This window comes from Vibrio sp. IB15 (assembly GCF_016406055.1).
GTDB lineage: Bacteria > Pseudomonadota > Gammaproteobacteria > Enterobacterales > Vibrionaceae > Vibrio > Vibrio chagasii.
Genome location: NZ_JAEFCE010000008.1, coordinates 1 through 57,671 on the forward strand (window position 1 = coordinate 1; position 57,671 = coordinate 57,671).

Here is a 57,671-nt window from a genome sequence, read left to right on the forward strand (position 1 = left end):
CTGTCAATTCTGGGTATAACGGTGAAAGTGATTCTAAAGAAAACACTGACTCCCCAAAAGGTTGGTACATTGCATCTATTAAATCATGATTTTGAGACGAAAGAACATAAAAAGCCGTTGACATACCGTATTCTTCAATATCTTGAAAAAGAAACTTTATGTTCCCTCTAGTCATATTAGTGAACACTTCTTTTGCGTCAACGTCTACCCCCTCGAAATGCCAATATTTCGATAGTTCATATATCGCCCTAGGCATAAATAAATCATCTGAGTATAAAGCTGGTTCTAGCTTCAGCTTTTTAACAATAGCTGTCTTGACTCGTGCAAAACTGGAATCATCTTCATAGTGGATATCGAGATGTGTCTTTAGCCACTCATCGCGTTTCTTTGCTAAGTCATTGAGATCTACGTCCCTCTTTTGTTTAGCAAAATAAAAGCTAGTGTATAAATCACCACAATCTGCGTCTCTATTCGCATTCGCATTGAATGAACAAGATAGCAAAATCGCCAGACATATTTTAAATTTAAGCATCTATTTATTAACCTCTATTGCTGGCGGTAACCATAATCCACGATTACCACCTGTAATTAGTACGCTTTTCATATCACTCCATTGCAATTTAACGGTTTCAACCGTTTTTTAATACTCCTATCATTCAATCTTTGTGAACAAAGTTCAATTGTTAATCAATAGTTTAGTGAGGTTTACTTAATATCAGATTGCTAGATGACGCATAATTTTAAAAAGCTTTCGTCGATACTCTCTCGGATAACTACAGGTAAGGCAATCTTACAATTGCAGATTATGGTTAGACTTTAGCGCTGAGAAGTAATGGGGCATAAACGAGTTAGCGAAGCACACCAGACATTTGAACACATGCCGTATATCTCGAAACTACATTCATTGCATAGTGCATTTCTAACGCTTCATTCTCTTGTTTTCAAATCCCCCGCAACATCCTCGAGACTAAAAGAACAACCAACTTACTCCCTTAAAAGAATCAAACCATTTGGGGCGGCCGAGTTCCCCCCGAACTCGACCTGTTCCAGACGCGCAAGCAAAGGCGTGTGGATTCTGGCTTACTCATAAATTAACCAATTCCAGCTTGTTGTGTAAATAACCAATAGCTTGGCAACTGATAGGTTGGTCGTATTTCGATGTGCAAAAACATACAAATAAAGTATGTCGAAGTAGTGGGATGAGCCTAGATGCTGCGGCTGACGTATTAGTGGGTAATTGCTGACAAAATAATAAACACAGCGCGCTAGTTAATAATATCGTTAAATTTGATTTCATAGGTGTTTATAACTAGCTAGTGAAGTGTGCTAGTTTTAAGAGTTGGTCATCTTTTGTTCTGGTGTTATACACTGCTTTTTATTTTAAACTTGGTTTTACAATCTGAATTATTAATTATGACGGGATAAATGATTGTTTATTGTTGATTTGGCAAGATCTTCAAGTATCCTTTTATGTAAACAAAACGTTAAATGTCGAAAGTAAATTAACAATCATTAAGGAGTCGATGATGTTACACGCTCACGAAAACACCCTACATATTACCCATCTCAGTAACCATGCGGTTAAGGAGTTGTCACCTTCTTTCTCTAAGCTACCTAGCACAGAGCACGCTGACGGACAGTACCGATTGAGAAGGTACTCTGTGGTTGAATTCAGCAATGGGAAAGTCGTTGAGCTAGACAAACATGACTTCGTCCAGTCTGAAGACATCAACCACTTCCAAGGTGATGTTGTTCGTCAATTCGAGCCAATTGAAGCACCAATTCTTAGCAGCGAAGGCATGCAAGAGATGTGTGAACTGTTTATTGAAACTAACGGGCTTGAAGATGGACAAGAAATCGAAATCCACCAAATTCGTATCGCTGCCATTTATGAAGAGACACAGGTTGCGCCAGAAGGCGTGCACCAAGATGGCTTCGACCACATCGCCCTAGTTGGCGTGAACCGTCACAACATTGTTGGTGGCGAAATCATGCTGTACCAAGATTCTCATGAAGCGCCGTTCTTTAGAAAAGTTCTTGAAAATGGTGATGTTACAATGCTTGCAGACAGTAAGCTGTGGCACAACGCACAACCAATTCGCACCATAGACCACGATGAGATGGGCTACATGGATTTGTTTGTGCTAACGGCTAAGGATGCGCGCAATGTCCTTCACTCTTAATGATGTTCGTCAGCAGTTCAGTGCGTTAGGCCAATACCATGACGGTAAGCCGGTTACCTTTTTTGATGGCCCGGGTGGCTCTCAGGTTCCTGAAAATGTTCTTGCGTCGATGACAGAATACCTTGGCCACTTTAATTCCAACTTGGGCGGCCATTATTTTTCGAGCCAGAAGACGACAGGCTTGATGCAACAGGCAAGAGAGTCGGTGCAAGCGTTACTGAATGCCGAATCTTCAGGCAATGTTGTGTTTGGTGCCAACATGACTTCGCTGACATTTCAGCTTAGCCGAGCGATCAGCCGCGATTGGCAAGCTGGCGATGAGGTGATTGTTACCGCGCTAGATCACTACTCGAATGTATCGAGCTGGCAACAAGCAGCAGACGACAAGGGCGCGATTGTTCATCAAGTTCGTGTTGACGAGTCAGATTGCAGCCTAGACATGGCACACTTCGAGTCGTTACTGAGCGAAAAAACCAAGCTGGTTGCCGTGACGTTTGCTTCAAATACCACGGGTTCAATTGTTGATGTGGAGAAAGTCATCGAGCTTGCACACCAATACGGCGCTCAGGTTTATGTTGACGCGGTTCACTACGCTCCTCATCACTTGATCGATGTTCAACAACTGAACTGTGATTTCTTAGCGTGTTCGGCTTACAAGTTTTTTGGCCCTCATGTTGGTATTGCTTACGTGGCGCCTCAATGGCTACATACGTTAAAACCATATAAGGTTGAGCCAGCCACTAACATCGGGCCTGGACGTTTTGAAACAGGAACGCAGAGTTTTGAAGGCCTAGCGGGTGTGATTGCTGCGGTGGATTATTTGGCACAGTTTGGTGAGCCAACCGACTCATTACGTTCTCGCCTAGAGCAAAGCTACGCGCTTTATAACAAGCATGAAAGCCAATTGAGCGAGTATTTCCTAAAACGCTTGGGCGATCTAGAAGGGGTAAAACTCTACGGTAAGACGGAATTTGATTCCAACCTAAGAACGCCAACATTTGCCATCACCTTTGATAACCACTCTCCAGAATTTATCGCAAAAAATCTGGGCGAGCATAATATCTGTGTGTGGAACGGACACTTCTACGCATTAGGTTTGGTGAAGCAGTTGGGTATCGAAGAGCAGGGGGTAGTACGTATTGGTTGCATGCATTACAACTCGATTGAAGAAATAGACCTACTGTTCAACGTGCTCGAGGGCATTGTTAGAAATAACTAAAAGCGGGCTATAGAATTAGAAAAGAGCATACTTCTCTCAAGAATATTGAGTTTGAAGTATGCTCTTTTTTTTAGCCTTATTTAGGGGACTCGTGTAGTTGAGTCGGACAAGCTATAGATCCATCAAGCTATGGCTCGATTAAGAAAGGTGCTCAACAATCGCGACACCGACAGCGTGTGCGCTTGTAGGGTTTTGACCAGTAATTACTCGCTCATCAACAATCACAAGCTCTTGCCAAGGTTGAACCTTGTTGAAACGTGCTGCCCCACGAGCTAGCGACTCTTCCAGTAGGAATGGAATGTCGTTGATGGTGCCAAAGTCGATCTCTTCTTCACGTGTAAAGCCAGTCACTGATTTAGAGCTCAGAAGTGTTTCGCCATTGCTCAATACGGTAGGTAGCAGGGCTGCTGGGCCATGACATACTGCCGCGACAACGCCACCGTCTTCATAATGCTTGGCAGCGATGCTAGCGAATTGTTCATTAGATGCTAGGTCTGAAAGCAGGCCAAAACCACCTGGGTAGAAGATCGCATCATAGCTGTCTGCATTGATTTGGCTTACTGGAATCGTGTTGTTAATGCGGTTTTGGAAGTCATCATTCGCCAAGATTTCAGCATTAACCGTATCGCCTTCAATATCGGTTCCGTATAGAGGTGCTTTGCCACCATTTATAGAAGCGATGTCGTATTCGAACCCAGCAGCCAAGATCTCTTTCAGAGTGTGGGTAAGTTCTGGAGCATAAGTGCCGTTCGCTTGATCTGTCTCGCCAAGTGTCGCGTGGTTAGTTACTGGAATTAGTATTTTTTTCATGATTCGTCTCTTTGAGCTGCTGCTTTTCTATTTGTAGGTTGGCGCTTTTCTCTAAGCACTCGTGCTTGGTGTTAACCTGTGCGCTGTGACTTAGCTGTCGCCGTCTTGTTACATCTAATACTAGTTCCAAATCATTTAGGTGATAATATGCTTAAAAGGCAAAACATTGTTGCTATATGGCAAAGATAAAACGCGAGTAGATTAAGTATGGATAGCTTTGAAGGGATTAACGAATTCGTTGCGGTTGCCGAATGTCACGGTTTTTCTGCAGCCGCTAAGCAGTTAGGTTGCAGCACCAGCCATGTGAGTCGTCAAGTTTCAAGGTTAGAAGAGCGAGTCGGAGTGGCTTTGCTTGCCCGTTCAACGCGCATGGTAAGCCTGACTGAGTCTGGACATACTTACTATCAACAGTGCAAAGATTTAGTGATTGGGCTGCAACAAGCCAATGAGCAAGTGACATCTCAACAGACTCAGCTGAGCGGTACATTGCGTGTTAGTGCCGCGGGCGCATTTGCCGAGAATCATGTTGCGGCAGCACTGATGGAGTTTGCAAAGTCTCATCCAGATCTAACCATTGAAATGAACTTCAACACCAAGATGGTGAACTTTATTGAAGACGGTATCGACTTTGCGATTCGTTACGGTCGGTTAGATGACTCAGGGCTGGTGGCAAGAAAGTTGGTTGATCGCCCAATGGCAGCCGCGGCGAGTAAAGCGTATATCGAGCAACATGGCGCACCTATTCATCCAGAGCAGTTAAAACAACACAGCTGCATTATTGCCAATAGTGACCAATGGCTGTTTGAGCAAAATGGAAAGCCATTGAATGCGATAAGAGTGCATGGTCGTTGGAGAAGTAACAATTCAAGCGCGGTACTGAAAGCTTGTGAAGAGGGGCTTGGCGTTGTGTACCTACCTAGAAGCAGTTTTAATGGCGGGCTAACCAATGGCAAGCTGGTTCCTGTGCTAGAAGAGTATTGGGGCTCGGGTACAAGTAGTTGGATTGTTTATCAGAACCGACGCTTTCTGCCTCAGCGAGCACGGCTAGCGATAGACTTCTTAGTTGCTTATTTCTCTGATTGGGATGAGTAGTGCTAGTGCTGTCTAAGCTAAGAAAACAGAAACTAGGACAGATAGAAACCAAAGAAGCCAAAAGACAGAAAAGTAAATCATTACATTGCTATAGGTTATCTATTTTTGTTTTTTGGCGCGCGTAATCAGTTTGAGATGCTTGTCTACTTTTGGTAACTCGTGCTAGCGATTGATTTGTAGAGAAGCAATCAACAGTACGATATACTACTGTTTGTATTAATGTCCCCAAGCGCGTAAAAGATTATATGGAAGCGTTGGTAGGGCGTGTTGTTATGCTCTAGTTGATGACATATAGCTAGATTGCGGAGTTGGCAATGTTTTCTATAAATTTCGAATCCACGTACGGTGTGATCATTATTCAAGATATGAATGTGGTTAGTGTTGACGCTAACTATGCTCGTATATACGGCTACCAATCTCCCGAAGAATTATTGGCTAATATTGATAGCTTTCTGGATCTAATTCCTGAAGAGTTCCATGTTCTCGCCTACCAAAACTATCTCGAAACTGTCAGTGGTCAACGCGACCCTCAAGTTCATACCTTTACCAATATGGACCGCAACGGCAGAGAATTCACGGTGTTTTCTATTGATCATGTCACAGAGTGGCAGGGAAGACCTGCGTTGCAAGTGACGGTTATCGATCTGAGCCCAGCGATTCAACTGCAGAACATAGTCCGCAAACAAGACCAAATGTATCGCGATATGATCATGCAATCGGGGCAGGGAATATTAGTACACCGAGATTTCAAACCTTTGATGGTGAACCAATCTTGGGTGAACCTGCAAGGTGGTAAGTCGATAGAGCAGGTATTAGAGCTCGATTCAATTCTCAATTTGGTACCACAACAAAATGTAGAAGGTATCTGCCAGCGTTATCAAGCGGTGATATCGGGTGAACCATCAGGCACCAGTAATGTGGTCGAGAATATTGGCTTAGATGGTGTCCATCGTTTCTTTAATATCTATGACAATGCAATTATTTGGGAAGGTCAGCCAGCGGTACAGGTTGTACTTGAAGATGTCACTCAAAAGGTGATGTTGGAAAGGCAGCTCGTTCATCAAGCGAATTACGATGAGATGACGGACTTACTCAATCGTCGAGCCATTTACGAGTGGTTTAGAGAACACATGACCTCTGACAATCACCTTGTGTGTATGCTGCTCGATATTGATGATTTTAAATCGATTAATGATACATACGGTCACATGGTCGGTGATGAGGTGATTTGTGCGTTGGCCAATATTACCAAGCGTAATGTCGAGAGTGTAGGTGGCGTCGCGGGTCGCTGGGGGGGGGAAGAATTTATTGTCTTCATTCCGAATGCAACGGCAGAAATGTCATGTGAAATCTCTGAACAAATTCGCCAACAGTTTAATCAAGCTGAGTTCAAAATTGATGAGCAGATTCGATTCAATTCTAGTGTCAGTATTGGAGTGAGCGATAGCCGTGCGTGTGAAGAAGGCATGACGATTGATGCTCTGGTTAACCTCACCGATCAATCTCTTTATCGCGCTAAAGCCAATGGTAAGAACTGTGTAGATGGGGATATGGTCGCGCTCTAGTCTTTTCTCGTTATTTTTTAAAGCGGATCGTCTCATCTGAAATAAAAATGCCCTGAAGCAAAAGCCTCAGGGCATTTTTGTATCTCACTTATAAAGGCGCTCTGCAGGTTAAGCAGAAACCTCGACTTCGTAAGAACCAAATTTACGGATGTTAATTACGCCCGTATCTAAGATTAGGTATTGGCCTTTAATGCCTTGCAGCACGCCAGATACTTCAGGGTTCTTATCAAAGTTATGCGAAACAATCTTCACCGGGTGCTGTTCAACTGGGTAGCTTAGTGAAGTGATGTTCTCACTCAACACTTCGATAGCATCGTCACCGAATTTTGCTTTGATCTCTTGGATCTTATCTTCCACCAGTGGAAGCAGCTCTTTTGCTTTCTCTACCAGTTCCATGTCGTCGCCATCGCCTTTCAGCAGTGTGCGCCAGTTAGTTTTATCAGCAATGTGTTTTGCTAACTCAACTTCGATCAGGCCAGAGATTTGGCGAGTTTTAACCTTAAGGATTGGTAGGCCTTGTGTTGCGCCTTGGTCAATCCAACGGGTAGGGATCTGCGTATGACGAGTGATACCTACTTTTAGGCTTGATGTGTTCGACAGGTAAACGAAGTGATCAACCATGCAGTTTGCTTCGCCCCATTCAGGCTCACGACAGGTGCCTTCATCGTAGTGGCAAGTCTCTGGCTTCATGATGCACATGTCGCAACTTGCTAGCTTTTTCATACACACAAAGCAGTGGCCTTGAGAGTAACTCTTCTTGGTTTTCTTGCCACAAGAGCAGCAAAAAATATTGCCAGTGTGGGTGAGGTTGATGGTTTTACCAATCAGAGGGTTTAGTTCTACATACTCTTCGCCTACAGGCAAACGGTAGGTTACCGCGCCATCAAGGGAAGCACTCATCTTCTTGAGTGTTCCTTTCGCTAATAAAGACATGACATTACTCATTGTATTTTGATTATTATTTCGCCGACTCGTTTGCGCTGTGAACAGGCAGTACGGTTAGCGATGATTATGCGATGAGTATAACAAATGGCGCCTGTTTTTATACGCAATAATACTTGATTCTCGGCGTAAATAATTAGCATGAAATATAAGCATAAAAATATAGTATGACATTTTGTTCAGGTGTGATATAACGGTTTTTAGTAAATTTTTGGCATTAAGATCACTAATTTACGTCACTTATTTTATATCGTGAAATCCCAAAGATAGGGATATATGCCGGAAGCTTAGATGTGAAGTGGATCCATAAGATAGTCATCTTTTTAGTTATCGCGACGCTTGCCATAGTGCAGTACTACCGTGTTAGCGGAAATCGCGTGATAACGGCAATTACACCAGACAAATATGAGTTTATTGCAACCAGTGATCAGGTCGATAGAGGCGTGAGTACGTCTCAATTATCCTTTGCTAATGGGCAGTACATTCTTGATTGTGAACTGAAAGAGTCTGAGTACCCTTGGCCTTATTGTGGCTTGTCGATTCGTATTGACCCAGACATCACGGTTGGCCTCGACCTTTCCCAGTATCACACTTTTAGAGTCAACATCGATTACCACGCGGAAGCGGACTCTAGCGGCCGTTTACGAACTTACCTACGCAATTACAACCCTGCTTATTCGGTTCCGGATAATGAGTACACGCATAAGTACAATGGCATGGAGTTTTCGCCAGGTGTCGATGGCGGCGTGATTGAAATACCGATTAAAAACCTGCAAGTGATGACATGGTGGCTTGCAGATAATGACATCGCGCTAGAGCACTCTGCTCCCGAGTATTCCAACGTAAATATGGTGGAGTTCGCGACGGCATCAGGCGCAAAACTTGGGCATCATCGCATTGTTATTCGTAGTATCGAATTTGAGGGCTCTTACATCACCGCCGAGAGCTTGTTCTTAATCTTGCTGTTTGTTTGGGTTGGTACTGGCACCGTATTCTTAATTTCAGAGTTACACAACTCGCGCAAACGTATGGTGATTGCCGAGAAAAGACATCATCATCTTAAGAACGTTAACCGAGCATTAAGAGAGCAAAACTTTGAGTTCTCGGAAATGGCGCATCGTGATGAATTGACCGGAATCCTTAACAGGCATGCGATTCGAGACTGGCTGAAGATGCAGTCACAACATGTCAAACAAGGGCACGGTAAGTTAAGCATGCTCTATCTTGATATTGATTACTTCAAGAGTGTGAACGACAAATACGGCCATCAAATGGGTGACCATATTCTAAGAGAATTTAGTATGGTGGTCGGTAGTGCAATCAGCCCGACAGATATATTGGTGAGATGGGGTGGTGAAGAGTTCATTGTTTTTTGCCCTGAGACTGATCTTGGCGAAGCGCAAAGAAAAGCTGAGAAAATTCTCCTCTTAGTTAGCCAACACCTTTGGGTTCATGGTGACCCACTGACCTGCAGCATTGGTGTTGCTGAAATGAAGCAAGAGAGGGTGACAGAGACGATTGCTCGCGCTGACGAGGCGCTCTATCAAGCTAAACATTCAGGACGCAATCAGGTGATCTTGAGCCACTAATCTGCAAATTATTTTGATTGTTTTATAAGCCACACGTGAATATGTGATGTGTGGCGTTTTTGTGGGCGCTGTATGAGTTTACTCTCTAGAGTTTTTGTTGGTTTGTTTGGATAACGTATTGAAATGATCTCATTGTTCTTTAAATGTTTGCTTGGTGCTGCAGCGGTTTTGTTGATTGCACTGTTGTCGAAAAGTAAGAGTTTTTATGTATCAGGGCTTGTACCTTTGTTTCCTACTTTTGCCTTGATTGCTCATTATATTGTCGGCACAGAGCAAACCATGGTAGAGCTGCGTACTACCGCACTGTTTGGCCTGTTTTCTCTGGTGCCATACGCGGCTTATCTAGGGGCTGTGTATGTGTTTAGCTATCGCTACAGCTTAGTGTCGACTCTGTCGCTGGCAACAGTGGTGTGGGTGCTGTGCGCCTCTATGTTGCTTATCGGCTGGACGCGTGTTGTGCCGAGTGTGGCGTAAGAAGGCGTTATCCAAATGGGAATGGTTGCTTGATAGGTATGCAAACACCCAAACAAAAAAGGTGGCGAGGAGCCACCAAAAAGGGAAATCGTTTTATTCTTCTTTTTAAATGCCCGCTTAGTGATAGCCTCAAGTAAATGATGGCTTCACATTGAGTGGGCATTTTTATACTGGCTGAGCGGGGGAACTGCAGCCAGTTTCGTCAGAGCATTTGCTTATGCAGATCTCTTATCAGTGTTTATTACCAGAAGATCCAAGCGAACAGTGTTAGCACTAGGATACAAACTAGGTTTAGAACCATACCAATTCGCATCATCTCTTTCTGCTTGATATGACCTGAGCCAAATACAATCGCGTTTGGTGGTGTTGCAACAGGTAACATGAAGGCACAAGATGCAGCGACAGCGATTAATGCAGACAGGATAACTGGCGACATACCTAATGCTTCAGCAATGGTGGCGAATACTGGTACTAACAATGCTGCACTTGCTGTGTTACTCGCAAATTCTGTTAGGAATACCACGAACGCGACTACCGCTAGAATCGTTAGTAGCACACCTGCTGTCTCTAAGAAGCCACTTAGTGAATGCGCTAGGAATACACTGGTACCAGTCGCTTTAAGGATGTTACTTAGACAGATACCACCACCGAATAGAATCAATACACCCCAGTCGGTTGTCTTTTCAACATCTTTCCATTCTACCGCTCTAGAAGTGCCCAGCAGTACGATTGCACCAATTGCAACTAAGCTATCGAACTTAGAGAAGCCGCCGATCATTGCGTTGATTGGTTTACCGAAAATCCACAGAGTCACGGTGAGTAGGAAGATAGACAGTGTGATTTTCTTGCTGTTTGTCCATTCTACTGGCGCGTGGTCTAGCTCGAACTTGTGGTTTAGTTTTGGCTTGGTCATCACGTAAAGAATCAACATTGCGATTGGCAATAGAATCATCGAGATTGGCAGGCCAAGTGCCATCCACTCTGTGAAGCTAAGGCCAACTTCTGCTGCAGCGATAGCGTTCGGTGGGCTACCTACTAGGGTTGCGATACCACCGATAGACGCACAGTAAGCGATACCCAGTAGCACGAACACGTAAGTATTGCGGTCTTCACTTTGGTCTACTTTGTTCATGATACCAAGTACAAGAGGAAGCATCATTGCGGTCGTTGCTGTGTTAGAAATCCACATCGACAAACCAGCACTCACACCGAATAGCATGAATACTGCGACCGACATTCTGCCTTTTGCAATCAGCAGTACTTTGTCGGCAATCGCTTTATCAAGTTCTTGCTTGTTGAGCGCGGCAGCAAGAGCAAAACCACCCAAAAATAGGAAGATGATTGGGTTAGAGAAGTTCGCCAATGCAGCGGGCGTGTTGAAGACACCAAACAGGACAGCCAAGAGTGGAACAAGCAGAGCGGTGATGCTGACATGAATAGCTTCGGTTAACCATAGAACCGCAACGAACACGAGAATACTCAAACCAGTATTGACTTGTGATTCGAAAGGAAGAGTGTTGAGCAAGAGTGCGAATAGCGTGAAATTACCAATTAATATCATGCTGTTGCGGGTAAACAACCAGTGTTTCAGTGTAGTAACAAGTGCCGTCATAAGGCGCTCCTTTTGTTTATCCTCGTTTATGGATGCACTTGCTTCATTGAGCTGTGCTTATTGTTTTTCGAGGAATATTGACTTCATGTAGGGTTGGGCTTTGTTGAGGGAATGTTACTTAAGTTAATAAAGGGGCGTTGGTGTGTTTTTGTGTAACAGTAGGGAAATGTGAGGCAACAAATTCAAAATGTGTAGATTTCTACACATCGGTCTCTGAAGGGGCAGAAATAGGGCTTGGAATTGGTGATATTTCTTGTTTTGGGCTAGGCTGAATCGGCTCTTTCGGGCCAAGGAATTTCGGGGTTGTACCCATAATATATAGGTCGAGGAAGGCTTTGGTACGAGCAAACACTTCACGTAAGCGTATTGATGTTCCGGAGTGTTGAGTCGGCCCGGAAACCGCCAAACATTGCGCGTGAATATCATATGAGTTGGCGATAAATAGCGCTCGTTCACAGTGGAATTTTTGAGTGATGATTAGGAAGTTGTCGGTATCGAAGATCTTTTTCGCACGAACAATCGAGTCTAAGGTTCTAAAGCCCGCGTAGTCGAGGTTGATACGTTCATCAGGAACCCCCGCTTTTAACAAGTCGCGCTTCATTGTCCACGGCTCATTGTAAGAGCGGTGAGCGTTATCGCCACTTAATAAAAATTGGTCTACTTTTTCACGGTCGAACAGTTCTATTGCCGTTTCAATACGATGTTTGTAATAGTCGTTGAGCGTTCTACCCAAGTATTTGCTGGTACCCAGTACCACGGCAACCTCTACTTCTGGCACCTCATCGATGTCATAGATGATGCGGTCTTCGGCTTGCCACGAAACCCAATAATCGATCGCAATAACTGTAGCGCTGCCTATCAAGAACACAATGAAAGCGCCATACAGAAAACCTTGCAGTTTTTTGTATGCTTTTAATAAGTAGTTACGGCAAATGTGAGAATCGAATTTCACTCTCGGCATAGTCCTTTGACTGAGCATTATTTTTTGAGTGCTCGATAATACCAAATAAAAATGAGAAAAATCAGTTAAAAAGACAAGACAATGTAAAGAAAAAAGCCCCTGCAATGGCAGAGGCTCTTGTAAGAGTGGTATTTGAGAACAAGTACGCTCTATTAGAATGCAGTACGCTTGTAGCGACGGTAAACCGGCTGCCAGAAGTGCTGGTCAATCGCTTGTTGTAGTGCTTCTTCAGTGATTTCTAGTGCAACACCTTGTTCGATCGCTTTCTTACCAACAGCAAAAGCAATCTTCTTAGATACAGTGTGGATCTCTTCCAGTGGTGGAAGTAGAGCACCAGAACCATTGATTGCTAGTGGAGAACACGTCGCAAGTGCACGGCTCGATTCCATTAGCATTTCGTCAGTGATACGTGAAGCGTTCACAGCCAACACACCAAGGCCAATACCTGGGAAGATGTAGCTGTTGTTACACTGAGCGATAGGGTAAGTTGTGCCGTTGTGAACCACTGGCTCAAATGGGCTACCTGTTGCGACTAGTGCTTTACCATCTGTCCAACGAATGATGTCGTTTGGTGTTGCTTCAACACGGCTTGTTGGGTTCGATAGTGGGAACACGATAGGGCGTTCGCAGTGAAGGTTCATCTCTTTGATGACTTCTTTGCTGAATAGACCCGGTGCACCAGATACACCAACCAATACTGTTGGTTTTGCGTGACGAACAACGTCTAGTAGAGAGAAACCAGTACCATCGCTTTCCCAGTCTTTAGTGTTCGCGTTGGTTTGAACTAGGCGCTGTTGGAAATCAAGCAGGTTCTGCATGCCTTCCTGTAGTAAGCCCCAACGGTCAACCATGTATACTTGAGAGCGCGCTTGCTCGTCGCTGATACCTTCAGACACCATTTGAGCGATGATTGCTTCTGCGATACCACAACCTGCAGAGCCTGCACCCAAGAAGGTGATACGTTGGTCTGAAAGTTTGCTGTTTGCTGCTTTGCATGCTGCAAGTAGAGAACCCACAGTTACCGCTGCTGTACCTTGGATATCATCGTTGAAACAACAGATGCGATCTTTATAGCGCTCAAGTAGAGGCATTGCGTTCTTCTGTGCGAAATCTTCGAACTGAACTAGCGCATCAGGCCAACGACGTTGAACGGCTTGGATGAACTCTTCAACGAATGCATCGTAGTCAGCACCTGTGATACGAGGGTGACGCCAGCCCATGTACATTGGGTCAGCAAGACGTTGAGGGTTGTTTGTACCAACATCTAGCACGATTGGTAGCATGTAAGCTGGGCTGATACCGCCACATGCTGTGTACAGTGCTAGTTTACCGATTGGAATACCCATGCCACCGATACCTTGGTCTCCCAAACCAAGAATGCGCTCACCGTCCGTAACCACGATAACTTTAACATTGTGGTTTGTCGCATTATTCAGTAGATCATCGATACGATCGCGGTTCGGGTAAGAGATAAACAGACCACGACCACGACGGTAGATATTTGAGAAGTTCTCACATGCTGCGCCAACCGTTGGCGTGTAAATGATAGGCATCATTTCAGAGATGTGGTTTTGAACTAAACGATAAAAAAGCGTTTCATTAGTGTCTTGGATGTTACGAAGGTAGATATGCTTATCCATATCACTTTCGAAGTTACAATATTGTTTATATGCACGTCCAACTTGCTCTTGGATTGTTTCCGTTGTTTCCGGTAACAAACCTTCAAGGTTAAAAGAGCTACGCTCTTCAGCAGTGAATGCGCTGCCTTTGTTTAGAAGGGGTGTACTTAGTAGAGCAGGACCAGCATAAGGGATATATAGAGGGCGTTTATCGTTGTTCATTGGATGCCTAATATGGGAGAAATGGTAACTGAAAAATGATAACGGTTTAGTTATTCAATTGTAAATAGTTTCTCCCCGATCTTGGCAAACAAAATGATATTCTTTCTCCTATCCCACAGTTATCGAATTCTAACGTCATAATTCGTTATACTTTGCTCACATTTTTTCGCGGCTCTCTCTTTTTATGTCTCAACTTCCCATCGATAGCTATCAAAGTACTTTCCATCAACAGATCGCCGATTCTCACCTTGTTGTAGAAGCTGAAACCGGTTCGGGTAAATCAACGCGTTTGCCAATTTGGGCATCTCAACATGGGCGTGTGCTGGTGGTTGAGCCAAGAAGAATCGCTTGTACATCGTTAGCTAAGTTTCTAGCGAAAGAGTCGGGTGAGAAGCTGGGCAGCAAAGTGGGTTACGCCATCAAGCTTGAAGCACAATACAATGAGCAGACTGATGTAGTGTTCGTTACGCCCGGGATTGCCTTGCGTTGGTTAGCGGAAGATGGGTTAGCGAGTTTTGATGTAATTGTGGTGGATGAATTTCACGAAAGGCGTTGGGACATCGACTTGCTGGTGGCGATCCTCAAGCAGAAGGCGAGCCACCGTTTGGTCATCACATCGGCAACCATCGAAGGGGAGCGCCTCGCTGGTTATCTGCAAGCGAACAGGATCAGTTGTGAGGGACGAACTTATCAGGTTGATATCGAGCACAGAGCAAATGAATCTAGGGCTTTGCCAGATAGTCGGCATCTAGAGCAACGCATCGCTGAAGAGGTGAATCATCAACTTATAGCATCTCACGGCGATATCTTGGTTTTCCTTCCCGGCAAGAAAGAGATTGTGCAGTGTGAGCAAGCGTTGGCAAAACATCCGGATCTGCAAGTTGTTAAATTGCATGCCTCGGTGAGTGACAAGGAGCGAGACCTCGCGTTATCTGGTCGCAATACGGGTAACGAAAGTGGTAATAGAAACGATGGCAGAGGCTTGCGAAAGGTCATTCTCGCAACCAACGTGGCTGAAACCTCGCTAACCATTCCCGATATCGGTGTGGTGATCGATTTTGGATTGGAAAGAAGAACGGTTCAACGTAATGGCAGAACTACCTTGATGCTGAAATCCATATCACGCGCGAGTGCCAAGCAACGTGCTGGGCGTGCGGGTAGGGTAATGGACGGTGTTTGTGTTCGTTTTTACGGTGAGCATGCGGCATTAGAATTAGTCACGCCACCAGAATTGCAGCGTGAAGAGCTGACTGAGCCGATGTTGGCAGCGGCATGCAGTGGCTTCACTTTGGAGAGTTTGTCTTTCCTCGATCCCATTCCAGAAAAGTCGTTACACAGCGCAACACAAACTTTGCTGACGATGGAAGCGATTGACCACGACCATCAAATTACCGAGCACGGCAAAAAGCTATACCCACTGCCGATTGATGCCTTGTATGCCGATATTGTTACCCGTATTAAAACCAAAGCATTGAAAGAGGCGATGGTCGATCTCACCGCCGCATTGTCTGTGCCTGCTCGTTTATATCAGTTACCCAATAATGCTGAACATTTGGAAGCGCTCGCTCAGCAAGAAAAAGAGGGCTGTGATTTAACCTTGTTGATTCAGATTGTGCGTGGTTGTGATTATCCACACCTAGAAATCGACCAACAAGCTTTGGCGGAAGCACAAGGGCTTGCCGAGCAAATGCGTGAAGTGTTTGAGCTCCCTCAGTTGGAAGTTGCCTCTCGTTATCAACGTACCGCTCTACTTGAAACCATCATTAAGCTGCATCCTGAATTGGTGTTTGTGCGCCGTTTAAAAAGAAGAGAGGCGTTTGCTAACGGGTCACTAGAGGTAGTACTTGGTCGTCAGCATCGTTTTCCTGATAACGCGCAGGCTATGTTGGTGTTGGATACTCACAGCCTCCCTGGGCGAGGGGTTAAGCAGACACTGACTCTCGCAACGACCACAGCACCGCTTACGCTCGATCTGATGGTCGAGGCGGAACTTGGCGAATGGCAACAGGGTGAAACTATGGTCAATGATGATGGTGTGTTTACCGAGATGGATTTGGTGTACGCAGGTCGCACAATCACGACAAAACTGGTTGCTGCAGAAGGTCAGTTGTCTTTAAAACCTATCGTGGATCTGGTGGTAAGTGGTACTCAGCTTCCTGGTTTTGCTGAGGCTCGCACTCGAGAGATCAAGCATTGGCAGCTGTACGTCAAACTTGGGCTGGATGAGCAAACCAAGTTTACCTCCGATATCGAGCAACTGAGTTTTGAATCGTGGTTTATTGAGCAGCTTGAAGTGCTAGGAGTTACCGATGTCAGTGAACTCGAAATGTTTGACGCATCGGACATTCCTTTTGAAGGTATTCCTAGTTGGCTATATACACAGTTCGCTGAAAAGTACCCGTTTTCGCTCACTCTTGCTGACTTGAACTTGGAGGTTGAGTACCTTGTTGGAAGAAAGCTGATTTACGTTCATTATCAGTCGGGTAGTAGAAAATCACCGCCGAAAAGATGGGAATTACCGACTTGGTCTGGCTGGCGTATTCAGTACAAAAAGGCGAGCCGAATTATTGATATAAAATAGATAGATAAGTTTTATCTTCAAAATATTAATCAAATAGGCGCATATATGATTTTTCAGTGGTGATTATGTTACAAATTTGATTTTTATATGCCATTTTAACCAATCAAAAGGTCATAAAAGACCATTCTTCTATATCCTATTGCTATAAAGAAAGAGTTGATAGATATTGAGTATATTGTGTTGCCAAAGTGTCGGGGGACATCATGGATAATCAGAAAGAGACGCGTGTAGAGTTTGATTACACAACTTTTCTTGGCGCCTCGTGCAGTAAAAAATGGACTTTTCTGGAAGCACTTACCACTATCGCTCCAGTGTTCAGTACCGTTTGGCGAGACAGCATCAAAGAGCTAGCAAGCCCAGAAGATCGCTTATGGCAAATGGCACTAAAATCGATGTCTACACGTAAGAGTGATGAATCGAACATCGTTACTTTGCTTAAGCTTGCCAAATTAGAAGGCATCAATGAGCTCAAAGTAGTGATGCCATATTCTCTTGAAGAAGAGCAGATCGAATACATCGAATCGCGTAGTCATTTAGTGATTGCAGGTAATACTGGAGAAGAATTTACTATTCAACTGTAAGCCTTGTACCAGTGAGAGCGATGCTCAAACAAGACTGAAATTATATGTAAAAAGGGCCTCAATATTGAGGCCCTTTTTGTATCGTAACGGTGTTTAAATCAACAAGATGATTAATCGATTAGCCCGTAGTCAGCACGCAATACGTCGATGATCTCTTGTTTAGGGTTTTCGCTCAGTACAATCTCAGCGCCAGTAATCTTTGCTGCGATATCAAGGTAAGTGCGCGAAAGAGACATCAGGGCATCCAATGGCAATTCATTGTCACGCGCTAGCGCTTCACGCTCTGGCATACGCTCTTTATTCAGCAGAATATCGGCATCAGGGAAGTAGTTAAGTAGGAACTGACGGAAACCTTCTTTTGAGTTTTCAACGATGTTGCCATTGTTGTATTGCTCTGTATCCCAGATACGAGATGAGTCAGGTGTGCCCACTTCGTCCATGTAGATAAGCTTCTCTTTGCCTTTTGCATCGTTCACGTAACCAAACTCAAACTTGGTATCAACGAAGGTTTGGTCTACTTTCTCTAACGCGTCACTGATGACGTTAAAGCCTTCTTTCAATAGCTTCTCGTAGTGCGCGATATCGCTCTCTTGTGAGAAGTTAAATGCTGCAAAGTTATCTTGGATGTTCTGACGCGTGATGTTTACATCGTCCGCTTCTGGTACACCAGGAATGCCTTTCAAAATACCTTTAGTTGAAGGAGTGATAAGAAGCTCTGGTAGTTTCTTGTCTTTCTCTAGACCTTCAGGCATTTCGATACCACAGAATTCACGCTCACCATGTGCGTACGCACGCCACATAGAACCTGTGATGTACTGACGACAAATCGCCTCAATCATTACTGGGCGAGCTTTTTGTACAATCCATACGAATGGGTGAGGGATATCAAGAATATGGCTGTCAGCAAGACCGTTGTCTTTAAAAAGCTTGAACCAATGGTTAGATATAGCATTAAGCGCAGCGCCTTTACCAGGAACACCTTTCAGGTTGCCTTCACCACGCCAGATACAATCAAATGCAGAGATACGGTCACTGATCACCATGATAGCTAACGGAGCATCAGGTGCTACGTCGTAGCCTTTCTCTTTAATTAGTCGTTGGCTATCTTCTTCAGTTAACCAGTAAACCGAACGAACCTTGCCACTGTGGACAGGTTTATCAGTGCGGATTGGGAGGTCATCATTTACGGCAAGAACTTGATCAGCGAGGCTCATTTAGACATTCCTATCTTTTATCAAACGTCATACAGAGAAGTGCAATGTGCACATGATTAGACGGGCATTATACCCAATCTAACGTTTGCTTCCAGAGAAAAAGCAAACGTTTGCTAAATCTGCTAATCAAATAAAAACCCCTGCCTAACTATCCACCAAATTTAAGGCGAAATGTAGGGCAGGGGAAGGCAGTATATTTGGACTATATTACTGAGCTATCTAGTAGCGCTATGTTGTTTAGTGAATGCGCTCTGAGTTGGAATCCATGAAGAAAACCTCACACTGGAAGCGCATACCTAATGTTCTTAAGTACTGTTGGCTAAATTGATCAATTGATGCGCTAGCAACGATCGCACTCGCATTCTTAGAGCGGATCGCTTTCTCTACTGTTTCAGCTTCGGTCATTTGGTGAGAAGCTTTCATGTGAATAACGCGGTCGCAGCATACGTTATGCTTCTGCAGCTGCTTAGCGGATGGTCTTGGCGTTTGAGCCGTAAATAGTAGCCATTGATGTTGATTGGACAGCAACGCCATTTTTGCAAATAACGCTTCATCAGTTGAATGATGAGCTGAGCGAGAAGCTGATGCAAATGCGCCGTGAATTAGCGGGCTAGAGTGTTGTGCTTTAACGTGTGCTTGAATCATTTTGCTGTCCTTATATACATGCTGTATGTGTATACAGTAGTTTTTGTTGCTTATAAGATCAAGCGCTTTTTGCGGGATTATTGGACGATTTCTTAGAGTGAAATGAAGTTTGTGATTATAAGTCTATGAAATTAATTGATAAATTAAATTTGAATGATTTTTCCGTTTTTCTCAAAAATGGAAAAAAGTGTGAGCTTTATACAGGTGTATACAGTAGTTTTCTGTAAAAACCAGTGTATACACCTGTATAGAAGATAAGAAGATAAGAAGATAAGAAGATAAGAAGATAAGAAGATAAGAAGATAAACGCTGGGCACAAAAAAAGCGCCTAAGGCGCTTTCTTATATTTCAATGGTGTAGCTTATCTCAGTGTTGCTTGGGAGATTTTTGCTCTCATTTCCATCTCACCAATATTGAACTGGCGAACATCCATGGTCGCGATATCATTGCAATCTTTACATGCATGATGGCACTTACCATCTAGGTAGTCGTGCTTTTTTACTAGGCTTGGCTTTTTGCACCAATCACAAACGCCTTCTATTGTGAACATATTCTCTCCTCACCTGTTTAAGTCAGGTGTATTTTCGGCGCAAATTATGACACAACAGAGACCTATTAGTTAATAGTTTGTTACTCGTTTTTGAGAAGGTGATCGATTGCAACACTAATAAAATCGATATCTCTGTGAGATGGAAAGATAAAGGTGTGTAGTTGTTTACGATTTTGTAACACTTTGTAAGATCGTTTTTAGCGCACTGTTCAAACGTTTCATTTCTTCGTCACATCCCTGACCATCAGGGTGATAAATCTTTGATAGTTGTTTATATCTCACCTTAATACTTTTCTGACTAGGAAGAGAGCTTGGCGTGTAGCCAAATAGTGCACAGGCTAACTGTAAATTGTTCGAACTTTTTTGGCCTTTTTGTTTCTTCAATTCGTTGAACATGGTCTGCAATTGACGTTTTTGCTGCTTAATGGCGCGGTTCTTCTCGCTCAGTTGCGCTTCGAGTGCCTGCTTCTGCGTTCCCAAGTCACTCGATTTCAGAATCTCTCTTTTTCGCGAGATCACCAAAGTCGCGCTGATACTCACGATAACAATCAGTAACGCCAATGCCGTACCAATCATATAGTCAGAGCCACTTAGGTTAGAGCTGAAGAGGTTAGAACTGGAGAGGTTAGATTGCACTTGGTTAGATTGCACTTGGTTAGATTGCATTTGCTGAGATGCTCCCTGACTGTTGTCTATTTCAGAGCCGATACCCTCGTCGAGCTGTTCGATTGAAGAGATCTGTTTTGCACGTTGTTGGTTGAACTGTGCTTCAAGAACACGGTTGTAGCCATCTTCCGCGTCTGGGTTGTTTGGCAACGCTGCTTCATACCAAAGTTGTGCGGAGTCTAGTGGGCTGAGTAGCTCGTGTTCTGGGGAAGATTCGTAGAGCTTGGCGATTTCTAGTGTCGCTCGCTTGTTCCCTTGCAATGCGGTTTTGATAAACCATTCCAAGGCTAATTTGTTATCGGGCTCACCACCCGTTCCGGCCAAGTAAAGCTCAGCCAATCTGAACTGTGCATCTGCATTGCCGTTTTCCGCGGATTGTGAATACCAATAGAATGCGTCATCGATGTTTTTAGAGACGCCTATCCCTAATTCATACGCTTGTGCTAATTGATATTGTGATGCCGAGTCTTTAGGTGATGGATCTGCTGCGCTACGTTCTTCACTGTTATTTGCCGCGTGGGCGAGGGAGGAAAGCAATAAAACAAGGGCTAGAAGCAGTGTTCTCAGGGGCGATGATGTTAGAAAGTTGGATAGGATAAGCAAAAGATAAGTCTCGTAAAAAGCCCAGTGCCGATATCAGTATCAAGACGCTATGTAGTGAATAGTAAAGTCGTACAGCTTTGAATCAGCCATACCACAGACAAGCAACTATATAGCGGTTATTTCAATAGATAAAGGAGACTGGGCTTTAATCGTGCTACTTAAGTGGCAAGATTTGAATCTCTACACGGCGGTTACAAGCACGGCCTTGAGACGTGTTGTTGTCGCATAGTGGGTAACGTTCGCCGTTACCACGAGCAATGGCACGGCCTGCCGCTACGTCTTGAGAGATCAAGAATGCACGAACAGATTCAGCACGGCGCTCAGAAAGGATTTGGTTCGTCGACTCACTGCCAGTACTGTCAGTGTGACCTTCGATTACTAGGCTAGTGTCTGGGTATTCAACTAGGATACGTGCAACACCACGAAGTGTGTTGTGAATGCTTGATTCAAGCGCGTAAGAACCAGAATCGAAACCAATGCCGTTTTCAAGGCGAAGTAGAAGTTGGTTTTCGCCAACACGCTCTACCTGAACACCTGAGTTCATCAGTTCTTCACGAAGTGCCGCTTCTTGTCGGTCAAAGTAGTAACCAATACCACCGCCAACAGCAGCACCGCCGGCAGCACCAATAAGAGCACGTTTACCACGGTCTTTAGAGTCACCGGTAGCAGCACCAGCAACGGCACCAGCGATTGCACCAATTAGAGCGCCTTGAGTTGCAGAGTTAGTCTCAGATTCGCCAGTAGTAGCGTTTTGGCGTTGAGTTGCCTGACAACCCGTAAGTGCGACAGTAATCGCTAGGGCTAGTGTGATTTTTTTCAACGTATTTTCTCCATCATGTACTTCTGTCAAACGTATGGATTACGAATGACAAACATATAGTCCTGTAGGTCCTATTGATGGTTTTTATCAATACGCTGAAGCAATGTAAAGCGGCTCTATGATTTAGATATCTTTTTAGGTGCCTGTGCCCCAGCAACTGGTCGATTAACAGACAATTTACGGCCTTTCTTCAAGCCAACTTCGTAATCAGCGGTGAGATTTTTCATCGCCTCTTTAAGTTGTTGTTTGAAGGTTTCGCGGTCGATATTTTTGAACTCTTTATCGATGTAGTTATTGATTTTGTTGTTCGACTCGTCGTCTGGTGTGATCGTCGGTAGTTTTTCAAGCGCACCTTCAACCCAACCTGATACAAAGGAATTCACGCGACGGGTTACTTCTAATGTACCCGTACCAGACCCCGCAAAGCTGTTGCGGAATTGGCCAGTATGTTCATTCAGTTCACGATAGATGATATCGAAAGCAAAGGCTGCAAAGATGGCACGATCGGCTTCACCGATGAACTCTACACGCTTGAGACCTTTATGGTTCAGCAGTACAGCTTCTACGCCAAATTTAGTGTTGATACCACGAATAACACGCAGCAGTGTTGAGCTGATATTTGCGGGTAATAGGTGCGTGGATTGAGTCTTGCCCATCTTGATAAATTCAATATCGTCTTTTTCGAGACCATATTTCAGCATCAAGTTATGCGCCATTTTGATTGCATTGGCAGCTTCATTGACGTTAGCAGAATTACCAAGCTCAAGACACTTAGCTATTTTCTTTAGGGCTTTTTTCTTATCCATCGACTACTTAATCATTACCGCAAATTTTGAAAAGTCCGACATTTTACATGTTTTGGCGGGTAACAGAAAGCAAAACTCACTCAGTGGGCGAGTTGGGTTCGTAACAATTAATTAAGCAAAACGGACTTTGGAGCATAAACAAAAACGCCATCAAGAAGATAGATGGCGTTAGTGACAGGGTTTTTGGTAATGACTAGAGGATTCGCAAACTAGATACCCAGTTCATCAAGCAGATCGGCTGCTGAATCATTGCCTGAGCTTTGTGTTGGCTTATTATCTTCCTGCATCTTTTTCTGAGTTGCTTCAAGAATGCTGTCTGGACACTCGTCTTCTGCAATCTCAAATTCTTCTAGTTGGATGAACTCTGTTTTGTCCATAGCCAACTCAAGGTAGAAGATATTGTTGTTTTCAGTTGAGAAGGTCACACGACGCGCTTGTGGACGATCGAGATTGGTATCAACAGAAAGGTTTACTTGCTTGTTCAGTGCCAGCATTTTCGGTTGGTTTTGAGTGATGTTGGTTTGCAGCTCTTTGCGGATCTTATTAGTGAAGTCACCAACTAGCTGGTTCATTAATTCACCTAGTACGTCACCCACTTCATCAGATGTATGTAGCACAGCCAGTTCATTTTCCGGCATGCCCATGTTACGCATGTAATTGGTGTAGATCTCTAATGCGGCTTTCGACGTAAAATTGATAACAACAAGACCAGAAAAGCCGCCGTCAAATAGAACGAAGCAGCCAAAATCTGGCTTTAGGCTTGTCTTATTGATCTTTTGAACCATGGCTGAATAGGACACCTGAGAAGCCGTTGCTGATGTAAGTACGCTTGAGACTGATTGGCATAGCTTAAGAAGAATATCTTCAGTGGTGACTGTTTTATTTTTTTTCATTTTGATGTGCTCGTGGAGATGTCTTAAACAAAATGTTATTCAATATATTGTTACTGAATTAAGACGAAAGTGACTATTTCTCCATTCTTGCACTGAGATTCTGATTTGATCACCTTTTTATATGATCTTAATAGTAGTAAAGTGACGAAATTCAAAGAAAATTATTAAAAATCTCAGATAACCCAATGCTGATAGGATCAGCGAAGTAGGGGCAGGAAGCAAATGTTACCAAGACTTCAACTCAATGCTGATGTCGATCCAGTTGTTGTACGCTTTTTAGATGAACTAAAAACAGCGGGCTTTACTGGCGACATTGAATCTCAATATTCTAGCCGTTTGGCGGTCGCGACTGATAACAGTGTCTATCAGCAATTGCCCCAAGCTGTCATTCTTCCCAAAACAACACACGACGTTGTGCTTATCGGTAAAGTGGGTTCTAAATCTGCTTATGAACGCGTAACTTTTTCTCCTCGTGGTGGCGGTACCGGAACCAATGGACAATCCTTAACTAAAGGGGTTGTGGTTGATTTATCACGCTACATGAATCAGGTTCTGGAAATTAATGAGAAGGAAGGTTGGGTACGAGTTCAGTCGGGCATCGTTAAAGACCAATTGAACGATGCGGTTCGCCCTTACGGTTACTTTTTCTCTCCCGACCTTTCGACCAGTAACCGGGCGACACTTGGTGGCATGATCAATACTGATGCATCAGGCCAAGGGTCATTGAAGTACGGTAAAACGTCTGATCACGTGTTGTCTTTGCAAGCGGTATTCGCCGATGGTTCGTGCTTAGAATCTGATTTATCACATGGTTTACCGGAAGAGGGCGAGTTTGCGCATCATGCGCTTGCGGTAACCGAAGCGGTATGTCGTGAAAAACGCGCTCAAATCCTCGATAAATTCCCACCATTGAACCGCTTTTTGACGGGCTACGACCTTAAGAATGCTATCAATGATGATGACAGCTTTGACCTTACTCGTGTGCTATGTGGCGCAGAAGGCTCTTTAGCATTCATTACTGAAGCAAAGCTAAATCTAACCCCAATCCCGAAAGCGCGAACTCTGGTTAACGTGAAATACAACACGTTTGATTCTGCCCTGCGTAACGCACCGTTCATGGTTGAAGCGAAGGCTCTCTCTGTAGAGACGGTCGATTCAAGAGTATTGAACCTAGCGAAACAAGACATTGTTTGGCATACCGTGAGCGACCTGCTGACGGACGTTCCTAACAAAGAGATGCTTGGCATCAACATGGTTGAGTTTGCGGGCCAAGATGAAGCGGAAGTTGAACAGCAAGTTCAATCGCTGACAGCCAAACTTGAAACTATGGTTGAGAGCGAAGAAGCGGGCGTGATTGGCTTCCAAGTATGCAGCGATTTGGCGAGCATTGGTCGAATCTACAACATGCGTAAAAAAGCGGTAGGCCTATTAGGTGCGGCGAAAGGTCGTGCTAAGCCAGTCGCTTTTGCTGAAGATACTTGTGTACCACCTGAAAATTTGGCTGACTTCATCGCTGAATTTAGAGTGCTACTTGATTCGAAAGAGCTGAATTACGGCATGTTCGGTCACGTTGATGCGGGTGTTCTACACGTCCGTCCGGCACTTGACCTATGTGACCCAATGCAAGAAGCCTTAATGCACGAAGTCTCTGATGAAGTGGTTAAGCTGGTGGCGAAATACGGTGGCTTAATGTGGGGTGAGCACGGTAAAGGCTTCCGCTCTGAGTACGGTCCTGACTTCTTCGGTGAAGAACTGTTTACCGAGCTTCGACGTGTTAAAGCGGCATTCGACCCACATAATAAGATGAACCCAGGCAAGATCTGTACACCTTTAGAAAGTGACGCTGAGTTGGTGAAAGTGACCGACACCAAGCGTGGCTTTTATGATCGCCAGATCGACGTTCAAGTGCGCGACAGCTTTAAGCAAGCAATGGAGTGTAACGGTAACGGCTTGTGCTTCAACTACGACACGAGCTCGCCAATGTGTCCTTCTATGAAAGTCACTGCTGACCGTCGCCATTCACCAAAAGGTCGTGCTGGTTTAGTCAGAGAGTGGTTACGTCAGCTAACTGAGCAAGGCGTGGATATTCTCGATTTAGAGCAAGAAGCGCTTAAAGATGATACTCCGGTCAAAACTATGGTTGAGCGCGTTCGTAACACCATGAACAAACGCCACGAGTACGATTTCTCGCACGAAGTACATGAAGCGATGAATGGTTGTCTTGCATGTAAAGCGTGTGCGAGCCAATGTCCAATCAAAGTTGATGTACCAAGTTTCCGCTCACGATTCTTAAATATCTATTACTCACGCTATCAACGACCAGCGAAAGATTACTTGGTGGCTAACATTGAAACCATGCTGCCACTAATGGCGAAAGCGCCAAAGGTCGTTAATGCTGCATTGGGGCAAAAGTGGGTTCAATCTGCAACAGCGAAAACAGTCGGTTATGTCGATGCACCACTGATGTCGGTGCCTACGCTCAAAAATCGTCTGGCAAGCAAAGAGCTGCAACTTTTTGATATTCAATACCTAGAAGGGCTCTCTTCGGAAGAGAAGAAACAGCACGTGTTGATCGTTCAAGACCCGTTTACCAGCTTCTATGATGCAGAGGTGGTTGAAGACTTCGTCACTCTGGCTCAAAAGCTTGGCAAAACACCAGTGCTACTGCCGTTTAAACCAAATGGTAAGGCGCTGCACATCAAGGGCTTCTTAAGTCGTTTTGCGCGCGAGGCGAAATCCACTTCTGATTTCTTGTCGATGGTCGCAGATATTGGTATTCCACTCGTGGGTGTGGATCCAGCTTTGGTACTTTGCTATCGCGACGAATATGTCGAGATCTTAGCGGATAAGCGTGGTGACTTTGATGTGCTCACTGTTCATGAATGGTTATTACCATCGCTCGGTGACTATGAAGCGCGCTCTGCAAGTGAAGAGATGTGGTATTTATTTTCTCACTGTACCGAGAAAACCAAGATGCCAAATGCTGAAAAAGAGTGGGGCGCTATCTTCCAACACTTTGGAGCAGCCCTTACTAGCGTACCTGTAGGCTGTTGTGGCATGGCGGGGACGTTCGGACATGAAGTCGATAAGTTACAAATGTCGAAAGACATCTTCGGTTTAAGTTGGAAGCCAAGGATGCAAGACTTACCAAAAGAGCGCTGTTTAGCGACCGGATACTCTTGCCGTAGCCAAGTTAAGCGTTTTGAAGGTGAGAAGCTCGCCCACCCATTACAGGCACTCGCACAAATTCTTTAAACTATTTAGCCCAGCAATTGCTGGGCTTTTTTCTGAACTAACAATGGAATTGTTAATAAGGAAAGCTATGAAATTTCTTGAGTTGAAAGTCCCACCAGTTGCTCTGTTTATATTGGTTTTAGTCGCCTCTTATTTCAGTGCGCAACAGTTGAGTACAGGCGCGATCGGGATGCCGTTTAAGTTCATCATTCTTGGTGTCGGAATCGTTTTGAGCGGCGTTATTGGATTAGCTGGTGTTTGGGAGTTTCGAAAACAGAAAACGACCGTTAATCCAATTAAAGTCGAAACCGCCTCTACCGTCGTTGATAGCGGGGTTTTTGGATACACGAGAAACCCAATGTATTTAGGCCTTTTCATTTTACTGTTCTGCTTTGGTTATTTCTTCCAGAATATTTTCAGCGTCTTGCTGAGTTTTGCTTTTGTTATCTACATGAATCAGTTCCAAATCAAACCAGAAGAGCGAGCGCTAGAGCAATTATTCGGTGCCGAATATGTTGATTACAAACAAAAGGTTAGACGTTGGGTGTAACAAACCTCCTTAAAGCAAAGCTACAACGTAAAAATGTTACCATTTAATCGATACCTATCACACTTAGTTATAAATTTGGTTTTATATCTACCTTTTATAAAATAGCTTATCCACATTATTAAAATAAATAAAAGGCTAGGTAATGAAATTTGTTCAGGCTAAATGGTTGTCGTTAGGCTTTTGTGCAGTGGGTCTGTCTTCAACATCGGCGTTGGCAGATGTTTCAGCTCGAATTATAAACGGTAAAGAAGCAACACAAGGTAATTGGCCATTTATGGCTGCGCTAGTCTCAAGAAACGTGAACGCTTATGACGGTCAGTTTTGTGGTGCGAGCTTGATTGGTGAGAGATATGTCCTCACGGCTGCTCACTGCGTAGACGGTAATGGTCGTGAAGATCTCGATGTGGTGATTGGCGTATCCAACCTCTCTGCTTCTCAAGCTGCACAACATAGATACACTGTTGAGAATATTTATGTACATCAATACTATAACTCTAAAGCCAAAGGTAATGATATAGCGATTATCGAGTTAGTCGATAAGCCATCGGAATCTGTGGTTAATCTCGTTGACGGTTATGTTCGCGATAACCTCAATGATGGCCAGATGCTAACTGTGATGGGCTGGGGAGATCAGGACCCATCAGATGGTTCCGTATCTAAGAGTGAGCTGTATCAGGTGGATGTTCCTTTAGTTAACCAGCATGAATGTAATAGTGTCTATGGCGTTGTTGGCAGTGATGCATTCTGTGCGGGTTACAGAGACGGTGGTTATGACTCTTGTCAGGGTGACAGTGGTGGTCCAATCGTTGTGTCGACAAATGGAATATATGAGCAACTGGGCATTGTAAGCTGGGGTAAAGGCTGTGCACAGGCCAACGCTTACGGAGTCTATACTAATATTAGTTACTTTGATGATTGGATTAATGAACAGAAAGCGGGTTTTAGTTATCGTCAAATGGAAATGTTAGGTGCAAGATTATTGGCGCCGATCTCACATACTTTTGAATTTACCAACAAATCAGATCAAAATATCGAAGTGAATCATGTTTCTCCTGTACCTTATTACGACACCGTTATAACGGACAACGGATGTAGCACTTTAACAGCAGGACAAAGCTGTGAAGTAGTGGTGACTTATAACCTAAACTCAATTGGCGAACATAAGTTTGGAATTAATGTTGACACTGATTCACTATTGGGCACGGTCACATCAACGGCTTCTGTAATCGGAGCGAGATCTGTAACGAATACTGTGAACTCTTATGTCAGTATACCAAACAGTGGTGTCTACAGCACACAAGCGTGGGGTATCGAAGGAGCAACAATCGTCTCTCCATCAATAGGTAATAGTGAATCGACAATGTTGGTTGTTGAGGGTATCCCTACAGGTACGGTCTCTTTCGATATTACATTATCGTCTGAAATGGATCATGATTACGTTAAGTACTACCTCAACGGAGAAGAATTCGATAAAGAATCGGGTGAGCTTTCTGGCTCGGTGAACCTACCGTTGGTTCGAGATGCTAATAATAGTTTTATGATTAAATATGTGAAAGATTGGTTTGGTTCTGATGGGGACGACAGAGTTACGATTACAAACTTTGCGTATACCGATGAGATAAAGATATCTAAAGCTGAAGGAACTCAAAACGCAAAAAGCTCTGGGGGCGGCAGCGGTGGTTCTCTGGCTTGGCATTGGTTATTTGTGCTTTTAGGCGGCGTGATCGTGCGTAAGTCATTTTCACCAATGAAGATGAAAGGTGATCAGTAGGCTGCACTACTTGCGCTAGCTTAAGATTGATAGCCAAATTATCAACTGTAGTTAAACGCGAAAAGCCCAGCTGGATGAAATCAGCTGGGCTTTGTTGATCTGAATTTACGGTTATAGCTATCTCCAATTTCCGTTTCTAACTTGGTATCAATCAGTTCCAAATCAAACCAGAAGAGCGAGTACTAGAGCAATTATTCGGTGCCGAACATGTTGTTTACAAAAAAGATGTTAGACGTTGGGTCTGATTTACTCTGTGGGGTAATGAGTTAACTCACTACTAATACCCGTTACGTTTTCAAGGTAAGCCATATTTTGATGTGCTTACCGTTTATATTTATTCTTTATCAAATAACCTGCCCGCCATTATTAAAACAAATGAAAGGTTAGGTAATGAAAGTTATCCAGACAAAATGGCTGCCATTAAGTATTTGTGCGGTTGGCCTCTCTTCAATGCCAGTGTTGGCAGATATTTCTCCTCAAATTATCAATGGTAACGAAGCAGCAAAAGGTAGCTGGCCATTTATGGTCGCGCTTGTTTCAAAAAATGTGGATGCCTACGAAGGGCAGTTCTGCGGTGCAAGTTTCATTGGTGAGCGATATGTACTCACAGCAGCGCACTGTATCGAAGCAAGCAGCAACCAAGATTTTGAGGTTGTCATTGGTGTCTCTGATCTTTCTTCGCCCGACGTAGAGCAGCACCGCTATTCTGTTGAGCAAATATATGCTCATGGAAGTTATACTCAAGAGCCTGCGAGTAATGACATCGCCATTATTGAGCTTAGCGAAAAACCTGCGGAACCTACCGTCAGTCTTGTCGATGGTTATGTTCGTGATAACTTGAATGCAGGTCAGATGTTAACCGTCATAGGTTGGGGTGATCAGAATTCATCAGAAGAGCAATACTCATCTACGAGCCAGTTGCATCAAGTGAATGTTCCGTTAGTTAGTCAGAGAGACTGTAACCTTGGTCAAGGAGATGGATATTCAGATATTGGCGCTGATGCTTTTTGTGCCGGTTACAAAGAAGGCGGCCGCGATTCATGTAGCGGGGATAGCGGTGGCCCAATCATGATATCTACCAATGGTCACTACGAACAGTTAGGTCTTGTGAGTTGGGGAGAAGGTTGCGCTCAGCCAGAGGCATACGGTGTCTACACCAACATAAGCCACTTTGCTGACTGGATAGGTAAGAAGACGGCAGGCTTTAGCTACCAAACTAAGGTGATGCTAGGCGCTCGACCTTTGGGACCGATTGAACACAAGTTTGAATTTACGAACAAATCTGATCAAGAGATTAACGTAACCAACGTATCTTTGGCTGCTGGTACAAACGATCCTATAACCTACAATGGTAGTGCGATTATAAAGAGCAATAGTTGTGCGACGTTATCACCGAATGAAGGGTGTGATGTGGTTGTAAGCTACAACATAGACTCAGTGGGTAACCATGATTTTGGTATCAAGGTGTCAACCGACTCACTAGCGGGTGTAGTGACATCAAGGGCGTATGCTATTGGCGCGAATGAGGTTTCTAATACGGTGAATTCACTCGTCACGATACCTAAGAATGCAGTCTACAGCACAGAAGCTTGGGATGTTGAAGGGGATACGATAGCGTCACCGGATATTGGTAATAGCCAGTCCACCGCATTCATTGTCGACGGGATCCCAGCTGGTACCGTATCTTTGGATCTCACTGTCTTTTCTGAAGCAGATCGTGACTACATGGAGATCTACATTAACGGCTTTGAAGTCGGCGTGTTTGCGGGGCAATTATCTGGGACTGTTGAAATGCCAATGGCGAGAGCTAAAGACAATAGCTTCATGATTGCGTACAGCAAAGATGAGGTGGGTTCTGCAGGGCATGACAGAGTGACCATTAAGAACTTTGCTTATAGTAATGAGATTAAAGAGCTAAGCTTGGTGGAAGATCCAACTACCAAAAAGACAGGTGGTTCAATGGGTTGGTATTGGCTAGCGATGCTGTTGGGTGGCACGATGATGCGTAAGTCACTTTCGTTATCGAAGAGGAAAGGTACTCAGTAAATAGCTGTGACTTAAACCAATATCTATTGTTTAGAATGAAAAAAGCCCAGCTTGAGGATATCAAGCTGGGCTTTTTAATTCTGTGTTGGCTTACTTAAGCGGCAGCTGCGAACTGAGCTAGAAACATCTCTTTGCGCTCGTTGAAGCGGTTTACTAGGTCGTCTACAGAAGCTTGGTCGTATGGCTTAAGGCCGCTTGCTACCATGCGCTTCACGCCTTTACCGACTACTTCGCCATCTTCTTTGAAATCGAAGTTCAGGGTCACGGTGCCACGCTTGCCTTCAACGTCAAAAGTCGCACCAGAGAATTCAACTTCTGGGTGAGAAAGGTCTAGGCGAGTAAACTCAACTTCCATGCTCTCGTAAATCACAAGAGGACGTTGGCAGTTGATCATCATTTGTTGCTCTTCCATAAGAGGAACCATGATGTGAGGGAAGTTCATACCTGAGAACTTAACGTAGTTCGTTACTACGTGCTCGATGAATGCTTGATCGTGGCTCTTCTCACCTTCACAAGACATGTGTAGGTACTCTTTACCATTTGCATCGATAAGTGAGCTCTCTTTTTCACACTTGTTATCAACGCTTAACGCAATACCGTTACCTACCATACCTGAAAAATCAAAACGCATTTTTTGGCTGATGCCTTCTTTTTGCAGAAGAACCGCAAATAAAAGATCGCCAGGAACACAGAAGCGCTTGTTGTCTTCATCGTGAATTGGGTTGAAATCGCCAGCTACTTTTTTAGCAAAGTGGCTTGCTTGTTCACGAGTGAATTGAAATTGATTGTCTTCAGTAGAAAAGTAAGGTGTCAGAAACATAGTATCGCTATTAGTCATCAAATCTGGGGTGGATTATAGCTAACTAACTTCGTTCTAATGGTCTATCCAGTTAACTTTGCATATATATCAGTCAATTAGATAGATACGTTGGATGGTATGTGGCAGTTTTACAGGGGATATGGTGACTGGCTCAATGCAACAAGGGCTAATCGATAGCCCTTGTTTATATGACGTGTTATTTCACGACTTAAAAGCTACACAAAATACCTTCAGGCATTAAGTGGTTGTGCACAGACAATTTGAGCAATAAGTTAGCTTGCTCGATGTCCGGTGCGAAGTAGCGGTCTTTGTCGTAGAAGCTGACTTTTTCACGCAGGATCTGTTTCGCTTCTTCTACTCGAGGTGAAGATAGATTCGGTGCTCTAAAATCCAAGCCTTGCGCTGCCGCTAAATACTCAACTGCCAAGATTCCACGAGTGTTCTCTGCCATGTCACGGAGACGACGACCAGCAAAGGTTGCCATAGACACATGATCTTCTTGGTTAGCGGACGTTGGCAAGCTGTCTACAGAAGCTGGATGAGCCAGTGTTTTGTTTTCACTAGCTAAAGCTGCTGAGGTAACCTGAGCAATCATAAAGCCAGAGTTAACTCCGCCATTGTCGACTAAGAACGGTGGAAGTTTACTTAGCGCGCTATCAATCAGCAGTGCCATTCGACGCTCTGACAAACTACCGATTTCAGCAATGGCTAAGGCTAGATTATCTGCGGCCATAGCAACGGGTTCTGCGTGGAAGTTACCACCCGAAATGATGTCACCATCGTCCGCAAAGACCAGTGGGTTGTCCGATACGGAATTCGCTTCAACCATCAGTGTTTCTGCTGAGTTGCGGATCTGCTGTAGACACGCGCCCATCACTTGAGGCTGACAACGCAGTGAGTAAGGGTCTTGAACCTTTTCACAACACGTGTGTGACTCACCAATTTCACTCTTCTGGTCAAGCAGATGACGGTAAGCAAGCGCAGCGTCCATTTGCCCACGGTGACCACGAACGCGGTGAATACGAGGATCAAATGGGCGGCGGCTACCCAGTGCTGCTTCAACAGACATCGCGCCACATACTGTCGCAGACGCGAACAAGTCTTCTGCTGCGAATAGGCCTTCTAAGGCGAATGCGGTGGATGCTTGCGTACCGTTGAGTAGCGCTAAACCTTCTTTAGGAGCGAGTGTGATTGGCTCTAGTCCCGCGATCTTCATCGCTTCTAAACCAGTAATAATTTTACCGTTGTGACGAGCTTGGCCTTCACCAAGTAGAACGGTACTCATGTGGGCGAGGGGAGCAAGGTCACCTGATGCACCTACCGAGCCTTTTTGTGGCACACAAGGGTAGACCTGCGCGTTCACTAGATCGATAAGGGCATTGATCACTTTGAGTCGGATACCTGAGTAGCCACGAGACAAGCTGTTAATCTTGAGTACCATCATCAAGCGCACGGTTTCGTCAGACATGAACTTACCGATGCCTGCTGCGTGAGAAAGTACGATACTTTTCTGTAGAACTTCGAGATCTTCTGGGGCGATCTTTGTGTTCGCCAGTAAGCCAAAGCCCGTGTTGATGCCATAGACAGTGCGGTCTTCAGCGATCACTTGCTCTACAACCTGCATGCTTGCTTCAATATCTGGAATAGCTGCAGGGTCTAGCGACAAATTCACCGGGCTGCGGCTGATTTTACGCAGTTCAGATAGACCTAGATGCCCTGGTTTAAGTAATAAATTCAACATGTTCTCTCCAGACATTAAAGGCGACGAAGTTCTTCGTTCAGCATAGGTAAATCAAGTTTCTGTTCTTTTGCACACTGTTTAGCAATGTCGTAACCCGCATCTGCATGACGCATAACGCCTGTTGCTGGATCATTGTGAAGTACGCGAGCAATACGCTGTGATGCATCCTCACTGCCGTCACAACAAATCACCATACCTGAGTGTTGCGAGAAGCCCATGCCAACGCCGCCGCCATGGTGTAAAGAAACCCAAGTTGCGCCGCCAGCTGTGTTTAGCAGTGCATTCAATAGAGGCCAATCTGATACGGCATCAGAACCATCCATCATGCCTTCTGTTTCACGGTTCGGACTTGCCACCGAACCTGAATCTAGGTGGTCACGACCGATAACTACTGGTGCTTTCAGCTCGCCATTTTTCACCATTTCATTGAAGGCTTGACCTAAGCGTTCGCGATCTTTCAGGCCAACCCAACAGATACGTGCCGGTAGACCTTGGAACTGAATGCGTTCACGAGCCATATCTAGCCAGTTGTGCAGGTGAGGATTGTCTGGAATCAGCTCTTTTACTTTTTGGTCTGTTTTGTAGATATCTTCTGGGTCACCAGACAGTGCTGCCCAACGGAATGGACCGATACCTTCACAGAACAGTGGACGAATATAAGCAGGAACGAAACCCGGGAAATCGAACGCGTTTTCTACGCCTTTTTCCAGTGCCATTTGGCGAATGTTGTTGCCGTAGTCCACGGTTGCAGCGCCGCGATATTGCAGGTCTAGCATCGCTTGAACTTGAATCGCCATCGATTGTTTAGCTGCCTTAACGACCTTAGCTTCATCAATAGTGCGCTCTTGTGCGGCTTTCTCCATCGTCCAACCTTGTGGCAAATAGCCGTTCAGAGGGTCATGGGCAGAGGTTTGGTCAGTAACGACATCTGGTGTGATGTTTCGCTCTACTAACTCAGGGAAAACATCCGCAGCGTTACCTAGCAGGCCAACAGAAATAGGTGTGTCAGACTCTTTAATAATAGCCATCGCTTCGTCTAGGCTGGTGGCTTTCTTGTCTACATAACCAGTACGCAGGCGGTAATCAATTCGTGATTCATCGCATTCAACCGCAATCATTGAGAAGCCAGCCATGGTAGCTGCAAGAGGTTGAGCGCCACCCATGCCGCCAAGGCCACCGGTGAGTACCCATTTGCCTTTTGCTTCGCCTTGGAAGTGTTTCTTCGCGATAGCGACAAAGGTTTCGTAAGTACCTTGAACGATGCCTTGTGAACCGATGTAGATCCAGCTACCTGCGGTCATTTGGCCGTACATCATCAAGCCTTCTTTATCGAGCTCGTTGAAATGTTCCCAGTTTGCCCAGTGTGGAACAAGGTTCGAGTTAGCGATTAACACGCGAGGTGCGTTTTTATGAGTCGGGAACACGCCTACAGGTTTACCAGACTGAACAAGTAATGTTTGGTCGTCTTCTAAACGCTCTAATACTTCAACAATCTTGTCGTAACATTTCCAATCACGTGCTGCACGACCAATACCGCCATACACAACCAGTGCATGTGGGTGTTCTGCCACATCAGGATCTAGGTTGTTCATTAGCATACGAAGGGGTGCTTCTGTTAACCAAGATTTTGCGCGCAAAGTGGTGCCATGAGGTGCGCGAATTTCGCGAGTCGTGTCGAGACGAGGGTCACTGTTGTGGTGTTCCGTCATTTTGAAATTCCTTCTGTTTCACGTTATATCGTTGTAGTTGTATTTATCTATATAGCTGGCTTATTCACTGGTCATTGCACGGGCAATATCCCAACACAAACGTGCCGCCAATCGAGCCGTTTGACCGTCGACGTCGTAGTCTGGGTTATATTCCGCAATGTCCGCGATAATGAGTTTCTCACTGTGTTTAAAAATCTGTTCTAGGAAAGGCGCGAGCGCTTCATAGCTAACGCCTCTTGCTGCTGGGGCACTAACACCCGGCGCAGTCGCCGCTGGGAAGACATCGAGATCAATAGTGAGATAGAGGTAATCACACTCAGCGATGAATTTTTGCAACTTAACTAGTTGAGCAATTTGGTTTACTTGGGTGATATCGCGATCATGTTCGTACCACACACCAAGTTGGTCGGCTTTGTTGAACAGCGCTTTGGTATTGCTGGCGGCACTTACACCGAGACACGCGTAATGAAATGGCCACTGATGTGTGTGGCAGTATTCGCTAATCTGATTAAAGGGTGTGCCTGAGCTTGGTTTGACGTCAGCGATGTCGCTTTCAAATTCACGAAGGTCAAAGTGAGCATCAAAGTTAACGATGCCTATCTTAGGTTTGTGATCTGATTGAGTTCTGTGAAGATGCTCAGCTAGGCCTTGGAAAGAAGCCCAAGCGACTTCGTGACCACCGCCAAGGGTAATCACTTTGCTGGTGGATAGCGCATTGGCAATCACAGTAGCGCACTGCTTTTGGCTGAGTTCTAATTGATCATCGCTACATTCGATATCGCCAAGATCATTAATGCGTGTATCACTGTGCCAAGCCATATTGGCTAATGCTTGGCGAATCAAATTAGGTGCTTGTTTTGCGCCAACACGTCCTTTATTTCTTGCCACTCCGGCATCGCTAGCAAAGCCAACCAAGGCAACAGCGTTGTCAGTAAGCCCTTCATTTAAAACATTACTTTGTACTTGCGTGGTAATGTGATGAACACGAGTACCGAGCTCACCATCTTCAAGGTCATTACGCCCCGTCCACACAAAGTTGTGAGTGGTGGATACTGTATTAGTGCAGCTGGATTTAGATTGAGTCATGACAGACCTCGCCATTAACAATGCGCTTATGCAGGTGAGGAACACCAACTTGATAGCTTAAGTCGGCAGGGTGCTCGATATTCCAGATAGCCAAATCAGCAGAGTAACCCACTTCAATTTTGCCTCTGTTTTGTGACTCGCCAATGGCAGCAGCTGCATGGCAAGTTACCCCACGTAATGCTTCTTCTGGGGTTGTACCAAATAGGGTGCAGCTCATGTTCATCATCAGCGTTAAGTCCGCAAAGGGGGAAGTGCCGGGGTTTAAGTCGGTCGCGATTGCCATTGGGATGTTGTGCTCGCGAAGTAGGGCAATAGGTGGCTGTTGAGTCTCTTTCAAAAAGTAGAAAGCGCCCGGTAATAAGGTAGCGACAGTACCTGATTCCGCCAGTGCTTTTACTCCGGTTTCATCTAGGTACTCAACATGATCAACAGACAGAGCACCGTATTTAGCGGCAAGCGCACTGCCGCCCATGTTAGAAAGCTGCTCTGTGTGGCCTTTGATCGCTAGCCCATGTTCTTTAGCTGCCGCAAATACACGCTCAGTTTGTTCTAGGTTGAAGCCGATCGATTCACAGAATACGTCGACTGCGTCAGCTAGTCTTTGCTCTGCGGCTTTAGGGATGATCTCTTGGCATACCAGATCAACGTAACGAACTGGCTGTTCTTTATATTCTGGAGGTACAGCATGTGCTGCAAGGAGTGTGGTGGTTATTTTAATACGACGGTGGTTTTCTAAGGCTTTAGCAGCACGTAACATCTTGAGTTCATCATCAAGCGTTAAACCATAGCCAGACTTTACTTCAACGCTGGTGACACCACTTCTTAGCAGGCCGTCTAATCTAGGCAGCGCCATCTCAACCAGTTCGGCTTCTTGTGCAGCTCGTGTCGCCGTTACTGTCGCTAAAATACCACCGCCTTGCTTTGCGATGTCGGTGTAGGAGACACCATTTAAGCGTTGTTCAAACTCATTGGCACGATTACCTGCAAACACTAGATGTGTGTGGCAATCAATCAAACCTGGGGTAACGAGCTTGTTTTTACAGTCGTAGATGATGTGATCAACAGAGCGGCTAGCACTCGCGGTGTCACAATGAAGTGACTCATCGCTTGAGTGAGACAAGGATACGATCTTACCGTTTTCGATAACGATATCTTGCGGGGAAGAAGGTTGATAACCGTCGGCTCCCAAGCTCATCGAGACCACTCGTGCATTTTTGAGGATCAAATTCATAATCACCTAGATCTTTGCTAAACAATAAATGTATATACAAATAAATAGGCTAAATACTGACCCGAATCAAGTTGATGTTGCAAAAATGTGATCGGCGATCAGGATGATATTCTTTAATCTAAAACGATCTTAGAGCTTAATTTGTACTTAGAGCCTGGGTGGTAGAGTAATGCAAAGCTGATAAGGCGCTCCTTGCTCCATGTTCTTCTATTAAGAAGCAAGCAAGGTTCTGATTCCGTTAGCTTTAGTGCTTGACGGATGTTGGAGTCTGGAACGATGGCTTCGACTGTGTGCTCAATCGCACTCAACGGGCAACTTTTGGAAAGGTATTCATTCGGTGTTGAGGTTGAAAAGTCTTGTTCTAAGTATTGGGGAGCTGCTTGCGAGTTTACCCAGCGAGCTTCTAGTTGTATAGGTGTGTTATCGGCAAAGTGGATGATTTCACTATAGAAGACTTCCGCATTGATCATCACACCTAACCGTGTAGCGGTGCTCTCATCTGCCTTGATACTATTGTGCTTGATCACTTGGCTTGTGTACGTTTGGCCACGGTCTTTGATCTCTTGTGCGATGTTGTTGATATCAAGTAGGGGAGATTGCGCTTTTTCCTCTGGCTCACATACAAAAGTGCCCAGTCTTGGTTTCCGAATTAGCTTGCCTTCAGATACAAGATCTCGAATGGCTTTATTCACCGTCATTCTACTCACGTTGAACTGCTCTGTGAGTTCGAGTTCCGTGGTGATTTGATAGCCAACCGGCCAATGACCATTGCTGATCTTATCGTCTATGAACTGTTTTATTTGCAGGTAGAGCGGTGCTTTCGACATAATGAAACCTTATTTGACTATACAAATAGAGTAACGGATTTTTTCACGATTTCAACATTTCCTCAGAGGATGTGAGCTTGTTCAACATAGATAGCGCAAATGTCTTGATTCTGTGGGGCAAGTGTCGCAAATTGTCACGCAATAACTATTCGTAGATCAGATAATTACAAAGGGAAAGAATATGTTTAAGAAATTAAAGGCCTCGCTAGGCATAGGTGCAGCTAAGGTCGATACCGTCTTAGATAATATTGACGTTTTCCAAGGTGGCGAGTTGTCTGGCAACGTTCACATCATTGGTGGTGATGTTGAGCAACAAATCGACATGATTAACTTGGTTCTCAACACAGAAGTGAAGGTGGAAACAGAAGACAGCACTAGCTACGAAACCTTTTCACTCGGTCGTATTCAAGCTGTAGAGCCGTTTGTGATTCAACCCGGTGAAACTAAGTTGGTGCCATTTCACCTTAAACTGAACGATGAAACGCCAGTGACGGCATTGAACGCAAAAATGAATCAGTGCCATGTTTGGGTAGAAACCAACTTAGATATCGGCTTCGCAATTGATCCTAAAGACCGTGATTTTATCTCCGTTCACCCATTGCCAACAGTCGCGAAAATCATTCAAGGTGTTGAAGCTTCGGGCATGACAATGGTGAAAGCAGACGTAGAGAAGGGCTACTTGAAAGGGAATACCTTCGCTTCACGTTCGGGTTGTTACCAAGAGATTGAATTTCGTAGCGGCGGCTTCGTGAATAATAAAGAAATCGAACTGTCGTTTATTGTAGATGGCTCTATGGTGCACTGCTTAGTCGAAATTGACCGTTCACTGAGCTTCCGCGGTGACCAATACATCTCATTCAGCCTGCCAGCAAACGCGGCTGACTCTGACATTCGTAATGCAGTCGCAAGAATCATTAGTGCGTAATTGCCTCTCTGTTAGTCGTCGCTCTGTCTATTAATAGTGATAATACGATTTCAAAGCCGAACTTAACTGTTCGGCTTTTTTTATTCCATCACCTTCTGTTGAATTAGATTCACCACTGGTGCCGTTAGCCAATTGAAAGGCCACATCGGTCGAGTTGTCTATATTGAAGATATTCACGATAGTGGAGAGCTCAAGTGCCGCGCGTTGCATCAGATAGCGGTAGCCAAATATAATTTCATTGGCTTTGGGTGCTTTGAGCTAACCACCATCATGTCTACACTCAGTTTGCGCTAGCGGTGACCTGAAAATCACTAACGGTGAGAATATAGAAGAAGGAAAGTACCCATATTTTTCAGCTTTAACCCCTGAGTCTGTGCACCTTTTGGATGATAGTAGCTTGAATATCAGTAGCAATATCACTATTGCTGCAAATTCAAACTATAACAAAGACGTAGACACTTTTGAGCGCTGTGAACTAACCTTTACTCTTGATAATGATCAAGATGGTTTTATTGAACTGATAACTCAAAAAATAGGCTGACTAAAGCTGTAAAATATGAACCTGCAAGCTCGTCGAATGAGAATATTAGGTCTCTCAATCCAACAGAGGGTAGTGAGGTTGGTAGTGGTGAAGCGAGTGGCAATGGTAGCGGAGGTGGTTTAAGCGTTTATGATTTCAGCGGCTCCGTCTTTATGCTGGATACTACATGTCTTGTTTGTAGTGAAGCACTAGCAGATAAGTTGAGATGTGCTTTTGCTTTCAAGCCTTATTCCGATTCATCGTTATTCTTTACATCGATACAAAGCCTCTTTAAATATAGAGCCGTAGATATTACCTGATGGTATTTTTCATTCCGCTATTATCCTATGCTTTAGAGTCGTTACTGATTCATTTCCCCATCCCACTACAGTTCTAAATATCATAAAGTTTTAGATCGCATGAGTTGAAAAAGGTCCAAATGATTTAGGAAAAAACGCCTACTTATATAGATTTTTTCCGAGCCTTATTCATTTGAAATGATAATTAGCAAGGTATTACGCTTCTAAATAATGATTGTATTTAAGTCTGAAGAACTATCATATTTTTCATTCCTTATTGGGGAAAGCCTGCATACATAAATTTTTAAAATTCGCGCAGTACGTTGTAACTTATCTTACTTTGACTTTATTGGGGAATGCAGATTTTTATGGTGTTTTTGTACCAACTACAACCTAAATTCTGATTAAACCTTATGTATTATTTTCGTTTAAATTTACATTATTTTAATTATTTTTCTTTTATCCTTCATTTTTGGCGGTTGAAATTAAATATACTCAAAATTTATTGATTGATTACCAATGGTTTGTTAGTTATATAAATCAAATTGCATTTTATAAATTAAACTATTATGAGAAAAAAACTATTAACGACAGCATTGGCGTCGGCCTTTATTAGTCCTTACTCGCTATCTAGTGAAGAGGGGAATGATATCCACATTTCAAATTCAGTTTATTCTTCATCGACTTTTGAAGAAAGGCAGTATCAAGTGGGATTTAACGCCTTTCTAAGTGCAATGCGTAGTACGCGTGATTCGATCTTAAACAGTCCAGCAAACAGGCGGCTGGTATCGGATATCAAATCAACGTTGAGTAAAGAAGGGCATTGGACAGTTGGGGCTCGCCAGCAGTACATCTTGTTAAAGTCGAATGTACATCAAGACTTTTATGACGCTTACTCTTCAGCAAAACCTCCTGTTTTAACACCTCTAAATACCGAAGAGAGTGAAGGTGTTTATCAAATGTTGCGTCAACTTGACGAGTCTAGTGCTGGGTTAAATATTAACATCCAGGGCTTCAACGAACGCCCCATAGCTGAAGTATCCAAGGCTAGTTTTATCAGCAGCGCGACTTCTGCCCGTTTTATTCCGGAAACGTTTTATTCCGAGCCAGAATCGCAGTCTCTTTTTACGTCTCGAATTACCCTCAATTTTACCAAAGAGTACTTACCGCAAGTGATTAGCGCTTTCGGCCATTTGTACTCTGGTGAAGTCGCAGATGTCGTCAGGCAGGCGAAAATTATGGCGCCGGCATATTTTGGCTCATTGACGGACCAAGCTGTGTTGTATCTTGAGGGCGCGGACATCAACAATGCTCAACGAGTCATCGACTTTTTAGCGCAACGTATCCCGGAACAAGCTTGGGTTGAACACACCCCATTGGGTATGGTTTCACTTGCTAAAGGCCGAAATTATTCTGAAAGCTCACGTTTTGCTTTCTCCAGCCACGGTGGTGCAAGAGCGGTAGTTGCGACTGATGCGATTCTTGAAAACTTATTTGGTGGTGAGAGTCTGGCGATTTTGCTACCAGAAGCGCTAAGCGCTCATGGTTATGATTCTTCTCGTATTCCTTTGCTCGACCCTGCTTTTGATTATAAATCTGAGCAAATGGACTCTATGACAGCGGCTGCTGATTTCATCCGTGATCCCCAACGATTCCTCAAAGAGCATACTCTTGATGTTACGCCTCTTATGGGTAAATACTCGCTTCATAAAGGCAAACCACTAATGCAATCAGGGACTGATGGTTACCAATTGGGGTTTGAGAATACTCAATTTTCCAGAAGTAACAAATTGCGAGTTATCGGTGAGCCTTTACTCGACAATATGCCCTCATTCATTGATGTTGCTAAGTCTGCCAGAGTCGGCCAGGTTTTAGTGGCTGCCTCCAACAGGGGAGGAACGATTGTAGTGGTCGATCATGACGTCGATCACTATCGCATTTACTTTGACAAGCGTCCGCACGCCTACGCTCTATACAATGATGTCGTTGCATTGCGAGATTTAAGTTCAGGGTATCGCGTTGGAGATGTGACCAAGTTTGATAAAGGACTCGATGTTACCTTCTTTGTTTATAATGACAAAGGTTGGCAAAGCGTCGTACAGAAGCAGTCATTCAATAGTTTTAGTGATTTAGAGGTTCGCCGTACGGGCTCCACAACGGCGGTGTCTTTTATGCCAGTCGGTGAAAACTTAACTCAACTGTTTGAGCAAAATCGTACAAGCCTGCAGAAAGAGGTACTTGAGCTGGCAAAAAGGTTTGGTTTGTCTACGGCTCAGATTGAAGACCTCCCTTATGACCCAATGGAAGCGAAAGTGCTAGAAACGAACTCAAGCTTAAAGCGGTGGAATGAGCTGAGAACTCAACTCACTAAGAAGATCTCAGCGCAGAGAAAATCGCTTGCTAGACAAAGAATTGCTGAGCTCGCCAAGTTAAAACTACCCGGTAACTCAAATAACGCACAATCGATGAAGAAGCTATCGTTACTGCGTGCCAGCTTGTTGGAGCTAGACAACAACTCTCAATCAATGATTACCTTGTCTGAGCAGGTCGATCAGATGTGGCTGAACCTACAGCAAAAGTCAGAAAGTGGCCTAGGGCAGCTCATTGTTACAGACAACAGCCTAAGGACTGGCAATTTTGATAAGAGCCAAATACACCAACGTTTCTTGGTAAAAGAGAGAGCAATAAAAGATCTATCAGGCAGTAAAAAAGCCGCTTACGAGGACGGGTATAATAATTTTGAAGCGATTTGGCTTCCTGATTACGACGAGTCAATGACTCTGACGCAAAAGCAGTTATTGCTATTGGGGTCTAATGATCTCGATGCTCGGCAGCAAGGAGCGCTAATTAGGCGAATCAGCAATCAAATTACCAAAGAGAACATCACTAAGAACTTAGATTTTACCGCTAAGTTTAATCGAGAAATGTCTCGTTTAGGTGGTCGAGTTGTCGCGAGCCTACCTCAAGGGTTTGTGCTGACGCTGATGGGTGATGGTAGTGGGCGTTGTTACCCTCTGGTACGCGCGATGTCTGTTGCGATCTCTAGGGGTACAGAGTCTATCCGAAACTTTTCTGACAAGCTGTTTATCGGTGCTGCAAACCCACATGATGCGGAAAGCCATTTCTTGTTAGATGCACTTCGCAACCTGCACTCGAATTATGAGGCAAGAGAAAGCAGCCAAATGATCGGCCAACTCGATATTACGGGCATTATAGCGGCTGTAGAACGTGGTCTCTCGGAGCAAGGACAAGTTTCACTAGCGGTCAATACGAGTACACATTCGGTTGGTGTTGCTGCGATCAATGATATGGGACAGAAACGTTTTTACTTCTATGATCCTAACTTTGCAGCTGTTGAATTTTCTTCGTTGAAATCTCTCAAAAAAGCGTTAGAAGCACATTTTGTGGTGCATGAGATGGCGGAATTCTACCTATCACTGGGGACCAAAGCTAACCCTGAATTCAACGTGCTAGCAATTGATACATCCAAAATGTCTCTAGTAGAAATTTTACCCGGTCAGCAGGTTTTCGACCTCTCTTCTACAGAGCCGCTTAGCCCGGTGAGAGATGGAGACTCTATCGTTACTTTGAGCGACGAGGATTCCATTGTCACTATTGATGATGATGCATCTATCATGACGATTGACGATGATGAGTCTATTATCGTTTTAGAAAACTCAGAGAGTAAAGTACAACAAGATATCGCTCTGAGAATGAATCTAACTAAAGTCAAAGCTTATGAGCATGCCAGCTTATTATCCAGCGCGATAGAACGTGCGAAGACTCAGTATCGATTGCCAGAGGAGTGGTTGCCAGTAATAGGGAGCATTGAGGAGTCATCTCCCGGATATTCCGCTATCACTTTTGTTTCACCAGATGGGGTAATGGAACAAAGGGTACAAATTCAAGGGCGAGAGTTGATCCAAGTTAGTGAGTATCTCCATGAGCAATATGCCAACGTTAAGGCTCGCTTTGATCTTCGCACTGGCCAACGTGTTCCAACCTTTGAATTTGAAGACGTACAAGGATTCGATGGTTTGAATGCAGGTTTCGCGGTTCAGTCGGTTATCACTTGGTTTCAAAACGAAAAAAGAAGCGAAATCTCGGGTGAGAAAAGTAGTGCCTTACAGAAAGCACTGGAGATTCACAGCTACGTTATGGCAGGACAGATCTCCCATGGCCTTCTGATGGATGCTCAGCACATGGTAAATTTATTTAAGGTTGCCGTAGCTACCGATGCTGAGCTTGTAAACGCTACAGTAAACAGCCTATCAGGCATTGCGAATCAGGGCGTTGGATTGGTATTTGGTGCTGTGAATGTCAGTTTGAGCGCTTATGAACTTGCCCATGCGCAGAATGCTCAACAACAAGCAATCTTCGGAACTCAACTTGGTTTTAATGCGGTCGGCACTGTGATCGGCGGAGCCGCTTTGGGGGCTGGTATTGCAGAAGCTTCTACGACTGCTTTAGTACTGGGAGAAGCTGGAGCTATCGTCGGTGGTTTAGCGGTAGGCTTTACTGCATTAGCTGAAGCGTTTGGTGATATTGCGATGGATGCGCAACAAGTAGGGCACTACTTCTATCAAGTGGACAATGCTTACCGTGAAGGTGGATACCGTTATGATGCTGAGAAGAATGTTTTGTTGCCAATTCCTGGCGCGGTCATTAACCAAATTGATTTATCAAACGGCCAAATGGAGCTTGGTAGCCAAGCCCTTTACTCTTCTAAGCACGGTAAAACCGGGTCCGGCTGGTTGAACTACTTCTTTTGGGCGGGCGATCTACCAAAAGCATTGAGAGACAAGTCTAAGGCTTTACCGTTAAGAGAGCGGCTAGGCTATGGCTCGTACGTTGATATTGATTCTCATAGCTCCACACTAGTGCTACCCGCAACAGGCAAGTCGTACATTGATTATGACTATGAAATCCTACCAGGCTCGACCACTAGGAACGACCAAGGATTCAGTATATTAAGATCGCTTGAAACGCATCTTGATTTCGACTTCGACTTTTACGTTTTCCCATCGGAATATGTCATACGCACTATGCGAGAGCAGTTCGTTCCGCACACGGTATCCGTAAAGCTGGGAGATATGGAGCGTATTGTCGTCACGCCAGAGGTTAAAGAGCTTGGTTTGAGAAAGCTAACTTACCATTTGAGTGCTGAATCGGGTAAACAAGAATTGATCGTACAGCCGCACGCGAAGTTCGTACTTTCAGAAGACTCTGCAGCATCGGTCAAGTGGGTGGTTGACGCGAGAGCTATTAAGGGAGCCACACCTGAAGTGACGAATGAAGTGTTGAAAATTGGCACCGTCACCCTGGATATCTCCTCGTTGAGCGAGTCAGTTGTCGAAGTATTTACAGACCAAGGTGAAATCTGGCAGGTGGAAGACTTAACACTGTCGTTGATCGCGACAGACGCTCAAAAAGAAGAGAGCAGCTCTCATGTGATTGAGCACCTTGCAGCGTTAGCTGAAAAGCATCAGCTTCTTGGTGATTATGTTGTTATCAATAATTATGAAGAAGCTGGAGAACCTCTTGGTACCGCTTATTACGACATTAATAATGATCGTGTGATAGTGAGCCGCGATGTTTCTGTTGAACTCTCGCAGCAAGCGCAATTGCTAACGGCAACCAGTGATGAAGCTTGGCTGTTTAATCAGCAGTATGGCTTATTATGGAAAGTTGATATTGCCACTGGCGAGATGACGGGCTTTTACACGTTATTCCAGCCGTCTAGGCCTTCTATCTCTGTCAGCTTCAATGCTTGGACGGAGGCGAACGTTGTTCATGTTGCAGCCACGTACCATATGCCTGATCAGTCACAAATCAAATATCTGTACCGTTTAACAGAAGGCGGATTAATGCTGACAGACATTCATGGCAATGAGCGGTTGTATCAAGCTCTGGTTGCGCCAGTCGATTCGGCTCACAGACGTTTAATCACGGATTCCATGAGTTCGAGCGAATTTGCACCATTTGACCTTTCGGCTTACGAGAAAATGCCTACACAACTGGCTGATACCATTGAAGTTGCCGTTGAAGGTGAAACCCCAGTGTGGAGCATTATTGGCAAAGAAAAGGCAACAGTCGTGAGTACGTTACCTGCTATGGAAGAGCTCAAGTTGCTGCTTGTGGATGGGAATGTCGCGTATTTCTATAGTGAGAAAGAACAATCTATTTATCTTCAAAAAGAGGGACGAATTAAAAACGTTACTCTAAAAGAAGGTGACAAGGTTACTGCCCAGGAGCATGTCTATATCGCGAGTGACAATGGCGAAATTCATGTTGTAACGCCTGAGGGGACGCAAAGCCTGATCGCAATTAACCAGCAATGGATGGAGCAGTATCAGTACAACTGGCAAGATACGTTGGTGACCAAATTTAACGGCGCCAAGCATCAGCTTATGATTTTTGGATTGTCAGATTTTGATGGTAAAGCTCTAAAAGCGTGGTATCTGCCGTCAAGTGAGCAGTTTGTTTTAATACCAAATCAATGGAGCGGTAAGCAACTAAAACTGGTTGGTAAGAAAGACGACCAGTCTGTTTGGTTGTTTGAGCCAATGACACGCAAGTTATATGCTCAGCCTTCTTTCTCTTTAGAACAAATGTATAACTTTACACCGGACTTCCGATTCATAGCCGACGGACAACTGACTGAGCCTGTTGAGGCTGATTTGATTGGTGAGGCTTTGACTGATGTTTATGTGAGCCATGACGGTTATCGAGCAGAAACAGAGAGCGGGTTGGTGTTTGAGTTGACGGCGAATGAACTGCCAAAGCTCGTCGAAGTCAGTGAAAATTGGCTAATAGAGAACGAGGGGATGCTAAACACTTTATCAGAACGTTTTGAAACGGGGGCCGTGATTCACCTAGGCAAAAAAAGTGATCGCTGGCTTGTGGTCGAAACGGGCAAAGAGATTCGTCTCGGCAAATCAGGACAAGCGATTTGGATTGGCTCGGTGGAAGGCCCTATAGTGCGTGAACTGTTCTTCGTACCAGAAACCAACGAGCTGATTCAATCCGATGATCAACAAGGGAGTATCTCGATAGGGAGTTACCAAGATGTGTTTAGAATTGGCGATGCTTGGTCACTCATTTCGGAGCCTACTCGTGGTGAGCTGATTGAAGTGGTCAAACTCGACGGTACAGATGCTATTGTTCTCTCGACATCGGGCCGCAGTAATGGCTACGACATAAATGATGCTATTGGTCGGTACAAACAAGTGTTCATCAACGATAACAGCCATGCTTCGTTTATTGACTTATCTGACTTTGGTCGTGACCAAGTCGTAATCCAACACGAAGGAAACCAACTTAAATTGGTGATCGCGAACAGTACATATGTTGTGATTGAAGAGGCTGAACGCGCCTCAAAGAGTAAATTAGCGTTGAGGTTCGCAGGTGATGTGCAGCCTGTTCGACTTATCTACATAATATCAGCGCTGGATGCCCGTAGTATCGATGGTATTGTCGAATTAAGCGAATTAAATTTGTAGCGAATCAAATTTGCTTAACATATAAAGCCCCGAGAGGGGCTTTTTCTATATCTCATTCTTAATTAACAAAATAGTATTTAAAAATGTTGATTTAACTTGATTTTATTTTATCAGCGATAATTACAAAAAATTCGACTTATTGTTATAAACATATCTTTTAGTGAGTGTGATATTTGGCTTGGTATGCAATTGGTTTTATTTGGCGTCGAAAGGATAAGAAAATATGATAAAGAAAACATCGCTGTTGGCAATTATGATAATAGCGCCCTATTCATCGAGTACATTTGCTGTACAAGCTGATACGTTTATAAAGGCACTTCACCACAACGATACGGCAAAGAGGTATACCGCTGAATATGTAAAAGATATATTTCTGCTACAGCCAGATTCAGACTACTCTAATATCGACTACAGTTCAGAGTGGTTACTTAATGATATTACTTGGCAACAAGCCTGGGGAGACTTTAAAAGCCATTATGATGTAGAACCGTCTGAAACTGTTTCCCTGAGTTTGTTTACCAAGGAAGCCGGTTACACTAAAGCGAGGCCAAAAATCGAGTTTTCCGAAGTTCAACTTAATCCGGGTGGTGTCTCTGTCCCAGGCAGCTTTTTCCACCACAACGACCCGTTAGCTGTTAGAGCAAATGTCGTGAAAGCTCAAGTTGATCCTGATATTTATCACAAAGCGTGGAGTATTTTCTCAGCTGAGGATGACTATTATAGTTTTAATGTACATGCACTAGTTTCAAAGTTTGCGTTAGCAGTTCAAATTGTGCGAGATAAGAGTCATATAATCGAAGAATCTAGTTGGAGAAGAAATGGGATCTATACCGATGTCATTGATAGATTTTTGAATGATACTTATCGATTAAATCAGATATCGGAAAGTGATAAAGAGTACTTAATAACGGTATTAAACGGTTCTATTAATTCTGTTGTTAATCCATATAAGCATAACCGTAAATATCTCAAAACACAGTATCGATTAGCACGCCTTTCAGCAGCACTTGTTGATCGTGTGGGTTACATTGACTTCCCTTGTAATTCAGACTTTGAATACCGAGGTTCACAGAATACACGAAATCAGTGTTTTGTTGATATGACAGACAAAGCACTTTGGACTTGGTATACGCAAGAGTTCTCTCAAGCGATAACGCCAAAATATTCCCACACAAGCCAGCAAAGAAGCTTCTTAACTAATTTGTTGAATACGCTTTTGCCATTAGCGGTGGCGATGGAGGGGTTGAGTTCGTTTGACTTCTTTACTACTAGCGAAGCTGCTGAATTAGGAGCGGAAGGTCTCTGGGAAGATGAAGAGGTTGCCGCGAGTCAAGAGGCATTTATAACTGAATATTGTGAGATAGATTAGATTGAGGAAAAAATAATGAACAATAAAATGAAAATAATAGCTATGCCGCTTGCTATCTTCTCTGCTTCCGTTTTTTCTGCCGATGTCAATGTTTCTCGGGTTACTGAATCTGAGAGCGTAGCCACTACATTGCTTAATGACACTGTAGATAGAATTGTTGACTCTTATGGTCAGGCATATATTGACATTGTATCTCCGGCCAACTTTAAAAAAAGTGATGTAGAGCGAGGTGTCCAGAGAGTCGGTTCAAAGTCGATTGCACGATTTGAATATCATTACACCATGCCAAATGGAGAACGCGCTACTCGCGTTTATCACTCATTTAGTGGTGAGACACCAACTCCGGGCTTACAAGGTCATACTGTCGACTTTACCCAAAAAATTGAGGCCGAAATGAGGGCTGATGAGCGCCTTGTTACAGGGAAAATTACAGAAGAGGAGTACAACAGTAGTGGTCGTTATTTTAGAGCTTCATCTTTTGCAAGAGCAAATGATGCTGAAATAAAAGCAATGAGAAGAATCGAAAGAGATATTCTTAGCGGAGATCTCGAATCGGGGGGAAATTTAACGGTGTTTGTGAATCAGCTTCCTTGTGAATCTTGTACTCCGTTATTTGAAGAGCAGTTGGCGGCATGGTCTCATATCGCTACTGCAGATGTCAGCTATTTAGGGCAGATACCAGAAAACTTCAATGATCTAGAGAATAACTCATGGTACCAATACATGAGTGAAAATGACGGTTTAGCTCTTAGTGAAGAGGCTCAGCTTCAAGTTAGCTTTACTGCACATCGAAAAGAAAGAATAAAGTTTAATCTTTTTAAAAAGCGTGCGTTAAAGCGAAATCAAATAAGGAATGGAGCTAAGCCAACATCAGCTTGTAGTCTTTAGATATCAATGAGCATTCTTAAGTTAGTTTATTTTTTATAAAAATTATTAAAGATAAAAGTGATAATTAAAATGCTTGAAATAAAAATCTCACACCCTGAAGTGATGTGAGATTTTTTAACACTTTTTAAGTGGAAAATCGAGGCCGAAATTTTTAAAAGTAAAAAATAGTTACCAAGTTTTGTTATTTCATACGATTCGCAAATGACTAAATAATTTATTGCATTGTGAAGATTTTTAGGGTGGGAGATTGATCAATTGTTCGTTGGTTCTGGGTTTCCACTATAGCTTGAGTAATAACCCGGACTTAGCATTATATCAGGGTCTCTCGTCGCAATCCCCATCCAATGTCTAGAATAACCAGGAGTTTCTGCGTGAACATTCCAGTTATGCCAACTATCTCCATTGATATCATTGTGAAAACCATATGATTGACAATCTGACAAGTACTTATAGTAATCCGATGATTCGCTAATAATAAGTGCTCCTTTGTGGATGTAGTGTGGAGTTTCCCATGTATCATACGTCATTGTTTGGAAGAATTTAAAGTCGCCGCGAATAGTGACTATGTTTTCATTGCTAGGGTTGTATTCATCAGTGTGAGCCAACCCCAATTTGTTCCCTCGTCATTGCCGCAATAAATTTTTGCTTCAACTTCGCGAGAAGAAGCATTGTGAGACAAAGCAAAAGGTGTTGCTAATGAAAATATTTAATTTACCTCGTAAATAAAGTGGTTGGGTTTTAAGTTGTTTTGGAGGTGTATAGACTACTGCATAAAAATGCTAATGCATTAAAGGGGGAAGGGAGAATATTATTTTTCGAAAGCTTCGTTCGTACTTCTCTATGTACAAAGGTTAGCCTGAAGCTAAAAGCGTTACACTTAGTTGCACGTGGTACAAACTCTGCCATGAAGAATTAATATATTTCGATAAACGGATCCTAAATGTGTAATGCTTTTTTTGGGGTTAGATATTAAACTTGTTTCAAATCTAAACTTAGTTTTTAAGTTATACCACCCGCTGGTATCGTTGCTTAGCGACCTTTGACGTTTAAATGTGTGCCAATCGGTTCTAGGCGTACTGTAGAGGTGACAATGAACGTTAACTTAGGCTTTTGATAATGGGCGGCTTGTTCCAATACTAGAATCTTGTTGGAGGGGGCGTAGATCAACTTGTATTGTATGTTCTGATCAAAAGTGTTTACTAACATGGAGTCGCTTGGCGATAGAACTTTTGCTATAGAAGTTTAGATAAGAAATAGTGCTCAATTATTTTGTTTTTAGTATCGTGGAACTTACTCGACACGTGAAAATTGTTTCTGAATTGAGGTAATCATCTATCCTAAAACTTAACCCTTAACTACGTTGTCGGGAGCAGTGGTAAAGAACCAATTACAAGCCTTCGTAAAGTTTGAGTCATCTAAATACTTTATCTATGCATATCAAACAAACCAGCGAGAATTCTCATCACGCCACATAAGGAGTGTGTTGATGAAGTCTCTTAGCTTCTTTGGGTAAAATCGCTGTTGTGCATATACCAAGTAAAAATGATGCTGTAAGCTGTGCCATTCCGGTAATACTCTGACCAGTCGACCGCTATCGAGCAACTCTTCAACAACAGGTAATGGTAAGTTAGCAAGCCCCATATGTGCTGTAGCGAGGGCTTTTATCCCTTCATAACTTGAACATGAGTATTTACCCTGAGAGCGAATTAATACGTCTTGGCGGCCGTTTGAAAATAGCGACCAATTGTTCCAAGTTAGGTTCAGAGTATTCTGGATACATTCCACATTTTGTATATCTTCAGGCGCTTTGATCACGTTGTGGGTTAGCCAATCAGGGGACGCAACAAGTATGTTCTTCATCGCTCCAAGGTTCTTGGCGATTAAGTTGTCAGGTAGGTCCTCATGAGCTCTTAAAGCGACATCAAACTCACCAAACTCTACATCTCTGAGAGCGGTAGTTAACTCCAAGTTAATTTTCATATTCGGATATTGTTTCTTGTATTCAGGGAGCATTTTTGTACAGAGTTGACTTCCCAGGCTACTCGGAGCTGTGAATCGGATATCACCTCTGTCTTCCGCTAATAAATCTTGAATGTTTTTCGAAGCCTTTAGCGTTAACTCCTCAATCTTTTGTGCGGTATCAAGCAGCTCTCTACCCGCTTCTGTCAATGTCACGCTTCGTGTCGTGCGGTGGAATAGGGTACATGTTAGGTCTGATTCCAATGACTTTATGTGACGAGAAACTAAACCTTTTGACACGTCAAGTTGTTCTGCTGCAGCTGAAAAGTTTTTTAATCGAGCGACTTTAAGAAATGTTTCGAGATGTGTGAGATTCATATTAGCTCCATTATGTAAACAGTGATGTGCTTTTTTAAGGTTTTTAGTATCACCCGTAGTGTTTATGCTATCAACTGTTCACTCATCGACACAACTTATTTGGAGAATGCAGAATGAAAATAGCAATCGTAGGCGCAAGTGGCACAATCGGTAGAGCAGTGGTTGAACTACTAGAAAGAGATCATGAGGTGATCAAAATGGGAATCACTTCTGGTGATGTACTTATTGATATGAGTAGTCGAGAATCGATTAGATCTGCTTTTGATAAGGTCGGCAATATCGATGCGATTATTAGTACGGCTGGTCAAGTTTCGTTTAAAGCATTCGGAGAGTATAGCGATCAAGATTGGGAAGTTAGCCTTCAGAGTAAGCTTATGGGGCAGATTCGTTTAGTTGAAGAAGGGCTTAATTATTTAAATGATGGCGGTAGTGTAACGCTAACTTCCGGTATCACTTCAGATTCCCCAATTCGTTTTGGTACGAGCGCGACGACAGTTGGTGGCGCCATCGAGTTCTTTGCGAAATCTGCAGGGTTAGAAGCCCCACGCGGTATTAGAATCAATGTGGTGAGCCCGACAATATTGGAGGAATCTATTCCTGTATATGGTGATTTCTTTCCTGGTTTCTTAACAATTCCAGCAAAAGAAGTAGCACAATCTTACAAGCGTTCAATTACGGGATTAGAAAACGGCTACACGTTTAAGTGTTTCGCTGGGAACAGTTAGTCAAATGCAGCTATTCGTTGAATTTGCCTCCTGATTAGGGGGCTTTTTAAGCATGGCCGGAATCATTGACTCATAAACAATTGAAAATAGTCGTCATTACTCTGATAAATCTAACTTCTTTCTAGTGCGATATTGTTTATTCATCGCACTAATTTTCTAATACTTGTTAAATTAGTAAGGCTAACGGATCACTTTGTACAATATAGAGGCGATATTTATACAGAGTACGATTTATCTATAAGCGACATTATTGTTACGCTAACAAATACTCGACTAGCCCGTCGATAAGTAAGTTTTGTCAAGAATGGCTAAGAATAAATATCACCATTCTTAGCCATTCTAATGGTACTAAATTACTCCTTACTTTTTTCTAACCAGTAACTGTCCATTTGAGGTATCCAGTTTTGGTTTTTATCTTTTGGTAAGACGCCAGCCCACAGTAAATTCAGCTGTCTATTAGAAGTTCCAATAGAGTGCCCACCTTGCGCACCTTCAAATGAGAAAACCATTGGGCCTTTAGTGCTGACTCCAGCTTGCCCCTCATGGCAGCAGATTTTCGAGGACAGTCAATCCTGGGCAGCACCTGCTCAATGGAATGCTGCTAGGGTATTGGCAAACCTTCCAAAGTACGTCTAATTCTCAAAGCTGCACTTTTATGATACGAGTTTGCCTAACAACGGTTTAGATTAGTAAATTCTATGGATTATTGTCATTTAGTATAATTTCGTTACAATGCTCTGATACCCACGAGCGAGGCATCTGTATTTGCTTCTACGTGGGTATATTTATTATGCATATATCCCCAATCAGCGTACTAGTTGATTGAAAGACATATATTAAACATTTTCATGTGTTGCTTGGTGTGCAACACCACTGTAAAGGACAAATAATGCCAATTATTACTCTTCCTGACGGTAGTCAGCGTCAATTTGACAATCCTGTATCAACTCTAGATGTTGCCCTATCAATCGGTCCTGGTCTTGCGAAAGCAACCATTGCTGGTCGTGTTGATGGCGAACGTGTTGATGCTTGTGATCTTATCGAAAATGATGCAAGCCTAGAAATCATCACAGCTAAAGATGAAGTTGATGGCCTTGAGATCGTTCGTCACTCTTGTGCTCACCTATTAGGCCACGCGGTTAAGCAGCTTTTCCCAGAAGCTAAAATGGCGATCGGTCCTACTATCGATAACGGTTTCTACTACGATATCGACCTTGAGCACTCTCTAACGCAAGAAGATCTAGAAAAGATCGAAAAGCGCATGAAAGAGCTAGCAAAGACCAAGTACCAGGTTGTTAAGAAGAAAGTTAGCTGGCAGGAAGCGCGTGATGCTTTCGAAGCTCGCGGCGAAACATACAAAATGGAAATCCTAGACGAGAACGTTTCTAAAGACGACCGTCCAGGCCTATACCACCATGAAGAATACATCGATATGTGTCGTGGTCCACATGTACCACATATGGGTTTCTGTCAGCACTTCACACTACTAAACGTGGCGGGTGCTTACTGGCGTGGTAACAGTGACAACAAGATGCTTCAACGTATCTACGGTACTGCATTCCATGATAAAAAAGCGCTTAAAGCTCATCTAGTTCGTCTAGAAGAAGCGGCTAAACGTGACCACCGTAAGATTGGTAAAGCATTGGATTTATTCCACATGCAGCAAGAAGCACCAGGCATGGTGTTCTGGCACCACAACGGTTGGACTATTTTCCGTGAACTAGAAGTGTTTGTACGTCAAAAACTGACTGAATACGATTACCAAGAAGTAAAAGGCCCACTAATGATGGACCGTGTACTTTGGGAACGTTCTGGTCACTGGGACAAATACGCAGAAGCGATGTTCACAACGTCTTCAGAGAGCCGTGAATACGCTATCAAACCAATGAACTGCCCGGGTCACGTACAGATCTTCAACCAAGGTCTTAAGTCTTACCGTGATCTACCACTACGTATGGCTGAGTTTGGCTCATGTCACCGTAACGAGCCGTCTGGCGCACTTCACGGCATCATGCGTGTTCGTGGTTTTACTCAAGATGACGCTCACGTATTCTGTACTGAAGACCAAGTTCAACAAGAAGTTAAAGCTTGTATTGAAATGGTTTACGACACTTACACAACTTTCGGTTTCGAAAACATTGTTGTTAAGCTGTCTACTCGTCCAGAGCAACGTGTAGGTTCTGATGAAATGTGGGACCGTGCTGAGGCTGACCTTAAGCTTGCACTAGAGTCAATGGAGATTGCATACGAGATTCAAGAAGGCGAGGGTGCGTTCTACGGACCTAAGATTGAATTTACTTTACATGATTGTTTGGACCGTGCATGGCAATGTGGTACAGTGCAACTCGATTTTGCATTACCAGAGCGTTTAGGTGCAACTTACGTAGGTGAAGATAACGAGCGTCACACGCCAGTTATGATCCACCGCGCGATTTTAGGTTCACTAGAGCGTTTCATCGGTATTCTTATTGAAGAATACGCTGGCTTCTTCCCAACGTGGTTGGCGCCAGAACAAGCAGTTGTAATGGGTATTACAGACAAACAGTCTGAATATGTACAAGAAATTACGAAAAAACTGCAAAAAAGTGGATTTAGAGTCAAAGCAGACTTGAGAAATGAGAAGATTGGCTTTAAAATCCGCGAACATACTTTGAAACGTGTACCGTTCATGCTTGTGTGTGGTGACCAAGAAATGGAAGCCGGCGAAATTGCAGTACGTACACGTAAAGGTAAAGACCTTGGCAAGTTTAAAGTGGATGACTTTATTTCATACATCCAAGCTGAGGTTTCAAGCCGTAAGCTCAATCTGGAGGAATAGCTATTAAAGGCGGAAGACGTGGCCAACAACCGGCCAAACAAAACCAGCACCGTTTAAACGGTGACATTCGTGGCGTTCGTGAAGTGCGTCTAACTGGCGCAGACGGCGAAGCTGTTGGTGTAGTATCAATCGCAGAAGCGATGGAAGCTGCAAATGAAGCTGGTATGGATCTAGTAGAGATCAGCCCTAACGCCGAGCCGCCAGTTTGTCGTGTGATGGACTACGGTAAGTTCCTCTTCGAGAAGAGCAAAGCTGCGAAAGAGCAGAAGAAAAAGCAAAAGCAGGTTCAGATTAAGGAAGTTAAATTCCGCCCTGGAACTGATATTGGAGACTATCAGGTAAAACTACGCAACCTGACTGGTTTCCTTGAAGACGGCAACAAAGTGAAGGTAACAATTCGCTTCCGTGGCCGCGAAATGGCTCACCAAGACATCGGTGTTGACGTTCTTAATCGTTTGAAAGTGGATACTGAAGAATTTGCAGTAGTCGAATCTTTCCCAACGAGAATTGAAGGTCGCCAGATGATCATGGTATTGGCCCCTAAAAAGAAGTAATTAACGGCTTTGCAAGTAATTAAACCCTGCAGCCTCTGGTTGCGGGGTTTATTCGCCCTAATTACTATGTTATTAACAACTCAACAATGCGGAGTTATTCATCATGCCTAAGATGAAAACCAACAAAGGTGCTGCTAAGCGTTTCCAGAAAACTGCTGGTGGTATTAAGTTTAAGCACGCTGGTAAACGTCACATCCTGACTAAGCGTACTACTAAGAACAAGCGTCAGCTACGTCCGAACTCGATCCTTCCTAAGTGTGAAGTTGCTCAAGTTCTACGTATGATGCCATACGCTTAATTCTTTTTAGTTTATAAATTCGTTTAGTTTAGGAGAAGCATAATGCCTCGCGTAAAACGTGGTGTACAAGCTCGTGCACGTCATAAGAAAGTTCTAAAACAAGCTAAAGGTTACTACGGTGCACGTTCACGTGTTTACCGCGTAGCTTTCCAAGCAGTTACCAAAGCTGGTCAATACGCTTACCGTGACCGTCGTAACAAGAAACGTCAATTCCGTCAACTTTGGATTGCACGTATCAACGCGGCATCTCGTCAAAATGGTCTATCTTACAGCCGTTTCATCAACGGTCTTAAGAAAGCATCTATCGAGATCGATCGTAAGATTCTTGCTGACATCGCAGTATTCGACAAAGCAGCATTCGCTGTTCTAGTTGAAAAAGCGAAAGCATCTCTATAATTTAGAGTTAGCTTTAAGGTTTAAGAAAAGGAGAACTTCGGTTCTCCTTTTTTATTGCCTGTAATTTGACCTCTAGATATTCCCAACTTCTTCCTCCGTCAGTCTTGGGAGTGACGAGATAAACTTCCGAATCTAATTTTTATTCGCTTGAACAGGCATTCTGGTATATAAACATCTACCCAACCTTTAATGTTGAGCGACTGAATAAATGACCGCACCAACCACTATGACGTTCTTCGAACGTTTTGAAGCTGACATCCTTTCTGGCAAAAAGACCATTACCATTCGCGATGAATCAGAGCGTGATTACCAACCGGGTAGCGTTGTTGAAGTATCAACGTTAGAAGAAGGGCGCGTATTCTGTAATCTTAAAATTAT

Annotated in this window: 43 protein-coding genes and 1 pseudogene (1 of these 44 running past the window's edge); 22 read left to right on the top strand and 22 right to left on the bottom strand. The window is 43.9% G+C overall.

Going from position 1 to position 57,671, the window contains the following annotated elements; translation table 11 throughout:
* Positions 1 to 532 (bottom strand): hypothetical protein (locus JC606_RS04460; RefSeq protein ID WP_198778087.1); only part of this gene is annotated, 532 nt, incomplete at its 3' end.
* Between the two features lie 994 nt (positions 533 to 1,526).
* Between JC606_RS04460 and JC606_RS04465 the strand changes: the two genes are divergently transcribed.
* Positions 1,527 to 2,183 (top strand): 2OG-Fe dioxygenase family protein, encoded by a 657-nt coding sequence (locus JC606_RS04465; RefSeq protein ID WP_105024749.1) that lies wholly within the window; start codon positions 1,527 to 1,529, stop codon positions 2,181 to 2,183.
* Entirely contained in the window at positions 2,167 to 3,402 is a 1,236-nt protein-coding gene (locus JC606_RS04470) for a cysteine desulfurase-like protein (RefSeq protein ID WP_198778088.1), read from the top strand. The genes JC606_RS04465 and JC606_RS04470 overlap by 17 nt, the downstream gene beginning before the upstream one ends.
* 138 nt (positions 3,403 to 3,540) lie before the next feature.
* Here JC606_RS04470 and JC606_RS04475 read toward each other — a convergent pair whose 3' ends face one another.
* Entirely contained in the window at positions 3,541 to 4,212 is a 672-nt protein-coding gene (locus JC606_RS04475; protein WP_198778089.1) for a type 1 glutamine amidotransferase domain-containing protein, read from the bottom strand.
* Positions 4,213 to 4,419: 207 nt separating this feature from the next.
* Here JC606_RS04475 and JC606_RS04480 point away from each other — a divergent pair, with 207 nt between their 5' ends.
* Together JC606_RS04480 and JC606_RS04485 are read left to right on the top strand one after the other, a co-directional pair.
* Positions 4,420 to 5,304 (top strand): LysR family transcriptional regulator, encoded by an 885-nt coding sequence (locus JC606_RS04480; RefSeq protein WP_198778090.1) that lies wholly within the window; start codon positions 4,420 to 4,422, stop codon positions 5,302 to 5,304.
* A 314-nt stretch (positions 5,305 to 5,618) separates the two neighbouring features.
* Positions 5,619 to 6,869, top strand: a complete 1,251-nt coding sequence (locus JC606_RS04485) for a sensor domain-containing diguanylate cyclase (RefSeq protein WP_198778091.1) — start codon at positions 5,619 to 5,621, stop codon at positions 6,867 to 6,869.
* A gap of 108 nt (positions 6,870 to 6,977) precedes the next feature.
* Here the strand turns inward: JC606_RS04485 and JC606_RS04490 are convergent, their stop codons facing one another.
* On the bottom strand, positions 6,978 to 7,802 hold the full coding sequence (locus JC606_RS04490; RefSeq protein ID WP_137408594.1) for a DUF2797 domain-containing protein: 825 nt from the start codon (positions 7,800 to 7,802) through the stop codon (positions 6,978 to 6,980).
* Between the two features lie 302 nt (positions 7,803 to 8,104).
* Here JC606_RS04490 and JC606_RS04495 point away from each other — a divergent pair, with 302 nt between their 5' ends.
* Complete coding sequence (locus JC606_RS04495) at positions 8,105 to 9,400, top strand: GGDEF domain-containing protein (protein WP_137408593.1); 1,296 nt, start codon at positions 8,105 to 8,107, stop codon at positions 9,398 to 9,400.
* Between the two features lie 123 nt (positions 9,401 to 9,523).
* The gene (locus JC606_RS04500) at positions 9,524 to 9,874 is read left to right on the top strand and encodes a GlpM family protein (protein WP_198778092.1); all 351 of its coding nucleotides are present in this window, start codon (positions 9,524 to 9,526) and stop codon (positions 9,872 to 9,874) included.
* Between the two features lie 241 nt (positions 9,875 to 10,115).
* On the opposite strand, the gene JC606_RS04505 is transcribed toward JC606_RS04500, so the two are convergent.
* From JC606_RS04505 to JC606_RS04515, 3 genes are all read right to left on the bottom strand, one after another.
* A complete protein-coding gene (locus JC606_RS04505; protein ID WP_137408592.1) occupies positions 10,116 to 11,486 on the bottom strand; it encodes an SLC13 family permease in 1,371 nt (456 codons plus the stop codon).
* Between the two features lie 199 nt (positions 11,487 to 11,685).
* Complete coding sequence (locus tag JC606_RS04510) at positions 11,686 to 12,438, bottom strand: SanA/YdcF family protein (RefSeq protein WP_137408591.1); 753 nt, start codon at positions 12,436 to 12,438, stop codon at positions 11,686 to 11,688.
* A gap of 161 nt (positions 12,439 to 12,599) precedes the next feature.
* Positions 12,600 to 14,288, bottom strand: coding sequence for an NAD-dependent malic enzyme (locus tag JC606_RS04515; RefSeq protein WP_061032752.1), 1,689 nt, complete (start codon positions 14,286 to 14,288; stop codon positions 12,600 to 12,602).
* Between the two features lie 184 nt (positions 14,289 to 14,472).
* Between JC606_RS04515 and JC606_RS04520 the strand changes: the two genes are divergently transcribed.
* A complete protein-coding gene (locus JC606_RS04520; RefSeq protein WP_137408590.1) occupies positions 14,473 to 16,869 on the top strand; it encodes a helicase-related protein in 2,397 nt (798 codons plus the stop codon).
* A 203-nt stretch (positions 16,870 to 17,072) separates the two neighbouring features.
* A complete protein-coding gene (locus tag JC606_RS04525; protein ID WP_198778093.1) occupies positions 17,073 to 17,450 on the top strand; it encodes a transporter in 378 nt (125 codons plus the stop codon).
* Positions 17,451 to 17,560: 110 nt separating this feature from the next.
* Here JC606_RS04525 and JC606_RS04530 read toward each other — a convergent pair whose 3' ends face one another.
* The 7 genes from JC606_RS04530 to JC606_RS04560 form a co-directional block, all read right to left on the bottom strand.
* Entirely contained in the window at positions 17,561 to 18,664 is a 1,104-nt protein-coding gene (locus JC606_RS04530; RefSeq protein WP_198778094.1) for a phosphoribosylaminoimidazolesuccinocarboxamide synthase, read from the bottom strand.
* Between the two features lie 237 nt (positions 18,665 to 18,901).
* Positions 18,902 to 19,309 (bottom strand): SulA-like leucine-rich domain-containing protein, encoded by a 408-nt coding sequence (locus JC606_RS04535; protein ID WP_198778095.1) that lies wholly within the window; start codon positions 19,307 to 19,309, stop codon positions 18,902 to 18,904.
* Positions 19,310 to 19,670: 361 nt separating this feature from the next.
* Complete coding sequence (locus JC606_RS04540; protein ID WP_198778096.1) at positions 19,671 to 19,859, bottom strand: hypothetical protein; 189 nt, start codon at positions 19,857 to 19,859, stop codon at positions 19,671 to 19,673.
* A 165-nt stretch (positions 19,860 to 20,024) separates the two neighbouring features.
* On the bottom strand, positions 20,025 to 21,128 hold the full coding sequence (locus JC606_RS04545) for a J domain-containing protein (RefSeq protein ID WP_198778097.1): 1,104 nt from the start codon (positions 21,126 to 21,128) through the stop codon (positions 20,025 to 20,027).
* 154 nt (positions 21,129 to 21,282) lie between these two features.
* Positions 21,283 to 21,948 carry an OmpA family protein gene (locus JC606_RS04550; protein ID WP_137408587.1) on the bottom strand — a complete coding sequence of 222 codons (666 nt, stop codon included), beginning with the start codon at positions 21,946 to 21,948 and terminating at the stop codon, positions 21,283 to 21,285.
* A gap of 116 nt (positions 21,949 to 22,064) precedes the next feature.
* On the bottom strand, positions 22,065 to 22,754 hold the full coding sequence (locus JC606_RS04555; protein WP_061032746.1) for a DUF2786 domain-containing protein: 690 nt from the start codon (positions 22,752 to 22,754) through the stop codon (positions 22,065 to 22,067).
* 209 nt (positions 22,755 to 22,963) lie between these two features.
* Positions 22,964 to 23,647, bottom strand: a complete 684-nt coding sequence (locus tag JC606_RS04560) for a DUF3334 family protein (RefSeq protein ID WP_198778098.1) — start codon at positions 23,645 to 23,647, stop codon at positions 22,964 to 22,966.
* A gap of 222 nt (positions 23,648 to 23,869) precedes the next feature.
* Between JC606_RS04560 and ydiJ the strand changes: the two genes are divergently transcribed.
* The 4 genes from ydiJ to JC606_RS04580 all read left to right on the top strand — a co-directional run bounded on the left by ydiJ (position 23,870) and on the right by JC606_RS04580 (position 31,248).
* Positions 23,870 to 26,902 (top strand): D-2-hydroxyglutarate dehydrogenase YdiJ, encoded by a 3,033-nt coding sequence (gene ydiJ, locus JC606_RS04565; RefSeq protein WP_198778099.1) that lies wholly within the window; start codon positions 23,870 to 23,872, stop codon positions 26,900 to 26,902.
* 67 nt (positions 26,903 to 26,969) lie between these two features.
* A complete protein-coding gene (locus JC606_RS04570) occupies positions 26,970 to 27,431 on the top strand; it encodes a methyltransferase family protein (RefSeq protein ID WP_063522195.1) in 462 nt (153 codons plus the stop codon).
* Between the two features lie 142 nt (positions 27,432 to 27,573).
* A complete protein-coding gene (locus JC606_RS04575; protein ID WP_198778100.1) occupies positions 27,574 to 29,202 on the top strand; it encodes a trypsin-like serine protease in 1,629 nt (542 codons plus the stop codon).
* Positions 29,203 to 29,592: 390 nt separating this feature from the next.
* The gene (locus tag JC606_RS04580) at positions 29,593 to 31,248 is read left to right on the top strand and encodes a S1 family peptidase (RefSeq protein ID WP_198778101.1); all 1,656 of its coding nucleotides are present in this window, start codon (positions 29,593 to 29,595) and stop codon (positions 31,246 to 31,248) included.
* 94 nt (positions 31,249 to 31,342) lie between these two features.
* Here the strand turns inward: JC606_RS04580 and JC606_RS04585 are convergent, their stop codons facing one another.
* From JC606_RS04585 to hutC, 6 genes are all read right to left on the bottom strand, one after another.
* Complete coding sequence (locus JC606_RS04585; RefSeq protein WP_137408584.1) at positions 31,343 to 32,068, bottom strand: DUF3581 domain-containing protein; 726 nt, start codon at positions 32,066 to 32,068, stop codon at positions 31,343 to 31,345.
* A gap of 208 nt (positions 32,069 to 32,276) precedes the next feature.
* On the bottom strand, positions 32,277 to 33,809 hold the full coding sequence (gene hutH / locus JC606_RS04590; protein ID WP_102424010.1) for a histidine ammonia-lyase: 1,533 nt from the start codon (positions 33,807 to 33,809) through the stop codon (positions 32,277 to 32,279).
* Between the two features lie 14 nt (positions 33,810 to 33,823).
* Positions 33,824 to 35,518 carry a urocanate hydratase gene (gene hutU, locus JC606_RS04595; RefSeq protein ID WP_137408583.1) on the bottom strand — a complete coding sequence of 565 codons (1,695 nt, stop codon included), beginning with the start codon at positions 35,516 to 35,518 and terminating at the stop codon, positions 33,824 to 33,826.
* A gap of 60 nt (positions 35,519 to 35,578) precedes the next feature.
* Positions 35,579 to 36,604: a formimidoylglutamase gene (gene hutG, locus JC606_RS04600; RefSeq protein ID WP_198778102.1), complete on the bottom strand. Its 1,026-nt coding sequence runs from the start codon at positions 36,602 to 36,604 to the stop codon at positions 35,579 to 35,581.
* Complete coding sequence (hutI, locus tag JC606_RS04605) at positions 36,591 to 37,835, bottom strand: imidazolonepropionase (protein ID WP_198778103.1); 1,245 nt, start codon at positions 37,833 to 37,835, stop codon at positions 36,591 to 36,593. Before hutI ends, hutG begins: the two co-directional genes overlap by 14 nt.
* 113 nt (positions 37,836 to 37,948) lie before the next feature.
* Positions 37,949 to 38,662 carry a histidine utilization repressor gene (hutC, locus tag JC606_RS04610; RefSeq protein WP_137408580.1) on the bottom strand — a complete coding sequence of 238 codons (714 nt, stop codon included), beginning with the start codon at positions 38,660 to 38,662 and terminating at the stop codon, positions 37,949 to 37,951.
* A gap of 181 nt (positions 38,663 to 38,843) precedes the next feature.
* Between hutC and JC606_RS04615 the strand changes: the two genes are divergently transcribed.
* Complete coding sequence (locus tag JC606_RS04615; protein ID WP_198778104.1) at positions 38,844 to 39,587, top strand: sporulation protein; 744 nt, start codon at positions 38,844 to 38,846, stop codon at positions 39,585 to 39,587.
* Between the two features lie 109 nt (positions 39,588 to 39,696).
* On the opposite strand, the pseudogene JC606_RS04620 reads toward JC606_RS04615, so the two are convergent.
* Positions 39,697 to 39,830 (bottom strand): annotated as a pseudogene (locus tag JC606_RS04620) (DUF3187 family protein); the annotation flags it as partial.
* A gap of 1,310 nt (positions 39,831 to 41,140) precedes the next feature.
* On the opposite strand from JC606_RS04620, the gene JC606_RS04625 reads away from it, so the two are divergent.
* The 3 genes from JC606_RS04625 to JC606_RS04635 all read left to right on the top strand — a co-directional run bounded on the left by JC606_RS04625 (position 41,141) and on the right by JC606_RS04635 (position 50,165).
* Complete coding sequence (locus JC606_RS04625; protein ID WP_198778128.1) at positions 41,141 to 47,908, top strand: TcdA/TcdB pore-forming domain-containing protein; 6,768 nt, start codon at positions 41,141 to 41,143, stop codon at positions 47,906 to 47,908.
* A gap of 223 nt (positions 47,909 to 48,131) precedes the next feature.
* Positions 48,132 to 49,277: a hypothetical protein gene (locus JC606_RS04630; protein WP_198778105.1), complete on the top strand. Its 1,146-nt coding sequence runs from the start codon at positions 48,132 to 48,134 to the stop codon at positions 49,275 to 49,277.
* Positions 49,278 to 49,292: 15 nt separating this feature from the next.
* Positions 49,293 to 50,165, top strand: coding sequence for a hypothetical protein (locus JC606_RS04635; protein ID WP_198778106.1), 873 nt, complete (start codon positions 49,293 to 49,295; stop codon positions 50,163 to 50,165).
* Between the two features lie 1,029 nt (positions 50,166 to 51,194).
* Here the strand turns inward: JC606_RS04635 and JC606_RS04640 are convergent.
* Positions 51,195 to 51,371 carry a hypothetical protein gene (locus JC606_RS04640; RefSeq protein WP_198778107.1) on the bottom strand — a complete coding sequence of 59 codons (177 nt, stop codon included), beginning with the start codon at positions 51,369 to 51,371 and terminating at the stop codon, positions 51,195 to 51,197.
* Positions 51,372 to 51,602: 231 nt separating this feature from the next.
* Positions 51,603 to 52,502, bottom strand: a complete 900-nt coding sequence (locus JC606_RS04645) for a LysR family transcriptional regulator (RefSeq protein ID WP_198778108.1) — start codon at positions 52,500 to 52,502, stop codon at positions 51,603 to 51,605.
* Positions 52,503 to 52,615: 113 nt separating this feature from the next.
* Between JC606_RS04645 and JC606_RS04650 the strand changes: the two genes are divergently transcribed.
* The 6 genes from JC606_RS04650 to yqfB all read left to right on the top strand — a co-directional run.
* A complete protein-coding gene (locus JC606_RS04650) occupies positions 52,616 to 53,227 on the top strand; it encodes a short chain dehydrogenase (protein ID WP_198778109.1) in 612 nt (203 codons plus the stop codon).
* Between the two features lie 889 nt (positions 53,228 to 54,116).
* Complete coding sequence (gene thrS / locus JC606_RS04655) at positions 54,117 to 56,045, top strand: threonine--tRNA ligase (RefSeq protein WP_198778110.1); 1,929 nt, start codon at positions 54,117 to 54,119, stop codon at positions 56,043 to 56,045.
* A gap of 2 nt (positions 56,046 to 56,047) precedes the next feature.
* Entirely contained in the window at positions 56,048 to 56,599 is a 552-nt protein-coding gene (gene infC / locus JC606_RS04660) for a translation initiation factor IF-3 (protein WP_198778129.1), read from the top strand.
* Between the two features lie 103 nt (positions 56,600 to 56,702).
* Positions 56,703 to 56,897, top strand: a complete 195-nt coding sequence (gene rpmI / locus JC606_RS04665) for a 50S ribosomal protein L35 (protein WP_004738430.1) — start codon at positions 56,703 to 56,705, stop codon at positions 56,895 to 56,897.
* A 42-nt stretch (positions 56,898 to 56,939) separates the two neighbouring features.
* Entirely contained in the window at positions 56,940 to 57,293 is a 354-nt protein-coding gene (gene rplT, locus JC606_RS04670) for a 50S ribosomal protein L20 (protein WP_004733517.1), read from the top strand.
* A 208-nt stretch (positions 57,294 to 57,501) separates the two neighbouring features.
* Positions 57,502 to 57,671 carry the 5' portion of a N(4)-acetylcytidine aminohydrolase gene (gene yqfB, locus JC606_RS04675; RefSeq protein ID WP_198778111.1) on the top strand. It continues 145 nt past the right edge of the window, so 170 of the gene's 315 nt are visible here — the first part of the coding sequence; it begins with the start codon at positions 57,502 to 57,504; its stop codon lies beyond the right edge, outside the window.

Excerpts from the sequence above, each read along its gene's own strand:
- JC606_RS04630 (WP_198778105.1), top strand. The coding sequence starts at position 48,132 with ATGATAAAGAAAACATCGCTGTTGGCAATTATGATAATAGCGCCCTAT.
- ydiJ (WP_198778099.1), top strand. The coding sequence starts at position 23,870 with ATGTTACCAAGACTTCAACTCAATGCTGATGTCGATCCAGTTGTTGTA.
- hutU (WP_137408583.1), bottom strand. The coding sequence starts at position 35,518 with ATGACGGAACACCACAACAGTGACCCTCGTCTCGACACGACTCGCGAA.
- JC606_RS04580 (WP_198778101.1), top strand. The coding sequence starts at position 29,593 with ATGAAAGTTATCCAGACAAAATGGCTGCCATTAAGTATTTGTGCGGTT.
- JC606_RS04520 (WP_137408590.1), top strand. The coding sequence starts at position 14,473 with ATGTCTCAACTTCCCATCGATAGCTATCAAAGTACTTTCCATCAACAG.
- JC606_RS04585 (WP_137408584.1), bottom strand. The coding sequence starts at position 32,068 with ATGTTTCTGACACCTTACTTTTCTACTGAAGACAATCAATTTCAATTC.
- JC606_RS04480 (WP_198778090.1), top strand. The coding sequence starts at position 4,420 with ATGGATAGCTTTGAAGGGATTAACGAATTCGTTGCGGTTGCCGAATGT.
- JC606_RS04530 (WP_198778094.1), bottom strand. The coding sequence starts at position 18,664 with ATGAGCCTCGCTGATCAAGTTCTTGCCGTAAATGATGACCTCCCAATC.
- thrS (WP_198778110.1), top strand. The coding sequence starts at position 54,117 with ATGCCAATTATTACTCTTCCTGACGGTAGTCAGCGTCAATTTGACAAT.
- JC606_RS04535 (WP_198778095.1), bottom strand. The coding sequence starts at position 19,309 with ATGATTCAAGCACACGTTAAAGCACAACACTCTAGCCCGCTAATTCAC.
- hutG (WP_198778102.1), bottom strand. The coding sequence starts at position 36,604 with ATGACTCAATCTAAATCCAGCTGCACTAATACAGTATCCACCACTCAC.
- hutI (WP_198778103.1), bottom strand. The coding sequence starts at position 37,835 with ATGAATTTGATCCTCAAAAATGCACGAGTGGTCTCGATGAGCTTGGGA.
- JC606_RS04485 (WP_198778091.1), top strand. The coding sequence starts at position 5,619 with ATGTTTTCTATAAATTTCGAATCCACGTACGGTGTGATCATTATTCAA.
- JC606_RS04650 (WP_198778109.1), top strand. The coding sequence starts at position 52,616 with ATGAAAATAGCAATCGTAGGCGCAAGTGGCACAATCGGTAGAGCAGTG.
- JC606_RS04645 (WP_198778108.1), bottom strand. The coding sequence starts at position 52,502 with ATGAATCTCACACATCTCGAAACATTTCTTAAAGTCGCTCGATTAAAA.
- JC606_RS04465 (WP_105024749.1), top strand. The coding sequence starts at position 1,527 with ATGTTACACGCTCACGAAAACACCCTACATATTACCCATCTCAGTAAC.
- rplT (WP_004733517.1), top strand. The coding sequence starts at position 56,940 with ATGCCTCGCGTAAAACGTGGTGTACAAGCTCGTGCACGTCATAAGAAA.
- JC606_RS04570 (WP_063522195.1), top strand. The coding sequence starts at position 26,970 with ATGAAATTTCTTGAGTTGAAAGTCCCACCAGTTGCTCTGTTTATATTG.
- JC606_RS04490 (WP_137408594.1), bottom strand. The coding sequence starts at position 7,802 with ATGTCTTTATTAGCGAAAGGAACACTCAAGAAGATGAGTGCTTCCCTT.
- JC606_RS04540 (WP_198778096.1), bottom strand. The coding sequence starts at position 19,859 with ATGTTCACAATAGAAGGCGTTTGTGATTGGTGCAAAAAGCCAAGCCTA.
- JC606_RS04615 (WP_198778104.1), top strand. The coding sequence starts at position 38,844 with ATGTTTAAGAAATTAAAGGCCTCGCTAGGCATAGGTGCAGCTAAGGTC.
- JC606_RS04525 (WP_198778093.1), top strand. The coding sequence starts at position 17,073 with ATGGATAATCAGAAAGAGACGCGTGTAGAGTTTGATTACACAACTTTT.
- JC606_RS04640 (WP_198778107.1), bottom strand. The coding sequence starts at position 51,371 with ATGTTAGTAAACACTTTTGATCAGAACATACAATACAAGTTGATCTAC.
- hutC (WP_137408580.1), bottom strand. The coding sequence starts at position 38,662 with ATGTCGAAAGCACCGCTCTACCTGCAAATAAAACAGTTCATAGACGAT.
- JC606_RS04555 (WP_061032746.1), bottom strand. The coding sequence starts at position 22,754 with ATGGATAAGAAAAAAGCCCTAAAGAAAATAGCTAAGTGTCTTGAGCTT.
- JC606_RS04560 (WP_198778098.1), bottom strand. The coding sequence starts at position 23,647 with ATGAAAAAAAATAAAACAGTCACCACTGAAGATATTCTTCTTAAGCTA.
- hutH (WP_102424010.1), bottom strand. The coding sequence starts at position 33,809 with ATGTTGAATTTATTACTTAAACCAGGGCATCTAGGTCTATCTGAACTG.
- JC606_RS04500 (WP_198778092.1), top strand. The coding sequence starts at position 9,524 with ATGATCTCATTGTTCTTTAAATGTTTGCTTGGTGCTGCAGCGGTTTTG.
- JC606_RS04475 (WP_198778089.1), bottom strand. The coding sequence starts at position 4,212 with ATGAAAAAAATACTAATTCCAGTAACTAACCACGCGACACTTGGCGAG.
- JC606_RS04470 (WP_198778088.1), top strand. The coding sequence starts at position 2,167 with ATGTCCTTCACTCTTAATGATGTTCGTCAGCAGTTCAGTGCGTTAGGC.
- JC606_RS04575 (WP_198778100.1), top strand. The coding sequence starts at position 27,574 with ATGAAATTTGTTCAGGCTAAATGGTTGTCGTTAGGCTTTTGTGCAGTG.
- JC606_RS04505 (WP_137408592.1), bottom strand. The coding sequence starts at position 11,486 with ATGACGGCACTTGTTACTACACTGAAACACTGGTTGTTTACCCGCAAC.
- JC606_RS04635 (WP_198778106.1), top strand. The coding sequence starts at position 49,293 with ATGAACAATAAAATGAAAATAATAGCTATGCCGCTTGCTATCTTCTCT.
- rpmI (WP_004738430.1), top strand. The coding sequence starts at position 56,703 with ATGCCTAAGATGAAAACCAACAAAGGTGCTGCTAAGCGTTTCCAGAAA.
- JC606_RS04625 (WP_198778128.1), top strand. The coding sequence starts at position 41,141 with ATGCGTAGTACGCGTGATTCGATCTTAAACAGTCCAGCAAACAGGCGG.
- JC606_RS04515 (WP_061032752.1), bottom strand. The coding sequence starts at position 14,288 with ATGAACAACGATAAACGCCCTCTATATATCCCTTATGCTGGTCCTGCT.